This window comes from Ruminococcus sp. 8Y-12, from assembly GCF_058119865.1.
Window position 1 is genome coordinate 4,235,686 of record NZ_CM176623.1, and the last position, 57,671, is coordinate 4,293,356.

Sequence of the window (57,671 nt, forward strand, 5' to 3'; positions counted from 1 at the left end):
ATACTGAAGGGCATATACCGCAGACTCCAAAAGCGGAACCGCCCCCCTGTATTTGGGGGCACACCGACTGCACAAAAGACCGTTGCGCGCCAGTGTAAAAGCCGAGAGTTCCTCCCTGCTCTGACATTCCGCACAGGAAAACACCTCCGGGTACTCCCCGTTCACCACCATAGCCTTGAGCTCAAAGACTCTGCGCACCAGTTCCCGGTCCAAATGAGGATTAGCCAGAGCACGCATAGACGCATAGAGCAGCTTTAATAACTCCACCTCGTCATTGTTCTCCCTGGCATAGTAGTCCGCAAACTCCATAAAATAAAATCCATAGTATGCGCCCTCCACGTCCTGGGACAGCTCCCGGAAATAGCTTTTAACCTCCGCCTGCACCAGTGTGTAGGAGCTGCGCCCCTCGTAAAAGGAGAATGTTCCAAAGCAAAAAGGGTTCGCTGCTGCCAAAAGGGAGCTATTCTGACGCCTTGCCCCCTTGGCAAAAGCGTGGATCTTCCCTCTCTCTTTCGTAAGCACAACCACCCGTTTATCGAAATCCCCCATGGGGATGGCTGAAAGCACCATCCCGGTCAGGTTCAGCAGATCGCCCATTTAAATTTCCTTCTTGTCATACCCAAAATTCTTTATCAAAAAGTCACTGTCCCGCCAGTCCTTCTTCACCTTCACCCAGAGCTGCAGATTCACCTGCATCTCAAGCATATCCTCAATCTCAAACCTGGCAGCCTGTCCGATCTTGCGCAGCATGGTGCCTCCTTTGCCGATGATAATCCCTTTGTGGGAATCTCTCTCACACACAATAGTGGCTTCAATATCCATAATATTCCCACTCTTGCGCTCCCTCATCTTATCAACAGAAACAGCAATTCCATGGGGAATCTCCTCATTCAGACACCGCAGAGCCTTTTCCCGAATCAGCTCCGCTACAATCTGCCGCTGAGGCTGGTCCGTCACAGTATCCTCATCGTAAAACTGCGGTCCATAGGGAAGGTATTTAAAAATCGTATCAATCACATCCTGGGTGTTCTGTCCCTTAAGCGCGGAGGCAGGAATTATCTCCGCAAAATCATAAATCTTACGATACTGGTCAATAAATACCAGGATTTCCTCCCTTTTCACTGTGTCAATCTTATTGATAATTAAAATCACCGGCGTTTTTGTCTTCTGAAGCTGTTCTGCGATATGGCGCTCTCCCGCTCCTATAAAAGTGCTGGGCTCCACCAGCCAGAGAATCACGTCCACCTCATTCAGCGTTCGCTCTGCCACATTTACCATATATTCCCCAAGCTTATTCTTGGCCTTGTGTATACCCGGAGTATCCACAAATACAATCTGCCCCTTCTCACAGGTATATACCGTCTGAATCTTATTTCTGGTCGTCTGCGGCTTGTTGGAGGTGATAGCAATCTTCTGTCCGATCAGATGATTCATCAATGTGGACTTCCCCACATTCGGTCTGCCAATCAGTGTCACAAATCCGGATTTAAAAGCTTTCTCGTTCATATTATTCCTCTGTTTGATGTGTTGCTCTCAGCCAAGCGGCTCAAGCTCCATAAACATCTCTTTCTCTTCTGCTAATTTTTCTTCGTTTCCAATCACACACAGATTGTCCTGTGTAAGGACAGCGTTTACAATCCCCTCCAGCCCCCGGATATCCTCCTGGCCTGCCCCAAGGACTTCGTCCCGCTCCCTCTGAAAATCTTCAAAGGTAATGTGAGACATGTAAGCATTCAGAGACCGGAACCCCTTTGCCATTGGCGTAAGAGGAGTGTCCATCTCGCTGATGGTTCCAATAATATATTTCGTCATATCTCTGGATGTCACAGTGAAATTCTTCACATACTCTCCAACTCCTTCAAAAACCTGGTTGGTGATCTTTAAGTTAGGGTCCCGGTATGATACAAAATAGGAATCCCCCATCACGCCAAATCCGCTCATACATCCATAAGCTCCGCCTTTAACACGGATATTACTCCACAGATACTCATAGCTGAGAATCAGCTTGAGAATCCGCAGGGTTCCGGTATAGGAATACCCCGCTGCCCGGTAATTACCTGCCCTGGCAACATACTGAACTTTCGCGGAAGTCTGGAATCCCTCATTTTTTCTGCCCAGAGCAGTGATCTGCTCCTGCACCTCTCTGCCGCCCTCCTTTAGCTCAGAGATCAGCGCCTTCATTGGCTCTCTCACAGCCTGGACGCCTTCTTCCTCTGAGGTACAGCTCACCACAAGAGTGTCCTTCCTGAACAGACAGTCCGTCAATTCCTTTAAAATAGAAATAAGTTCACTCTTTTTCTCCTCAAAGTGCTCCTCAATGGAAGAAACCAGGCGATAGAAAGCGATTCCTCCCATCTCCTCATTGAAAGCAGCCACATTGGAAAAATAGGACATGGCTCTCACCGCTGCTGTGGAGTGTCCCGCTGAGTTGAGGCGCATTTGGAGTCTGGACTTTAACTGGGCAATGATTTCATAAAGTCTCTTTTCGTCCTCCAGCTTAGAAGTAAAGAGAATCTCCTGCAGCATGGAGCACACGAAATCCATCTCAGAGTACAGCGCCTTTGCCTTCACCGTAAAGCAGCTCTGGTACACGCCCTGCTTCCTCCTGTCCGGGAAAATGTCCACACCGCAGTGAATGCCTCCTGTCCGCATATTAATTTCATTGAACAACTCCCCATAGGAGTAATGCTCTGTATCAATCATACCCAACGTAGCTTTCAAGATACCAAGATACGGAAGATGCTCCCTCTTCACATATTTTGTGTCAAACAACAGATCCAGATATGCTATTCCATTTGTGCAGACCCTGTGGTGAAGCAAAAGATTTTCTCCAACACGAAGCTCCTCATTGTAAAGGGGCTGCGCTTCTCTTTTGATATCCTCCCGCTCCAGCATGGGAATGGCCTCCAGCTCCTCCTGTGTGGAAGGTGCCTCCTGAAATGCCAGCAGTTTTCCGGTTTTTTCCACCAATTTATCTATCTCTGAGTCTGAAAGGCTTTCCTTATAGTCTGCCAGCTTTTGCTTCACTGCCTCCTCCATCCTGGCAGTAAGCCCCTTCTCAGGTTCCACGATCACTACGGACACATGGGTGTTTTCAAGCAGGTATTTTTGAATCAATTGTTCAAAATATCCGGTGCCCACTTGTTCTTTCAGAAAGTCAAAGATTTCCAGTTGATGCAGATAGTCAAACGGCCGAGTCTCATCATAGAGCCAGCTGTCCATCAGCTCAATGCCATACATAAGCCCTTTGGGGAAGCTCCCGTAATCTGCCTCCCGGAAACGGAATTCCATATAATTGATCCCCGCCCGCAGAGCTTTCTCATCAATCCCTTCCTTCACCGTGTTCTCCAAAACATTCTTTATAATATGAAGAAACTCATCTTTTTTCTCCTCAGAAGAATTCTTGGCGATCACAGAAAATACGGGCTGGAACGTTCCGCTGTCATAGGAACCCATAATGTCTTTTCCCACCTTTGCGTCCAAAAGCGCCTGTTTCAAAGGTGCCCCCGGCGCGGAAAGCAGTGCATACTCAATGATCGCAAAGGCATGGGCAAGCTGCACATCCAAGCTGGTGGCAATAGAGACATTAAAGGAGAGATAGGTATTCTCCTCCTCAGACTCCGTATTGGAAATGGAATACTTCCTGTGCACCTCTCTTGGAGCTTCAAATACCGGCTGGACCTCTATCTCAGAATCAATGACCGACTCCTCAAACTTACTCAGATACTCTTTATCCAGCCATTCCAGACGTTCCCTCACATCCACATCACCGTACAGGTAAATGTAAGAATTGGACGGATGATAATACGTTCTGTGAAAGTCTAAAAATTCTTCATAGGACAAGTCAGGTATATACTCCGGATCACCCCCTGATTCATTTCCATAGGTGGTATCCGGATACAGGGAGTTTAGAATCTCCCGGTCCAGCACATCCTCCGGGGAGGAAAAGGCCCCCTTCATCTCATTGTACACTACGCCATTGTAAGTTAGCTCATCCTCTCTGTTTTCCAGATGATAACTCCATCCCTCCTGGCGAAATATTTCTTCCTTTTCATAGATATTGGTGTAAAAAACAGCATCCATATACACGTGCATCAGATTTGCAAAATCCTTGTCATTGCAGCTGGCAATGGGATACATAGTCTTGTCCGAGTAAGTCATGGCATTGAGAAACGTGTTCAGAGACCCCTTGACCAACTCCACAAACGGGTCCTTGGAGGGAAAGGATTTGCTGCCGCAGAGCACACTGTGCTCCAGGATATGAGCAACGCCGGTACTGTTTTTCGGCGGGGTGCGAAACGTAATATGAAACACCTTGTTTTCATCCTCATTGGACAGCACACAGATCCTGGCGCCGCTTCTTTTATGTCTGTACAGGTATCCTGTTGCGTGAATATCTTTTATCTCTTCCTGTTTTAAAAGTTCATAGCCCTTAATTTCCATAAATAGCCTCCGTTTATTAGGATTATTGCGTTAATTATAGCATTTATTCATTAAGTATGCAATGAACCCTTTGATTCAATCCACTCTTGAATCATGTTCTTAGTGACCGTTCTGTCGAGGCAGGGGCGTTATAGGCTAAAGCGAACGCTTCCTCCGGCGCAGGGATATGCCTCGTGGACGCGTAAGAGTTGCCAATGTCCGGGTGGGAACGCAGCCTGACTCAGCACACAGCCAGCAAAACTCGCGTACCAAAAAAGGATCACTGCCCCACAGCCGTTTTCCCGGCTGCGCTGCGGTAATCCTCTGTAAAGGCAATCGCCTCTGCCATTCTTCTATTGTGCTAATTCCTCAAAAACACGCAGACCATATTCCGCGATGTCATGGTCCTCCTCGCCGGTCCCTCCGCTGACGCCCAGAGCTCCCAGCAGCTTATCTCCGGACATCAGGGGAACACCGCCGCCAAAGAACACCATCTTATCCCCCTGAATCTTATCCAGCCCCTGGAAGGTAGCTCCCGGCTGGATCAGCTTGCCAAGCTCCATAGTGGACATCTTCACCGCCGCTGAAGTGTATGCCTTTTTCAGCGCAACGTCAAAGCTGACCAGGAAAGCATCATCCATCACATGGACGGCGATGGGATTTCCATCCGGCCCGCAGACTGCGATCACGGCCTTTTTTCCCTTGTTCTGTGCATAGGCCTCCACTTTATCGATGAGCTTTTTGACCGTCTCAAGGGTAATTCTCTCCGGCTTTCCAATGCGTTTTAACACTTCCTGTATAATTGCGTCATTTACTTTACTATTTTCCATGGTTTTCATTTCGCTTTCCTGAATCTTCTGCGTTTCTTCCCCTGCTCCCGGTCTCTGCTCCTGGCAGGCAGGAACTTCTTCCGCCTTCCCAGGTACGCAGGCCGTCTCCAGATAGCGCGCCAGTGTAAACAGATAATCCGATAGACGGTTTACATACTGTTTTGTCATTTTGTCTGAGCCGTATTTGATTGTCACGGAAGAGAGATGCCTCTCGCAGCGCCTGGCCACGGTCCTGGCAATGTCTGTCTGGGCTGAGAGAGGATTGGCCCCCGGCAGTATCCAGCCCTCAGGCATGGAAAACAGCCCGGTCATCCGCTCCATCTCCTCCTCCAGCTTTTTTACCTCTGATTCCTTTAGATGGTACTTTATATTGTGAGGCTCTGCAATGCCCGCCATCACGGTGATCAGAGTGTTCTGAATGTCATTCAGAAAGGCCTTCACCTCCGGCACACAGACACTGGACTTAACCAGTCCCAAATGGCTGGTCAGCTCATCCATATTTCCAAGCAGTTGGATTCTCTCATCGCACTTGGGCACATTTTTCGTTTTTATTAAGGTGGTCATACCGCCATCGCCATTTTTTGTCGTGATACTCATGGTTAACCTCTAATCTCTGTTCTGCTGACTTCCGTCAAATTCATCCGGACAGCTTTGGGTTCCTTTCAGAGCAGCTACCGTTTACTGGGGCATATGTACTTTCTGCTCAAAGGATGCCTTCACAATCTGGCGTCCCTCTTCCAGGGAATGAATGGCTCCAAGAGCCTTCAACTGCATAACAACATTACCAAGCACAGATCCCTCGATGGGCCCTGCCACCACTTTCTTGCCTGTTGCCTTTGCAGTCAGCTCGCATAAGAGCTGGTCCTGGATACCGCCGCCAACCATGTTGATGCAGGAAATGGTCTTTCCTGTGATGGTCTCCAGATTCCGGATCGTGGTGCCGTACTCCTGGGTCAGTCCATTGTAGATTGCCATTGCAATCTCGCCCAGCCCCTCCGGTGTACCCTGTCCATGCTCTTCACAGTATCCGATTACTTCTTTCATCATATTGTAAGGCGCTGTAAATCTGGGATCATTGGGGTTGATGATAAAGTCCTGTCTCTTAGCCTCCTTGGATGCTTTGATGATATCCGGGAAGGTTACATCGTACTCAAACTCGCACCAGTTCTTTCTCAAATTCTGCATAATCCAGAGGCCATTGATGTTTTTCAGGAAACGGATCTTTCCTTCCACACCGCCCTCATTTGTATAATTATATTCAAAAGATTTCTCCGTCAGAATCGGCTCATCCAGCTCCATCCCCAGCAGTGACCAGGTACCGCAGCTTAAGAAAGCGGCGTTGCCATCCTCAAGAGGTGTGCCCGCTACAGCCGAAGCTGTGTCATGACTGCCCACGGCAATGACTTTTACGCCTGAGAGTCCTGTCTCTTCCTGAACCTCAGGAATCAAATCTCCGATCACGGTTCCCGGGTTGGTCAGGGGCCCGAAGAGGCTCTTCTTGATACCGCATTTTTCAATCACATTGAAATCCCAGTCTCTCTTCTTTGCATCCAGCAGCTGGCCGGTGCTGGCCTCTGTGTACTCGTTGTACATCTTGCCTGTCAGGAAGTATCCGAACAGTTCCGGCATCAGAAGGATGTGTTCTGCCTTCTCGTAGATTTCAGGTCTCATCTCCTTATCCGCATAGAGCTGGAACAGGGTATTGAAATTCATGAACTGGATTCCCGTGCTGGCATACAGCTCCTTGAGAGGAATGAGCTTATCCACTTTCTCAATTACGCCCACTGTCCTGTCATCCCTGTAGTTTACCGGGTTGCCGATCAGGTTGCCGTCCTTATCCAAAAGGCCGTAGTCAACGCCCCAGGTATCGATGGCGAGACTCTCAATGGGGATCTTCTTGGCCGCTGCTTTTTTCAGTCCCTGCTTTAACTCATGGTACAGTCTGAAGGTATCCCAGTAAAAATTCTTTCCAATGCGCACCGGGTCATTTGAAAAACGGTGCAGCTCCTCCAACTCAATCTTTCCGTCCTGAAATTTGCTCAGGATCATTCTGCCGCTTGACGCGCCAAAGTCGAACGCCAAATTATAAATTATTTCTCCCATGTTTACACCTCTTGTTTTTATATTTGTAAAATGAAAGGTTTAAAAAACCTCTGCTACCCTATTTATTGTCTTCTGTCAGGACCTGCACGCCTTTTTTCTCAAAGTGCTCTTTCCACTTCTGATCGGGAAGCTTGTCCGTTACCAGGATATCTCCCGTCCGCATCTTCCAGACCTTCACAAAATAGATTTCTCCCATCTTGCTGCTGTCCGCAGCCAGAATGACCGTTTTGGCACAGTTGCACATGCCGATCTTTACATCTGCCTCCATCTCATGGGAATCGGTGACACCCTTTTCCATATCAATACCCTTGCAGGAAATGATTGCCTTGTCCACATTGTAATGGCTCAAGACCTCCTGCGCTGCCTTCCCTACCAGAGAAAGGGAGGAATCCCGCAACATGCCTCCTGTTGAAATCACCTTAATCCCTTCGTTTCCTGAGAGCTCTATGAGCACTTCCACAGAGTTTGTGATCACGGTAAGTTTCTTGCGCTTTTTCAGCTCCTGGGCAATCATCAGAGAGGTGGAGGAACTGTCCAGCATAATGCAGTCTCCCTCTTCCACCAGCTTGGCTACCCGGGATGCTATTATCATCTTTTCCTTCCGGTTGGTCTTCTCTCTTATCTTAAGCGGCAGATCCATGGCAATATTCTTATTCAGCACCGCGCCGCCGTACGTCTTCTTTACAAATCCTTCTCTCTCCAGCTTTTCCAAATCACGTCGTATGGTTTCCTCTGTCACATTATACTTCTGACTGAGTTCTGCTACCAATACACGCTGCTCCTTCTGCAAAGTTGCCAGTATTTCATTTTTTCTTTCAATCGCCAGCATATGTAATTCCTCCAAGTCAAGCTATCCATTCCCGAAATTGCTTTCTTTTCATTATACCATATTCTTTTGGCATTTTGTAGATTATTTGCAAAAAAAGTGCTTAAAAACAACAGAAAATCACATAATCAAACATCTTGCTTAGTACATCTCTTTAAATGGCAGCTTCTTCACTGCCCGGGCACTGTTGGCACCGAGACAGCGGCATTGCTCAAAAGAAGGGTGATTCAATTCATACACATTTTTCCCTCTGGGTACTGGCCTCATCTGCATGGCAGCCCGCTTTCCGGCCACACCGATTCCTGACCCCAGCATGGATTCCTCCGCCGCATCAAAGGCCAGATCATCCAGGGAGCTTCCGGGCTTTTCCGTAAGCTCAAAAAGAATGCCTTCCTCCTCAATACCCGCGCAGATTTCTCTCATAAGGTCCTCGTCTGCATGACAGGTGTAGATCAGGATGCTGGGCTTTCTGACTATCATACCCCACCTCCCAGATAAGAGAGCACCAAACCGGTAGCCACTGCATTTCTGGGGCCCTCGCAGCTGCGTATGTTCCCCCTGCCGCATACAATCCGGTAATTGGCCAGCTCCTCTGTGAGCATCTCCGGAATCTCAAAGTCCTCCGCAGATCCTCCCACGAGAACTACATTTGGAATATTTCGAAGATTGTGGTCCGGGGCCACTGTCTTTAAGGCCCGGACAGCGTTCTCCACAAAGACCTTCCGCTTCGCCTCCCTGCGCACATACACAATCTTCTCCATGGGAATGTCCTCCTCAATCTTGATGAGTTCCCGTGGATGCAAAAGCACTACATTTCCAAAATATCTGGGATCAATGGAGTCCTCAAAAAACTGCATAGCTCCGTTTTCCAGACGCATGTGAAACAGACTCTCCACCCTTGCCAGGGGATACTTTTTGATCTGCTCCGCGGTCAGCCTGGCGGAAAGCCCCAATTCTGTCTGAATCAGCATGGAAACCAGTTCACCGGCTCCCGCCTGGTGCGTGGTCTGAACATGTCCCTGTTCATCGATCATGGCCGCATCCGTGGAACCGCCTCCCAGATCCAAAATTGCCAGAGGAAGTCTGGTTCCCGGGGTGGTGAATGCGCCCAGCGTGGCCATCACAGCCTCCACGCCTGCCACCTTTGTGTACACTCCCAGCCTTCTTCTCAGTTCATCTGCAATCTTCTCCATAGGCAGCTGTTTTGTCTTTACCATAGCCGCAATCCCCACGGCCTTCTCCATGCAGGTCTCACCTGCCAGACCACCTGAGATGAGAACTGGCGCCAAGGTATCCACAGCCAGCATATCCGTTATCTTAATCTCCGACTGTTTTTCCCCAGTAACCTGGGACATCCCCGCTTTTATACTCAAAAGCATATTCCCCACATTGGTATTCTCCTGCCCGGAAATATCAAAAACGGTTCCCGCACGCTCAAGGGTATTCATAATCTCCTGTGCCCCAGCGTCGATATTCACCGTCTGGGGTTGTGCGCCTTCTATGTAAATATCTCCTGCCGGAAGGACATTTTCCTTCACGTTCCCCCCAGGTGTACGGATCACCACCGCGCTGCGTTTACCAATCAGACTCTTGGCGATGGGCGTTACCTGGCGTGTCTCTTCCGCGTCCAGTCCCAGCAGCGTGGCAATGCCATAGGGATTGGAGAGCATACTGATCCCCTGACCTGGAAGTGCAACCTCAATGGCCGCCAGCTTTCCCTCCGGTACCCGCTCAATCTGTCTTACCTCATCCACAATTGGAATCTGCAGTCCAATGCGGTTTTCCACCAGGACTGCTTCGTCCGCCTGCAAAATCACCCCAGCAATCTGAACACGCTCACAATTTCGGTTGATTTTTTCCGCAGTCTCCTCGTAGGTGTAGTCTTTGGATACTGTCAGAATATATGGAACGCCGCTTCTGCCAGTATCCAGCTTTTCAATGGGCAAAAGATATCCCACCGCCTGTCCCGCGCCCGCAGGGGTTGCCGGGTTGTGTCCAATCATGGAGGATTCTGTGATAATGGTCTCCGTGATGGTCTCCATGGCAGTATCCCCTATGACCGGGGCAGCCTCATTGATACGGATCAGTTCGATTTCCCTGATCTGCCGGTGGATGGAATTCATGGCGTCCTCCAGGGCATTCTGGATTCCCGCCACATTGGCAACCGTCCCCTTTGTCCCCGTGGTCATTCTGGAGGCACTGGAAAGAAAGCGCAGCTTTCCCTCTTCATTCAGCGCTCCGATACACACCTCTGTAGTTGAATTTCCGATATCCACACCTGCAATTATTTTCACAGAAGAATCCCTCTCTTCTCGTAGACCTCGGCCGCTTCCATGACCAGCTTGGCACAGTGCACGGCTCCGTATTTATCCAGCAGCTCCCGAGCCATCCGAACCAGCTCCAGCTTTGTGGAGCGGTTTGGGCGCAGCTTGTTGTACATCTGAAGAATCACGTCATCCGGCACATCCACCAGCTCAGCAGCCCGCTCAAAGTTCTTGTTCATGGCCGGATTTCCGGCTTCCAGGGACACCTCTCCCTGCTTTCTCAGCATTTCTTTGGAAATCTTGATGTCATCCGCAGTGATATTTCCCCGTTTCACTTCCTCCAGGGTGATATCCTCCAGCTTCTTTCCAGTCTTGGATGCAATGCTGTCCGCTTCGTATTGTCCTAATGGGTATTTCATCCTATGCTTCCTCCCACTCTATAATCGGAATCTCCTGGTCCACCTGTTCTGTCTCTCTGATATGCATAAGCGCTGCTTTTACCTGATACTTGGGACGTACCATGGGATCATTCACAGCAGAGATGGGAGTCACCTTCTCTCCCTTCACATACCGGGCTGCATTGCGCCCGATTGCCCGGTACATCTCCAGTGTCATGAGGGGCGCCTGGGGAAACAGCTCCAGGTTTGACAGGGGATACAGGTCTTTTTGATGGATCACCGTAGTGCCCTTGGACTGGATTCCGATTCCTATTCCGGAACCACTGATCTTTGCAGCCTCCAGCGCCATGAAACACACATCCGAGGTCTTGAGGATCTTCACCACTCTGGGCGTCATCCCCTCCTCCTCAATCCCGGCCTTTACGTTCCTTATCACATCCTTCAGATCCAGTCCGCAGATCGTAGCCTTAATTTCCCTCTGAAAAGCCGGGCCAACGCCAATCACTACCTCCTTTGGATCTGTCCCCTTCTTCGCAAGGGGATAGCCGGAATAATCTCTCTTGGGAGCCATTCTGGTACGCCCCTCCTTTGGATCTGAAGCAGCATTTCCGCCATTTTGCATCTGTTTTAGCACCGCTTGGGCCACTTTTCTTATTAATTCTTCATTCATCTCCATACTGCCTCACCTCCTAAAAATCACTGGGATCTATTATATGTGGAATTGCCTTAATCTCTTCCCAGCGCTCCCCTTCCACACGGTAACCTGTGCCAGGTCCCATGTAATCGTTGGGTGTATTGATACCGGACATGACCTGGAAGTCCTTGTTCAAAATTGCAGAAGTCTGCATATAGTCACCGATCACGCGCTGCTTGAGCATATTCAAAATGCTCTCCGCCACATCCTCAAATCCGCTCTCTGCCAGGGCCTTAACCACATCTACACCTGTAATTCCCCGTTTCATCAGATCCTCTGCTGCCATGATATCCGCCGCAGAGTCCCGTTCCAGTGTGTCATGGCTTCCGTGGGCATAAGTCACAGCCTCTATCTGGGAATCCGTCACTTCCGTGAGCCCCAGATATTTAAACACTGCCTGTACCGCTTGTCCGGCCTTGCGGCGCACACGGATCACTTCCTCCTCCGTCACAGGGCGGAGTCCGCCGTCCACCTGCATATCTCTCTGCAGTACATTGTAATCGTCAAAGTCCTCGGCATCAAAGTTGGAACCAGCAAACATATTGTCGTAGTTTGGCTCTGCCGCGTAACCCGAGAAGATAAAATCTGTTCCGGGCATAAACTGCAGCATGGTTCTGGCCGTCCTTCTCATATCAGAATTGGAAAAGCTCTGGTCATTGGAGGATGCGCACTCAAGTCCTAAAAGGGCTGCCACCAGATTTTCCCCGATGACCTCACGGATACCTCCGGGAACGCTTCCCGGAATGCCGATGCAGCTCACGGAACCGTTCTGGGTTCCCTGGGAGCCCGCTCCCTTTGTCACATACAGGCAGCGGCATTCCAGATACAGCATGGATTTTTTCTCCGCCATTCCCATCAGCACCTCTGAACCGGAGCCGGAGGTAAACCTCACCTTCAGTCCTCTGGAGGCGTAAGCAGAGTTCAGGAATGCCTTTGAATATGGGGTGTCATCCCCATCCACAAATACCTGCTCTGTTCCATACACGGAAAGTGTCTCCGCATAGGTAGTGAGTCCGCGGATACCAAGCTCCAGCTCTGTGGCTTCCTCCGCAGAACACTGGGTCAGCACCCCGCGTCTGCCCACCTGGGAGCCGATCAGCAGCGCCATAGCGCTTAAGGGAGCGTACCTGGCGATCGCCATGGTGGTCTCCTCCTCGGCAAATCCTCTCAGAGCCCCCTCCGCGGCATCCGCAGCGATCTGTACGGGATCATCCTTTAAGTTTGTAATATGTGCCTGATTCCCCGGTTTTCTTCTGGCGCGCATCTTCTGCATACCCATCATCAGCTCCACCACATTTAAGTAGTTGATGACCTCCACCATCTTGGCCGGAGTGATGCCGGAAACCAGCTCCAGTACTTCCTTTCTGGATACGTGGATATCCACAATCATTCTTGCAATCTCCAGTGAGGGCACTGCCATGGATTTTTCTGTTCTCTGAATATCAATCGCATAGTCCGCAATAAACTGGTCCAGAAAGTCAAAGTCCGCCCTCTTCTTTCCGTCCAGTTCTGTTATTACTCCGTCGGTCACTTTGACGGAGGGCTTCGGGTCATAAGGACTGGTCATCGCCGCAAATCCCATCTCCGGCCACTCATTGATATATCCATCCTTATTTACCGGCCTTTGGTCCAGTTTCTCAATTCTCTTTGATCTCATCGTTTTTCCACCTTTATCCGCATATCAGATCTAACTTTGCCTATTAATAAGGTTTATTATACTACAGAAACATGTGGGTTTGCAACCTTTCTTTTGCATTTTTTCTTTTGTTTTTTGTTGTTTTTGTTTGTTTTTTTACTTGCACTATCTCTCATCTTCCAGCAGATCAATCCTTCTTATCTCCGTAAGTTCTGCCGGATAACTCTCAATGACATCCCCCGTATAGGTAACTGAGATGCGGTCCCCCACCTTCAGATCCTCCACAGTGATGTCCGTGTGCCTCCACTGTATAGAGGTCTCCTCATCCATAGAGAAATAAAAGTCTCCCCGTCCATTGATATCATTTACATCCAATCCTGAAATAGAGATATAGGCTTCTCTGATCTCAGTTATCTCTGCATAAATGGTTGTTCCATACACATATTGTGCATTATCCCCGGACGCGTTTTTGATTCCCTTCTGATATCCCATCCGGTAACCCGCCCATCCGGAGACTGCTGCTGCCAGAACAATCCCAGCCGCCAGGGCTATACCCACTACAATCCTCTTATTTTTCACCTTATACCCTCCTTTTCGGAAATCCCCTATCCTGTTACTTCTACTCTTCATTATAAGCTATCTGCCGGAATGCACAAGCCTTTTCCTGTAATATACCTGTTTTGATATTTATAAGCTCCTAAATGGATTGCAGCCAAAATAGAGAGCGGAAAAGTATCCCTTAAGAATCTCTTCCGCTCTCTATTTCCGGTATCCGATATCCCTTTCACATTTTATGCCAACACAGCATCTGCACCTATATACTCCATTCCGTAAACCTCTGCCACTGCCTGGCATGTCAGCTTACCTTTGTAAGTATTCAGCCCCTCTTTCAGTCCTGCATCCTCTCTGAGCGCTCCCTCAGCCCCCAGGTCCGCTATGCGCAGTCCATAATTCAATATTGCGTTATTCAATGCATTTGTAGAGGTGTTGGAAACAGCTCCCGGCATATTTCCCACACAATAGTTCACCACCCCGTCCACGGTAAACACTGGATCATCGTGGTAAGTCACATGGCTGGCCTCGCTGCATCCGCCCTGGTCAATGGCTACATCCACAATCACAGCGCCCTTTTTCATATCCTTTAAGTATTCCCTCTTGATAAGTTTAGGGGTAGCTGCTCCCGGGATCAGAACTGCGCCAATGACCAGATCCGCCTCCTTTAAGCACTCCTTGATATTCTGGGGTGTGGAGTATACAGTGTTGATTTTGCCCTGATAAATGTCCTCCAAGTACTCCAACCGATCCAGGTTGATGTCCAGAACCGTCACATCTGCCCCCATTCCGGCAGCCACCTTAATGGCGCTGGTGCCCACTACGCCTGCGCCCAGCACAACCACCTTGGCTCTGCTGACTCCCGGAACGCCACAGAGGAGAACACCTCTTCCGCCAAAGGGCTTCTCCAGATATTTTGCGCCCTCCTGTACACTCAGCCGTCCCGCGATCTGACTCATGGGCTTTAAGCAGGGAAGTCCTCCCTTTCGGTCCCTGATGGTCTCGAACGCAATGCCAATGCACTTGCTCTTAAGCAGTGCGTCTGTCAGCGCTTTATCGGCTGCCAGGTGCAGATAAGTATATATGATCTGGTTTTCGCGGATCAGCTTATATTCCGGCTCCAGGGGTTCCTTTACCTTCACTATCATATCACAGGTCCCAAAGACTTCCTCCGCGGTATCCAAAAGAACGCAGCCCATGTTTTCATACATTTCATCCGTAAAGCTGGACCCCTCCCCGGCGCCCCTCTGTACATATACGGTGTGCCCATGATCAATGAAGGCCTTCGCTGAGTTTGGGGTAAGTCCTACCCGGTATTCATGTTTCTTGATTTCTGTAACGGTTCCTACTTTCATTTCTAGATTCATCCTTTCTGCTATCACTTATTTCTTTTTCGGTTACACTAGCTGTGTACCTCTCCGTCTCACCGCTGCTGTCCGGTATATTGCCTTACAGAGAAACTGCACATTTTTCCCTGTAAGATTCCAGGGCTGCTGTGTGTAGTCTGTGAGACAGTTTTGTCTCTTCGGGAGTAAAGCAGCCGAATTCCACTTCTTTTCCTTCAATCTCTAACATATATGCTGCCCACATCTGCAGGATTGCGTCTGTGAATCCAAACTCAAAGATATCCCCTGTAATCGTTGGAATCATAGGCTTTGTACCAATATTCATCCTGCACCACGCCTGATTCTTCCCCTCTGAAAAGAGATAGTAAAATGCGTTGGGATCATCTGATCCGAACTTGACAGACGCCTTCATTCCTTTTACCTCCAGGTACCAGTTGCTGGTAGCTCCAGGCTCCAGTCTCTTGGTCTCTATGTACATACCGAACTCACTGCCGTTCTTGTCCTCACACAGGCAGACCATGGTTCCGTTGTCATAAGTATCGCAGGCAGTCATTCCCCCTTTTGGGTCAGGCCGCTCTTTCACAATATCCGAGAGCACTGCGTAAACGCTCTTGGGAACCCACCCCAGTCTGAACGGCACATGCTCTGTATGGATTCCCAGATCCCCAAGGCATCCGTATTCCCCATTCATACTGACCGTACGTTTCCAATTGATAGGTTTTGTCACGTCCAGATCGCTGGCATGATTAAATCCTGCCTTTACTTCAATGATACGCCCCAGCCTGTCTTCTTTTACCCAGCGGATCAGTTCCTGGCATGCAGGGAAATAGGGGTATTCACTGGCGCATCTTACAACCACGCCCGGATTTTCCTGGACTGCCTGCAGGATCTTATCATTCGCTGCCTGATCGATTCCAAAAGGCTTTTCTCCCAGCAGGTGCTTGCCGGCTCTTATTATATCACAGTAAACCTGTTCATGCAAAACATGAGGAAGGGCACAGTAAACTGCCTCTATCTCCTTTTGCTCTAAAAGCTCTCTGTAATCTGTGGTGGTAAACTTGATGGCTGGGAAATGATCCGTAAACCATTTCTGAGATGCTGCATTCACATCGCATACTGCCACAATTTCCGGTCTGGCAATCTCTGTGTTCAGATGGCACCACCTGGCTGCTGCACTGGCAAACTCCCTGCCCATCAGACCGCATCCGATAATTCCAAATTTCATTGTCTTTCCCATAACAGTTCCTCCCTATTTCTCTTCTTCCATATCCTGAAGTACAGACTCCATCTGCTTCATCAGGCAGTCAATCAGTTTAGGTGTTGCAATCAGCGGCAGTTTCAAGAGGGCTGCGGGTGGACAGTAAGCCTTGTACACCTGGGCGCTGATATCAAAGCACCGTTCATTCATCCTCTTCACAAAGTGTACCGTCTCCTCCACATTCTTAAAGGTAATGGCGCTGAGCAGCTGTTCCCCCTCCACATAGGCTACCACATCCGGAAATTTCTCCTCCAGGGACTTCACCCTCTTCTCATAGTACTGCCCCACCTCAGAGACACGGTCCCCGTTCTGTTCCACAAAGGCCATGGTGATCAGATAAGCCAGGGATGCCAGCTCCTCCTGTCCGTTTGTGACCAGGGCTCCAAACTGATTTAGGTTGTCCATCTTTGCTGTGGTTATGATTCTGGAGGCCGGATACTGTCCTCCGGGGAAACCCTTTCCCACCACTGAAAAGTCGGGATTCAGCCCGTACTGGCGGAAGAGGAACATCCCGTCATACCACATGCAGGACTGGATTTCATCACACATGACAGGAGTATCCCCATCGTGGCAGATTTTGTAAGCCTCCTGCAGATAGGCCTCGCTAAGCCGGATACCGCCGTAATTCATGAGAATGATCTCATGGATGAACCCTGCCGCTTTATACCTGCCCTGATTGTATTTCTCATATTTTTCCCTGAAATCGCTGATGTCGTTCAGCGCCACAGGGACTACTCTATAGATCTCATTCTCCTCGTTCTTTTTATAGAACTCGGGCCACATATCCCGAAAGGTCTGGGCAATGATGGTTGTCCCGTGGTAGTTTGCCATCCTGCCGCCTTCATAATCCCCCATTACAAAGAAGACTGGAATGCGGCCGCTGTATTTGGGCTTGGGAAAGGTCTTGTCCAGGCGGTAAAACCGTGCGAGCATCATTTTAATTCCCGCCTCGCAGGCCAGAGAGCCTGTCTCCAGGTTGATCACACGGTTCAGCACATGGGGGGCATCGCTCTCCAGTACTTCCCTGAGTTCTTCTGTCTGCTCCTTTTTCAGTCCGTTGGCATTTCGAACCAATTCCTGTTCACAGAGTCTGGTGATATAACCTCTGGTATTGTTGTGGGTTGCATTGGAAATCCCCAGTGTGCGTGCATAGTCAATCAGCTGATAACCCGGAAAGAAGTGTCCCAGAGGCGTATGGTAATGCTCGCTCTTGGCGATCACATACAGCCTGCCGTCCTGTCCCACCCGGTAGTATCCAAGCCCTGAGATGGGGCTGGCAGCATGATTGGAGGCTCCGGCAAACGACTTGGTGGGCGCTCCCTCCATATCTCCCTTGAACGGTTCAGTCACTTTCTGTCCCACTTTGTCCAGCAAGCTGTCAATTTTCTCCACGTAGGACTCTGGAAAAAACTCAACTTTATCCTCAACACAACGCCTGGCTATTTCCGGTTCCACATCCAGAAGAGTAACGGCAGCCTGTGATACCGCATCAGTATACGCTTTCCCCAATAGTTCTTCCAATGATATTGCTATATCGTTCCTCATAAGATACCTCCCTATAATCATTCTCTGAATTTTCTTGTTAAGCTTATATTATACCGATTCATTCATTTTGTCAACTATTTTTGATTGTTTCTTTCATTTTTCATTTATGTTTCATTCACTTCACCAAAAACATTGGCAAGGTGTTGGAAGGAAAATGGACTTCCACCAAGACGGAAATGCTATTTCTCACCACCTGCAGGGGGGAAAGTCTTATCTACTTTTAAAAAATGGAGGAATTACCTATGATACAAGATAAAGGCTGCTGCAGGTTTTATCTCACCGCAGCAGCCTATGTAACATCGTTTAACCAAAAGTAAACAACCCCGCGGGAATAAAACCTCGCGTTTTCAAATTACATGAAACTCCCACCCCATAGCCCAGGCCAGAACTTCCAGACTTCTCATATCCCCATCGTAAACAACGGCTCCGTGATGCCCTCCCCCAGCTCTGCTGTAGGAAGCGAGGAACCCGCCCACTGAACATTCCGGCCGAAACCAGCCTCTCACGGTTTTTTGAAACTCTTCTGCCGTCTCCTCCATCTCCACTATAGTTCCGGCTGCGGCGATCAGGGCATACCTCCCCTCAGCCAGTGGATTCAGATTCACGAAGACTGCCCTGCCCTCTCTCATACACCCGTAAAGCGCCGCAGGGTTTCCTGCAGATGTGTAGGGGAAATCCAGCTCTGTGAGCAGTGGCTTGTCCGCAGAAAGACGAACATTGAACTCTCCCATATGGCTCAGGAATATGGTGTTTCCCTCCCAGTCCGGGCAGAACATCTCCGCAAAAGTCGTATCCGGAAACCCCTTCATCAGGGCTGCCACAAAGGCAGCGGTCAGCACATCTCCCTCCCCCGCATACCCTGTTCCGGATGCCATAGCTTTGCAAGCCTGGACAAAGGGCATTCTGGGCAGAGCGGGGTTGTGGTCCGTAGCCATAAAATTGACGGTGAACGCGCCAAGCTGCTGCTTTTGCACCCACGCTCTCACGGCCAGATCCACCCTCGCTGATTCCGCGTACACCTCATAGCTCAAATCCCTGCATTCAAAGGCCGCACAATCTGACTCCCACTCCCGTCTTATCTCCTCCTCAGAGACTCCTGCAAGAAGTCCGGGCGCTTCTGCAAAGTCGTAGTCCACGATACATATTCCCAGGGTTTCCTCCAGCAGCTCATCCGGCAGACGGAAATCGCCCATCCCGGCAAAAGGCTCCCCCACACGGCCCACTCTGCTCTTTCTCATCTCAGCAGCCATCATGGTTCCCCTGGCTGCCCGGGCCACCTGCTCTAACACATCCGATTTCTCATAGTGTCCCGCAAAAACTTGGTAGGGAACACAGTTTCTGTGCAGAAGGCTGCACATATCCTGCACCCCGTGGATACCATGGTTCTGCATAATTCTCCCCGCCCCGGTGACTCCGCTAAAGGAGTTGTCCGGTGTGGTATCCAGCACCAGAATGGGCAGCCTGGTCTGTTTTAAGATTTTCTCAGACTCCAGGGATGGGGAGTATGCCAAATGTACGGTTACCAGAGCGTCCACTTCCTGGGCTTCAAAGTCTTCCACTGCCTCAGCGAATTCAGCCTCCAGCCTGCATATTTCGTGCCTCGCCACCTCCACACCCAGGCCCTCCAGCCTCTCTTCTATGATACTCTTAAATTTCTCCACATCTGGTCTCAGCCATGCCGCTGTGTCATCGTACAGCTTTACATACATGCAGAGCAAACCGATCTTGGGCTTTCTCATAATTCCCCCCTACTTGTCATATGTGTACTTTTCCTTAAACTGATCTACATTGTCCTTTGTGATGATGATGGAACCGGAGTCCACCTCAGGGGGAAGGGGATTGATTCCTGCATCCAGATAATTCTGGGTCACCTTCAGGTTCCCGTTCACATAGTCATGGAGCCATTTGACTGCAATGTAACCCTCCACATAGGAATTCTGCGCAAAAGAGGCCGCCACTTCCCCGCTTTCGATCAGCTCCAAGGTGGCGCTGTCCCTGTCTCTGCCTACGATCTTGATTCCTTCCAGTCCGGCCTCTCGCACTGCCGTAGCTGCCCCCACTGCAGACGGAGCCTGCATTCCAATAATTCCATTCACATCCGGATTTGCCTGTAGGGCAGCTCCCACAGCGGTCGCCGCAGTGGTTTCATCCGCCTTGTCATCCACCTCAGCTACAATCTCGATGTTGGGATGGTTCTTTTCCAGCTCATCCCTGCAACCTTCCATATTGGCCACCGCGGAGGGCTGGCCGCCACTGATAAAGTTCGAGATGATGATTTTCCCCTTGTCTCCGATCTCCTTAGCCATCTGTTTTGCCATTTCCACACCGGTGTTATAGGGATTGCAGCCCAGGAAGGAGAGGCGGTTGGACTCAATATCCGTGTTTACACAGACCACCGGAACGCCTGCAGCGATCGCGTTGTCAATGGCTGTTCCCGTCTCCTGGAACTGCCCGTGCACGATGATGCCCGTCACCTGCTTTGCCACTGCCTGGTCAATGGCCTCCGCCACTTTATCCGGTGCCAGATCCTGTGGCCCCGCATAGTACCAGTCTGCTCCTATGCTGTGGGCCGCGTCATTCACTCCTCCTTTGAGGGCGTCAAAGAATTCCAGCTGATTCACAGACATGATCACCGCATACTCTTCCCCAGCCCCTGCGTTTCCCGCTGGCTGGGCCTCATTTCCCGCCGGCTGGGCCGGTGTGCTCTGGCTTCCTCCGCTGCATCCTGCTGCCATTGATAAAACTACCGCCCCTGTCAACAATACGCTCATAGCCTTTCTGTACTTACCCATGTTACATCCTCCTTATATTTATATTGTTTTTGCTACCCTTTTTCTAACTGTATCTACGCAGTGATGCCAGATGCCAGGCGCATCATCCCATTCTCTGTCACCTCTGCTCCGGAGAGTTCCCCAGTAATACGTCCGTCGTGAAATACGAGAACCCGGTCGCAGGACGCCATGATCTCCGGCATCTCAGACGATATCATAATAATCGCTTTTCCCTCTCCCACAAGCCGCCTCAGCAGCATGTGAATCTCTGCCTTAGCGCCCACATCAATCCCCCTGGTGGGTTCGTCGATCATAATAATGTCCGGATTTGCCGTCAGCCACATGGACAGCAGTACCTTCTGCTGATTGCCTCCTGAGAGATTTCCAGCCTTCTGTTTGACATCCGCAAGTTTGATCTGCATTTTCCCCCGGTATTCCAAAGCATTTTGGGTGATGGACCTGTAGTCAATCAGCCCCCTCTTTACAAACTTTCTTCCATTCGCGGCACTCATATTGTCCTCAGAGCTGAGCTCTAAAAACAGTCCCAGGGTTTTCCGCTCTTTGGTGATATAAGCCATGTGGTTTCTCTTAGCCTCCACGGGAGAATCGATCTTTACCTGTCTGCCGTTTATCTCAATGACCCCTGCAGACTTCCTTCTCCACCCAAAAACTGTCTCCACCGTCTCTGTCCTCCCGGACCCTTCCAGTCCCGCGAACCCCAGAATCTCTCCTCTTCGCAGGGTAAAGCTCACATTCTGTACCTTAGAACCGCTGCTCAGGCCATCCACTCTCAGAACCGGTTCCCCTATCTGGGTTGTTCCCACCCCGTAATCGTAAACCACATCCCTTCCCACCATATAGCGGACCAGATCCTCCTTTTTAAGGCCGGACCTGTTGGGAAAGGTGGCAACATGCTCCCCGTCCTTTAAGACCGATATCTCATCCGCCAGATGCAGTACCTCATCTAACTTGTGTGAGATATAGACTATCGATACCTCCCGCTGCTTTACCTGGTCGATCAGCTTGTAGAGCAGGGACACCTCCGCATCGGTTAGCGCTGAGGTGGGTTCATCCAGAATCATCAGCTTCACGTTCATAGAGAGCAGCTTTGCAATCTCCACCATCTGCTGCGCCCCGAGACTGATGTGGTCCATGCTGTCCTCCGGGCGGATATGGCTCAGTCCAAACTGTTTCAAAAGTTCAGCTGCATCACGGTACATCCGTTTATAATCAATGCACTTTCCCTTCCTGGGCATTCTGCCTATGAAGAGATTGCTGGCCACATCCAAATGTGAAAAATTATTCAGTTCCTGATAGACAATTCCGATCCCTGCTTTTAAGGCATCCCCCGGAAAGGAAAGATTTAACTCTTTCCCCTCCATGAGAATGGTTCCCTTATCTTTCCGGTACGCGCCTGACATGATTTTCATCAAGGTGGACTTGCCCGCCCCATTTTCCCCAATAATACTGTGGACACTCCTCTTCTTAATGGAAAGGCTCACGTCATTTAATGCCTTGACCCCCGGAAAAAACTTACTTATATATTTTAGCTCAATTAAGTTCTCCAAACCAGTTCCTCCTCCGTCTGTATTTCTTAAGGCTGATCCCCTATGCTACAGCTTTCAGTTTCCGCTGCTTGTTCATCTGGTCAATGGCCACCGCGATAATCAAGATAGCGCCCTGAATCACCTTCGTATAGCTGGCATTGATGTCCAGCAGTACCAGTGCGTTGCTCACCACCTGCATAATGGTAACGCCCAGCACAACCCCCACCAGACTGCCTTCGCCCCCATCCATGGAGACACCGCCGATCAGCAGGGCAACCACATTTCTGAACTCCAGCCCTGTTCCCGAGTTTTGGGAAACACTTCCCAGTCTTGCAGCCAGTGTCATGCCGGCAAAGGCTGAGACAACACCGGTGAGCGCATAGCTGACGTAGATGAATCTTTTTGTGTTGATTCCTGCCAGCAGAGCGGAATTTTTATTGCTTCCGATAAAATAAGCCTCGTGGAAAAAGTTGATGTATTTCAGCACAAAGATGCCTGCTGCAACAATGACCAGCATGTACAGTATAGTAAATGGAATCCCCGCCACCTCCATGCGCCCAAAGCTTTTAAAGGATTCCGGCAGATTTGAAACCGTATTGCCCCCTGCCAGTACCAGGGCAATTCCCTGGTAAGCCATCCAGGTGCCCAGTGTGGCGATCAGAGGAGTGATCTTAAATTTGTTGATGATCAACGCGTTTAATCCACCCAGAACTGCACCCGCTCCAAGCCCAACCAGGATTCCCAGCCACCCGGGCATGCCCGCCCCCATAGCCATGCATCCAATGTAGCTGGAGAGGCAGAGTGCGGAACCTACGGAAAAGTCAATATTCCCCGCAATCAGTGAGATGGCCATTGGGATGGCGATCATCATATCCACACTCATTCCCTGGATTAACACTCTAATATTTGCGCTGGTGGCAAAGGTTCTGGTCCGAATCATTAAAAAGACCACCATGATTCCCAGAATTATTGCAATGGAAAGCTCCCGCATCTCCAGTATCCGCCATACTGTTCCCTTGTTTCCGGAAGTTGTCCTCGTCTTAGGTGCCATATTCTTTGAAACATTCATCGTACTTTTCCTCCTTCGCGCTCAGTCCGAAATACCTCTTTTGCATTCTCATAAAAAATTTTCTCCCGCACATTTTTGTTTTCCCCTATGGCATCCAGCATATTTTTAAGCTGCAGATATGCAATATAGGTAAATCCGTTCTCCTCATCCCTTTTCTCGTGGTGATTCCAGCTAAATTCCTCCCTGCAGTAATTGGAAGGCGTATCACTTTGCCACTCTCTGATGCCATGCCATGCCATAATCGGAAGGTCCGTCCCATATATAATTCTGCTGCCATCCAGCCGTTCCATGGCCATCCTGTGCACCTGCGGGTTTATCACCGCTGCTGTGTCAAAATAAAAGCCATCCAGGTCCTCCCCCAGGGCATCTGTGCCCTTTTGAAACATCTCCGTGGTAAAGCACCTTCCATAATGCGCCAGGACAATCCGGATATCCGGATAAGCCTGCCGGATCTCCCTCAACTCCCTGATGTTATCCGGTGCAGGCAGCCGCCCTCTCCGTGGCAGGTGCAGTACCAGAGCCTTTTTATGCCGGTCCAGTACCGCCAGCTGCTCCCCGGGTATAAAATCATAGATGCTTATATCTGCGCCCTTGATCTGTGAAGCCAGATAGGGATAGGGCTTAAATCCTGCAAAGGGATTTCCAAGAAGCGTCTCTTCGCAGTATTCACTGCTCCATTCCGGCCTGACACTCATCAGCCCGCAGATCCCCTTCTCCCTTGCCAGTCCTGCAAGGTAACGGTTGTTGCCAGGAATATCCACCTCCGCCAGCGGAAAGGGAAATGCCACCAGTTCTACCTCCCTGTCCGGAAACAGTGCATGGTAATAAGTCCTGGACGCTTCATAGTCCATCTGAAGCCCGCACTCTAATGCCCAGTCCATGGCAATCCGCTCAGGGCTGACATTCTTTACATGCTTCTCTAAATTCATATGTACATGAGCATCTACGATTCTTTGGGGAAGCCGTTCCCTGATATGCTCCTCATAAAACCGCTGGTCAATGTCTGTCTTGTGAAACCAATTGTATACCACTATTCGCCCTCCCTGTAAATCATCTGTACCCTGCTCCATCTTTCCCGGTAAACTTCCAATTTTCTGCGATAAAACGCTCTGAGCTTTTGGGGTGCCTCCTCCTCTGTCTCAAGAGAGACCATACCTTCCGCCGCTTGTCTGTAATCCCCAAACAGGCCGCTGCCCACTGCTGCAATCATGGCTGCCCCCAACGCCGCCGCATCCTTTTGTACCACCGACTGAATCTCGCAGTCAAACACTGCTTTCATCATTTCCATCCATTCCCGGCTGTTCAAGGCACCCCCCATAACGCGGAGCTTTCGAAGCAAAGCCCCATTCTTTTGGTAGTCTTCCAGAACCATAGCCGTGTGGAAAACGACTCCCTCCATAACAGCCGCTGCCATATGAAACCGGTCGTGTCCCAGCTCTAGCCCGGTAAAAGTCCCTCTGAGCTTCTCATCCCGGACCGGACCTGCCGCACCGTTGAAGTAGGGGAAGAACAAAAGCTTTTCCTCTGTTCCCATCCGGGTCCTCACACCATCTGCAAGCTCCTCATAGGCGCACCCTGCCACCCTATCCTTAAACCAGTCCAAAGACACGCCCCCAAAGGAAACAGAGGTCAGAGCTCCCCATAGCTCCGGAACCACATGCTTTGCAAATGAGATCTTCGACTCAGAGACAAGGGGGGCGTCCGTAATGCTCATCACCGCCCACGCAGTACCTGTCCCAAGCAACAGATCCCCATTTTCCACACTTCCTGATCCAAGGGCACAGCAGTACTGGTCATGTGCCCCGTTATAGACTCTTGTATCCCCAGACAAGCCTAAAACCCGGGCGGCCTCCACGGTCAGGGTTCCAATATATGCTCCCGCGGGCCGGATCTGGGGCAGCAGCTCTTCCCCCGCTCCAATATCTTCCAAGATTTTTTCATCCCACTTCTGTGTATGTACATCCATCATCTGCCTCATGGCTGCGTTGGTGGGGTCTGTCACATAATTCCCAGTCAGGCAATAATTCATATACTCCAATGTAGAGAGAAATTTACTTGCCCTCCCCATCTCCTTTGGCCTGTTTGCTTTCAGCCAGGCCAGCTTACAGGCGTCCAGATTGGGGCTGATCTCCCAGCCTGTTGTACGGTAGTAATACCCCTCCTCCCTCCTGGCTCTGAGTTCTTCCATCTCTCTTACCGCCCTCATGTCCATCCAGGTGATGGCATTGCCAAGGGTATGGAAGTCTCCGTCCACCAGCACGGAGCTGGCACCCTGGGTTGAAAGTGAGAGTGCTTTTATATCCCGCTTCTCAATCCCCCATCCGGCCTGACGAACAGCTAAAGCTGCCGCCTCCCACCATACCTCGGCCCTCTGTTCCACAGCGCCCCCGGGCCCTGCGACTGTCCCATATCCCTGATACCCCCTGCTGCAAACCCTGCCTTCCTGGTCCACAAGCAGGGCCTTTGCCCCTGTCGTTCCTACATCCACTCCAATTACATACATCCCTTCTCCTCCGCTCTATGGTTTTTCTGTGCAGACATATGCCTCCAAATGCGTTAAGATGCTTTCCCCCGGTTTTATTAGGATACCTGTCCCTTCCTTAACAACCTCCTCCAGATTCTCTGACAGATGTGACCAGGGTTCCATGCCAAGGGTATAGTTCCGCCCGTACCAGGGATAGCCCATAGCCCCGCAATCCGGCTCCCAAACCCACAGATATGGGAATACCCGGTCATCCCAGTTCATTCCAAATCCAATGTTCAGCCTGTGGTTCCATACGCAGTATCTGTGATCCAAAATTCCCAAGATCCCATATTCTATGTACTTCTGAGCCTCAGGAGGCCTCACCCTGGACAAGTCTATGGGCTCCCCTTTCGTATCCTCTGCCACAGGCCAGCCCATCTGGCTGTATGCGGGAAGTGTATTGCCCGCCAGAGTGTGCACCCTGCAATCTCCATTTAGGAGTATCTCGCAGTTTTCATCCAAAAAAGGCGCTCCCAGTGCTGGGTGGTGACCCCACATAAATTCCAGTGGGACAGCTCCCTCGTTTGTCACCCTCTCTCTAATATACAGAGTGGGATCATCTGTTTTTAGCGTCATCCACTTTTCCAGAAAAAACGGTGTCTTGACGGTGCGTATGGAAAACTTGACGGTAACCTCCTCCTCTGTATCCTTCTCAATCTGTACCTCCCAGGGTGCAATGCATACCTCCCCGTGTATTCCCAGCTCCGCGTTCATGTAAGAACTGTCACCGCCGTAGTTGGGGAATAGTTCCTGCCATCCCCCCTCGTAAAGATCCAAAAACTTACCGTGTTTGCTGTCCTTTGTGGTGACAAATTCCTGTGGATTCTTTATTCCTTGACAGGAATGCCACATAAAGTCCAGATCCATGGGCTTATACAAAAATTCTACAATATCACTGCCCTTTCCCGCCAATACCCCAATATGCAGCAGCTCGTTTTCCAGGTTTATCTGTGCTATCCCCTGACAAGTCAACTGGCGGATACGGCAGTTATAGTTTCTCTGCCTTCGGTCCCTTTCCGCTGATTGAAACATCTCCTCCTCCATTTCTGCACTCGAGTGCAAATTCAATTCTATTAAAAGAGTAACACCCCCATTGGTTACTCTTTTAATATTTCAAGCATTCACTTGTTATAACTGATATATCCGTAAAAATATTCTTTTTTACCCCAGTGCCGTAAAACATATGTTCACACAGCTTCTGAAGTGCTGTATATGCCTGCTTTTCAGGGTTTTGGCTCAGTATCACCTGGATGTAATCCTCCCTGAGCAGCTTCTCCGTCTCCTCGGTCAAGTCAAATCCCATGGCCACTATGCCGTGGTTCTTTTGCTCTCTCAACACCTCGCCCACAATGTGACAGTCCGCATCTGTTCCCAGGATACCATCCGCCTGCTGTCTTTCCACCAGTGACTTCACAGTGCGGTAGTACTCCTCCTCCCGCTTCTGTACCATGATCAAATGCACCCGGATCTCCTTGCAATGCTCCGCCATGTAGTCCTTGATACCGCGGTTTCTCTCCAGGGTCTGCATCTCCTCCTCGCTCTGGTTGATCACATATACCTCTCCCCGCTTGCCGATGTAGTTGGCCATGAGCTGGGCAGCAATTCTCCCGGTCTCATAAGCCTTGGGTCCCACATAGCAGAGCCGTTTGCTAAAGGGCGCGTCCGCTCCGAAGGTAAATACCAGTTTCCCCGCCTCCACAAGGCGGTTGATTCCCTCATTCAGCCCGCTCATACTCCGCGCATGCATTATCACTGCGTCAATGGTGTCATCCACCACCAGCTGCCGCAAAAGCTCTCTCATGGAATCCACCGACTCGTCCCCGGGTATGTAAAAATCAATGTTCACCTTCAGATCCTGCATATCCCGGTAGCATTTACGAAAACCTTCCTTTGCCTCCGGGAAAAAATAGCGGTAATTGCCTATCACAATGGCAATCTTGTAAACCTTGTGGTTTGCCAGCACACTGGCAATCCGGTTTTTCCGGTACCCCATCTCCCTGGCCACCCGCAGAACTGTCTCCCGGGTAGCCGGCTTGACCGGCTCATTGCTGGAGAGGACTTTCTTAACCGTGCGCAGGGAATAACCGGAGCTTTCCGCAACGTCTTTTAAGGTTACTGCCTTTTTATACACACAAATCCGCTCCCATTCTGCACTCGCGTGCATTTTCTTATATTTTACCATTGCAGGCTCTGACTGTCAACGAATCTCTCCGGCACCTGACCGGAGCTTCCGAATAAGCGCATCTTTGACCCCACCTCTGCCTTGATCCCATCTATGGTGTAGTTGATCAGCTCCGGATAGCTAATCAGATTACCCCCTGCTCCCCCTTTAATCTGATGGAGAACTGCGCGGACAATCCCCTGCATCAGCTCTTCCCTGTTATCCACATTGATCTTCGACTCATTTCCGTAGAGTGTCCCGTCAATGGCTTTTACCGCAGCCTTGGACATGTCTGTAAAAATATTGACCTTGCTGATCCCATTTGCGATACAGTTGCGGAAATCCAGATCCGACAGACCGGACCCGCCGTGGAGCACCAAAGGCACATCCACCGCGTTTCTGATTTCCCTCAGCCGGTTGATGTCCAGCACTGGCTTTACCTTGTATTCTCCGTGGGCAGTCCCGATCGCCACCGCCAAAGCATCGATCCCGGTGCGGCTGGTGAAGTCCTTTGCCTGTTCCACCCTGGTATACATCTCCTCATGGCCGTCATCACCGCCGCCTTCCGCGCCTCCCACATGACCCAGCTCTGCCTCCACCGAGACTCCCAATGCGTGGGCGACCTTTACAATCTCTTTAGTCTGCCTGATATTCTCCTCGTAATCCAGCGTTGATCCGTCAAACATGACAGAGGTAAATCCATAGTGGATTGCTTTCATAATATACTCAAAAGTCATACCATGGTCAAAGTGAATGGCCACCGGCACACTGGCCTCCCTGGCAAACTTCACCATGATGGGAGCAATGTCCTCCAGGTTTGCATATGGAAGATGTGCCTGTGCAAACCCGATAATGACCGGGGAGCGCTCCTCCTGGGCAATTCCGATAATTGCTCTGGCCATTTCCAGATTAATTGTATTAAACATCCCCACTCCGTATCTCTTCCTGCGTGCGTCCCGCAGTATTTCCTTCAATGTAACTACCGCCATCTTTTTCCCTCCCTGCTTTTGTTACTATTATTTTAAAATGTTTCATTCATTTTGTCAACTATTTTTGATTGTTTCTTTCATTTTTATTTTTTATTTTTGCATCATTCTTTCAAACATATTGACAAAACCGGCATTTGGTTTTAAACTGTATTCAATTGGACATCTGTCCTTATTTCAGAAAAGGAGCTGCGGTTATGGGAAAACAAGAAATCCGGGAAGAACGTATTTTGGAGGTGCTGAAGAGAAAACATAAGATCACCACTGGGGAGGCCATGGATCTGCTGGATATCTCTGAGTCCACGGCAAGGCGCCTCTTCGCCAGTCTGGAAACCCAGAAGAAAGTGATCCGCAGGTATGGGGGAATCCAGCTGGCAGGGCGTTCCCCGGTTGACTACTCCTTTGATCAGCTGATGGAGAGCAGCCAGGAGGAAAAGTCTGCCATTGCCTCCTACGCCGTCTCTCTGATTCAGGAATCGGATATCCTTTTTTTTGATTCCGGCACTACCGTCTATTATCTCAGCCAGGCTTTGGCTGAGAAATTAAAGACAGGACAGTTGAAGGAGATCACTATTTTCACAAACTCTCTGGCCAATATGCAGCTGCTCCATGCCCTCTGCCGTGTCATTTTAATCGGCGGAGAGTACCGTCAGAAAAGAATGGACTTTGCAGGCTATGCCAGCAATAAATTTATCGGGCATTTTCATTTTACCAAGGCCTTTCTGGGCGCAGACGGGATCTGCATGGATGAGGGATTTATGACTACGGACACGGATACCGCCTCTATGTCAGAGCTGGCCATCAGCCGCTCTGACCTGGCCTATGTACTCTCAGACTCCAGAAAGCTGGGCAAGAAATCCTTCCTCAGCTATTCTCCTATCAGCGGCGTGGATGCCCTGATCACAGGCAATACCGCAGAGTGTGAATATCTGGATCAGCTCCGGCAATCCGGACTCAGCATCCACACGGTTTCCTGAGTGGTGATACCGATGTGGCAGAAGCCCGGTCAGGGTGGATTCCGATTTTCTATTTATAATATTCTTTCATTTCTTTTAAATATGGCAGTTCAAAAAGCTCTTTCAAAAAGCCCTCAGCCTGCTCTCTGGACTTGGTATAGGGGTCCATCATGATCAGCTGAATCAAAAGCTCTCTGCTCCTCTGGGAAAATGCGCAAAGTTCCGTCTCCACAGGGGCAATCCGGTCATGCAGCATGTGGTTCAGCACGGGTTTGGGCAGAGGCTTTGTCTGGATTCCCTGTATCCCCCTCTTGGACACATAGGCGGGAATTTCCACCTCGAAGTCTCTCGGCACCCCCTGCACGTACTCGTGATCATTTAAGGTATTGACAATCACAACCCGGGGAATGTCACAGGCCAGCGCCTCAATCAATGGTACCATGGGTTCGTCAGAAGATATTGTTGAGAACACCTGGCTTACCGGCCTTCCCTTATCCCAAGCTGCATCGTGAATCCTTTTTACGTTATTTGCAGCATCTGAAAAGCCTTTTTCATACCAGGCATCCGGATCTTCCTTCCATCTCCTCTGCACATCCGTGTCCGCATGATACCACCATCCCCAGCTTCCCCCTCCAGGGGTACAGGTGTCTCCAATGGGCATTACACCGTATTTCTGATACAAATCAATGGGTTTGGGGCCAAACTGATCGCTGGCAGGACAAGTTTTGAAATATTCATCCGAGTGTTTTGCAATCCATTGATCAAGTATTTCAAAGGCATCTCTCCCCTCATAGGTAAAACTGTTCAGCCAGACAAAATGGTTGATCCCCGGCGCCTGGAAATTCATTTTCTCCCTGTCCATGCCCAGAAGTTTTGCCAGCCAGTAGACGCCGCCGTAACCATGGCACATTCCCACCATCCTGATTCCCGGATATTTTCTCTGAAGATACGTGGTTCCGGCCATGACCGGATTGGCCACCAGCACATACCAGGCATTTGGACAAACCTTTTGGATGTCCAGATAAATCTCCTCCATGAGCTTTATCTGATAAAAATTAACCCAAAACGCCTCATCGTGGACAATGTGAAAACTCCCGCCAAAATGGTACCCCCATTTCTTTGCAATCTTCCATCCATCCCAAAGCCTGCAATATCCCCCAACCAGTGCAGTGTTCACTACAAAATCTGCATTCCTCATGCTCTCTTTTCTGTCCATGGTCTTTTCAATCTTGAGGGCGGCACCCACCTCCTCTGCATACCGCACGCAGAAACGATAGACATCGTTCAGCCGTTCTTCATCCACATCCATCAAGCTGATAGTGCTGTCCGCCAAATTTCGGGCCAGGCACAAATCCTTTACCAAATTTATTGAAAAGGTGCCGGAACCGGCACCAATTAAACTGATTTTTACACTCATTGTTTCGTCCTCCTTTACTTAAGCGCCCCTGCTGTCATTCCTTTTGCAAGGTATTTTTGAAATACGAGATAGATGATTAAAGTGGGAATCAGGCTCACCAAAAGGCCTGACATCTGGAATGTGGGATCAATCGATGTCTTTGAAGACATAAGGCTAGCCAGGGCCACCATGGAAGTCCTCTTTTCGTTTGACTTGATCAAAATCATGGGTGTGAACAGATCATTCCAGTATGCAATAAAATTTGTGATCACGGAGATAGCTATGGCGGACGAACCCATGGGAAAAATCACATTTTTAATCAGCCCAAAATAGCCTGCCCCATCAATCTTCGCGGCTTCCATCACCTCATTGTCAATGCCTTTGAAGGCAGCAGTCATCAGCATTATCGCCCCGGGACAGGCGATGGCCAGATAGGACAGAATCACCCCTGTGTAGGTATCCACCAGGCCGATCTTTGCAAAGATCACATACATGGGGATCATGGTTACCTGTGCCGGGATAAACATGGTAGAAACAATCAACAGGTACACTGCAGTGCTGCCCTTAAATTTTAGTTTCGCAAAAGCATAGCTGGCCATAACGGAGAGTACTGTGATAAGCGCTACGCTGATCACAACAATGATCGCCGTATTTTTAAAGTAGGTAAATATCTGAAACCTGGAAATAATAGCCCTGAAGTTCTCCAGGTTAAATCCATTTGGCATTGCAAAGGGGTCCGCCAGGTACTCTGCACCTGTCTTCATGGATGTGATCACCATATAAAAGATGGGATACAGAAAGGTCAGTGACATAAGACACAGCCCCAGAAACACCAGGACCCTGGATGGTTTCCATTTTTTCATCGCCCTTCAGCCTCCAATCTGTCTCTTTTCTGTGAAATCCCCATCTGGATTCCAGTAAAAATCAGTATGATTACCAGCAAAATCACGGACAGGGCACAGGAATATCCCAATTGGCTGCCACTTACGAAGGATTTCTGGTAAATCATATAATCAATAGTCATGGTCTCTGTCCCGGGTCCCCCCTGGGTCAGGGAAAAGATAAGAGGGAACAGCCCGGTAAAGGACCAGATCACAGAAGTCATCACTGAGTACTCAATCGTTCTCCTGATCAGCGGTATGGTGATTTTAAACAGCCTCTGCCAATATCCCGCACCGTCCAGCCTGGCAGATTCATAGATCTCCGGCGAGATGGAGGACAGACCTCCCAGCACCAGCATTCCCTGCCATCCGATATTGATCCAGACCAGGCAGAAAATGATTACAAAGAGCCCGCTCCCCCGGTTTCCCAGCCATTCTATTGCCAGTCCGTCCAGCCCAATGGAACGCAGCACCGTATTAATGGGTCCGTAATAGCCAAATAAAATGGTGAACAGAAATCCCACAATCACGGACGAGATAATCTGTGGCAGGTAGTAGAGAGTGCGGAACACTTTCCAGCCCCGCACCTCCTCATACAATAGCACTGCAACGATCATTCCCAGCATGACCTGTATGGGTATAAAAATCAAAATTACCAGATTGTTTTCCAATAGTCCCCAGAACTCCCCTTTTGCAAGGATGTTTATGTAATTTTGAAAACCCACGAAATCCGATTTCAGGATACCATCCCAGTTCGTGAAGCTTTTTACAACCGCAGCGGCCATTGGAACCCCCCGCACAGCAGCCAGCACGGCCAGTACAGGCAGCACGGAGAGCCACCCCTGAATATTCTCCCTTCGCCTTATTTTGCTCTTGCTCATTTCGCCTCTCCCCTTTCTGCGGTTTTTCTGCCTTGGCCCAAAGTTTCTGTCACCCCGCCGCTGTAATCTGGTGTCACTGTAGCTCCGCTGCCTTTTCATCCAGCTTTTGAGCCAGCTCATCCGGCGTCATTTTTCCAGTTACCACCAGTGTCCCCAGAGAGAAGCACTCGTTTGCCACATCAGGAACCATTGTATTATCTGACCAATAGGAGTAGTTCTGTCCAATCCCATAGATCTTTTTCAAGATTTCATCGCTTTCCCAGCCCAGCTCTTCCACAGAGATATCTTTGCGGATAGGAACCTGCGGAAACTGCTTTAGAAGCCGCAGCTGGGTTTCTTTGCTGTTCAGAAAAGAGCAGAATTTAAGAGCCATCTCAGGGTGGGGACAGTAGTTTGCAATCGCCAGCATCTGTCCAGGCCCACCGATGGATGTCCCGCTGACCTTCACATCTGAGTCAATATCAGGCGCTGTGTAGAAGCCCACATTGTCCTCCCCAAGCACATCCCTGGCCTGTGAGATCGGATAGCTGGTGGTCCCCCCATACATGGCGGCCTTCCCCTGAAGGAAACGTGTCAAGGCATCCTGGGAGCTGGCGTAATCCTCGTTTACATATCCCTTCTCATAAATCTCATTGGCAATCTCAAAGGTCCTTTTAAAGTTTTCATCCTCCGCAAATTTTAACTCCCCCTGGCTCTCTTTTGCAATATTTTCGTTCCCTGTCTTCTGAACCCACCAGTGGGCCAGGGACATGGTTACCAGAGAGTTACAGGAGGCGTCGTCCACCGCGATGGGCAGAATCCCCGCATCTTTGATCTTCTGCAGCATTGCCATAAATTCATCCACTGTCCTGGGCGGTTCTTTCTCCAAGTCCACCCCTGCCTGGGCCACCAGCTCTTTATTGTAGATGAATCCACATACCTCAGATCCCGCCACCGGGTAACCCAGGATTCTTCCCCCTTCCTCAAATCCTTCTGTCACGGTTTCCCAGCCCACGATATTCTGCTTATCCTCTTCTGGGATCATATCGGAAATATCCATCACCACGTCCGCCAGAGCAAAGATAGGCTGACCGGTCCAAAGGTTGATGATATCCGGCCCGCTCTTTGCCAGCGCTGCTGCCTTATAGTTCTGGTGGGCAGCTCCCTGGTCTGTCAGCAGTGTCAGTTCGATTTTCACGCCCGGGTTCTGTTCCTCAAACTCATTGCAGAGTTCTGTGAGAAGCCACTCGTCCTGTGGCTGCTTTTTTTCATCCTCGGATACACAGGCTGCCATCCATACATTCAGTGTGATCTCCTCCGCGCTTTCCTGGGATACTTTTTCCGTGTTCTCCGCCTTTGTGCTGTTCACATCCGTATCTCCTGCCTTCCCGGTGGCTGCCCCAGATGAGCAAGCGCACATGGAAATGCACATGGCTGTCACAAGCCCCATTGCCAACAATCTGTCTCTCATTTTCCTCATATTGTTTCCTCCCTAAACCAAACTCCGTTTTCATGTTCCTGATAATAATAGTTTACTTATTTTCATTGAAAAGAACAATGAAGCTGGTTGTCCTCCTATTGCAAAAAATTGACAAAAAACAACCTGCGGATTTCCTCAGCCGAAATCTGCAGGCCGCCCCCTGTCAATATTTTTAAATGAAATCAATTTTCTGCAATCGCACTACTTTGTCAGCTCCCTTATATAGGCCCCTGGTGTCTTCCCACAATATTTTTTAAAGGTAGTTATAAAGTGTCCCTCTGAGGAAAACCCCAAGTATTCACTGATCTGTGAGATCGTTTTTCCCTCCATCAGCTCCTCCTTTGCCAAAGAGATCTTGTACTGCAGAATATAAGATATCAGATTCTCCCCTGTCCTGCGTTTGAAAAGCCGGCACAGGTAATCCGGATTCAAATAGACCTCTCCGGCAATCGCGGCCAGGGTAAGCCGTTCTCCGATATGGTTCTCTATATAGCGCATCACTGTATTGACCAGATCATCCGAACTGCTGTCCTGTATGGGAGCATGATTCTGACTCATTGCCCACTCTTTTAAAACACAGTGCAGCTTTGCACAATCGGGTGCATCCTCTATTTTCCTTCGCACAGCTCTTCTCAGCTCCCGTCCGCTCTTGTCCCGGTTCCCGGGGATATCCATACAGGAAACTGCGCTGCAAAAGCCCTCTTTGAGTTCCTTCTCCATAAGGAATGGACACTCATTTAATTTTTCAAACAGTTCCTCCATACCCTGATAAAATAGTTGGAGACAGGACTGGTTTTTGCATCTTTCAAAAACAGCCTTTAGCTCCTCCTCCCTATCCAGGGTCACATTCATCTGGCTGTAGAAGTAAATCTCTTCCCGGGGCAGGTAAAATCTTCTGTTCAGCGCCTTTTGTGCCTTTTCATAATGAGATGGAATATCAAACTCTTCTCTGTGAAAGCTGCTGACCCCAAAGGACAAATGCATATCCAGGCATTGATTCATGGTGCGGGCAATCCCTCTGCAGATGGAGGCAACGTCCTCCTCACCACCCGCTGCGCTGCCTGCAATGGCCCAGATTCCCCGCTCACTTCCCATAAATGTTCTGCCGTTCCCCATGGCTTCCAGCATATTTTGACAGATCGCAGCCACTGAGTACTCAACACCTTTGACTGCATTTTTGATCTCCTCAGGGGGGATGTGTATGCAGATTACATAAACCTCCTCATACTCCTCCCCCAGAAAGGCACTTTCAAACCGTTCCTGAACCGTCTTTCTGTCCTTGATAAATCCCCCTAATGTTAAGTTGGCAAACTCATTGAGCACTGCGTTCGCATTCACGTACCTGTGCTCCTCCATATCCTGCTCCTCATAAACCCGCTCTGCACGGATTTCCTCCACGATCCTGGACACCTCCTCCAGGATGTTTTGAGGTTCAATGGCATTTTTCAGGATGTAACCGCTGACTCCCAGTTTCATCGCCTCCTGCAGATAAGCGATGTCATCCATACAGCTGAGTACCAGAAATTTACACTCAGGCTGTTCCTGCTTCAGCGTGCGGATAAAGGTGAGGCCATCCATCCTGGGCATACGTATGTCAGCCAGTATAATATCCGGAACATACTTTCTGGACAGTTCCAGGGCCTTCTCCCCGTCCTCCGCCTCCCCCACGATCTCAATTCCCTGTTCTTCCCATGGGATGATAGACCGCATTCCAATGCGAATCAGCATCTCATCATCCACGATCAACAGTTTCAGCATCTTCCTCCCCCTCCTTTCCCTTATATACCGGGAAAACCATGCGCACACAGGTACCCTGCCCCGGCTCGCTCTCTATTTCAATCCAGCCCTCATCTCCATAGTTCATATGCATCCGCTTTGAGATATTCCAAAGTGCAATATTTTCCTCCTGCTGGGCCTTCTCCCAGTCCTCCCGCTCCTCCAGCAGAGTTTCCACCTGTGTCTTTTCCATCCCCACTCCGTCATCTACTATTTCAAAAACCAGCTTATCCCCTCTCTGATTTCCCTTTATTGTAATCCGCCCCATCTTATTTTTGGGCAAAACGCCATGGTTTATTGCATTTTCCACCACTGGCTGAAAGGACAGCTTCAGGATGCGGCAGTCCAGTATGGGTTCCTCCACCTCCATTGTGTAGCTGAAGTTGTTCTGAAAGCGCACCTGCTGCAGATACAGGTAATCCTCCAGGTATTTCAGTTCATCACTGACCTCTACAAAGTTCCGGTTATCGGAGAAATTGTAGTCCAGCATATTAGAGAAGGCCAGGATACTGCGGCTTATCCCCTCTGCCCCCTTCAGTTTCGCCATCCACCGGATAGCATTCAGGGTATTCCTCACAAAGTGAGGCTTGATCTGAGACTGAAGCATACGAATCTCCATCTGATGTCTACTCTTTTCCTGCTCTTTGATCTTCTCCATACTGGTCTGCAAATCCTTTGACATCTCATTAAAGGCGTGGATCAGGTTTCCGATTTCATCCACTGATTTTTCCTCCACATGGACACCCAGATTTCCCCTGCCCAGCTCTATGGTCATCTGATTTAATGTCTGAAGCGGTTTGAAAATCTTCCAGTAGAAAAAGCGAATCAGTACAAGAATGCTGACAATGCACAGAACTATCAAAATGGAGTTAACTCCATTGATCCTGGTGATTTCACTGTTCAAATCCTCAAGTGGTACCAGATTTGCCATTGTCCAGCTCTCATTAAGTCCCTTCACCTTTATGCTGTGCAGAAAGAGTACATAGTGCTCTCCCCCGATTCTAAACTGCTGATAATTCTCCTTTGCTGCTCTGTCCGTAGACAGAAGATCCCTCAATTCCTGGGTCAGGTCCTGAAAGTCAAGGCTGCTCTCCTCTCCCTGAATCAAACAGTTCCCCTTCCTGTCCACGATATAGGCTGAGCTGCCCTGGCTGAACAGACTTCTGGACAAAAGCTTTGCAAAATAGGATTGGTCCATATTGATGGCCACCACCCCTACCCTTTTGTCAGAGTCAATCAGGTTTGTCACACAGTACAGCTGCTTTCCTGCCTTGGACATAAGATAGTCCTCCCCCACAAAAAACTTAGCAGTGCTCGCGTAGGCGTTCCAGATGGATTCCAGCCTCCCATCCCCATAAAATGCTTTTCCCCTTTTCTCCTCCTTTCCATTGGCAATGGCAAAGGTACTGCAGAACATTTCCCCCTCCCTGTTCGCCACAATATATCCAAATGGATAGGCATATTTTGTGACCTCCAGTTTCTGGATAACCAGGTATTTCAGCTTTGTGCGCCTGTTCTCCAGATTTACCTCCCCTTCCTTCCCCGCCAGTCCCACAATTTCCGAGCTGTTCGCCATTGTTCTGGCTATGTCATACTCTGACTGGAGCGCATTGCTTAAGCTGTAGGAGATACTCTCGGCAGTCTGGTCATAGAGGCTGGCAATTTTGCTCTCCAGCATATTTCCAAACAGTTTCCGGTTTACCAGATTCTGTACCAAGAGGGGAAACAGAAAAAAAATCAGAAGGCAGGCAATGATGGAATACTTTAGATGATACCGAAAATTTTTCATCTTTCTTTCCTTCATAACCCGACCTCCTGTTTTGAAAAACGAATGCCTGTTCTTCTGACCTCTTTCCCCTATTTATGTTATAATTTATATTAAAGTATATCACACTCCTGTGATTTTTGCAAATTATGCACTAATTTTAGCATAATTGGATTCTAATTTTTATGCAAATTCCCGTCCATATCTGTTTTTGAATGACTCCTGCTCTATGCGGTATACCTTTATGTCTTTTATTGCGATCCAGCTGGCATAGGCCTCGAATCCAATCTTCCCGTGAATATTGGAATCTATGGGTCTTGGGTCTGTCAGCTCCCCCTTATAAAGGGGATTCTCCACATCATACCATATCTCCCGATGCAGCAGTCTCATTTCCCTCTCCTCCTCTACAGCTGGACATACTCACAGCCCAGCATATCCATGAGCATTTTCCACCGTCTGGTCACATCACCCAGGTTGATGACCTCGTGGTGAGTGCCTCCGTTTCTCAGCCATTGTTCCACACAGGCTTCCATCCCGCAGTCAGGCCTCCAGAATATGTAGGGCATTTCACAGCGCTTCAGATCTGACTTTGGCAGGATCTCACCCTTTGCCATCACCAGTCTGTATTTTCCTCCACCGATGGATGCCAGGGAGGTCAAAGTGGCTGTCCCGGGCCTGGGTGTGAAAAGGTAGGTGGGCGGGTTTTCCAGTCCTCCTTCCCCCAGATACCTGTCGATTAAGCGAACCTTTCTTCCTTTCGCTGCCGTAGTCCAGTTTCCCTCTCCTGCATGGCAGAAAATGATTGCCTTTTTTGCAAAATCCATGGTATACATTTCCGTAAAATTGGCATCCAGATTTCCAAGTGCTCCCGCTGCTGCAACCATACTGGCACACATATAATCCCCCTCAGCCGCATATCCATATCCATCGGCCAGAAGATTGGAGGCTGCATACAGTGGAAGCTGACGAAATCTTCCGTCATCTTTGAACTGGTCAAACTGGGCGGTAAAAGCATCAAACCCCTGGTTCTCCAGATACCTTCGAAATCCCAGATACATCTTAGCTGCCTCCGCGTGAGATTCATAGGTAAGTCTGGGGTCTACCTCATGCACTGAACGGTCATACTCAATTTGGCCGTCTATCTCCTCTTTTGTCACTTGTTCCATCAGGGAATAGACACTTCCAATGGTATCATGGCACATCTCCGGCCCGATCTGCCTTAAAAACTCCATCTCATCCGTCAGAATATCACCCATCCCGCACATTCTGGAGAGTACCCCTGTCCTCATGTTTTTCAGCCTGGATCTGGTATAGCAGGCCTTTGCGAAATCCTCCACAAATTCTAAAAAAGGTGTTTCCATCCTGTTTCCCGCAAAAAATGCACAGGCGGTTTTGCTGTGTAAAATGGCGTTTGCATTGTCCTGGGCGCCGTGAATCCCCTGGTTAACAGTCAGTTCCAGCTCCCCCCAGTCATCCTGCACCTCCTGGTCCGGCTGAACTACAGCCATAGCCAGGGGTAAATGGTTCTCCTCCAGTGCCTTTAAGAGATAGGCGCCATGGGAATAGGTCAAAAGTACAATCAGAATTCCATCCAGTTCCTCCTGGTTATACCGGCACACAATTTTGGCTATCTCCCCTCTGTTTCCACCGATTCCCTCAAATCTGATCTCAGCATAAGGGCTCATTTGGCTGGCCAGCTCTCTTGCATAATTCTCCTGACGCGCTGTAATCCCCGGAAAAATAGGCTCATACCCATCTGTCATTAAGGCCAGCAGTCCCAGCCTGGGTTTTCTTTGTTCTCTCATAGTTCTTCCCCGCCTTTCCCATATAGAGGCTCAAAAGCCCAATACATCCTTTTGTAAGTTTCATACCCTGCTTTATACTTCTCCATCTGTTCTCTGTCAGGCTGAAAAACCGCGCCCTTCCTGATCTGTTCAGATGCTTCATGTACCGACCCATATTCCCCTGCCGCTGCTGCCCCCAGTATCGCAGCCCCAAGGGAAGTGGACTCCGCATTCTCCTGAGTTACCACCGGGATACCGCAGATTCCCGCCTTAATCCGGCACCACACCGGGCTTTTGGCTCCTCCTCCAAGAGCTGTGATTCGTTCCGGCTCCTCTCCCATAGCTTCCAGATTTTCCCGCAACAGATATCCCACGCCTTCCATGATTGCCCGGACAAAAGTACCCCGCGTACTGTCCAGTCCGGCTCCCCAAAAGACACCTCTTGCGCGGCTATCTGCTCTCGGAATTTGGGTCCCTGCCATGTGGGGATAAAATATAACGCCTCTGCTCAGAATGGGTTCCTTCTCTGCCAATGCGCTCATCTGCTCAAAGGACTTCTCTTCCTTCATCAAGTCCGCACAAAACTCTCTGCGGAACCACTTCAAAGCCATGCCGGCTGTCTCACTGTAAATGAGTTTCAGATATTTTCCGGATATTCCGTGGCAGTAATAGGTGAGTGGTGAAAGTTTGCGAATCTCTGGAGATTGGCAGGTACAGAGCACGGTCTGGCAGGTACCGGTGGTCTCCGTAACCATTCCAGGTTCCAGGTTCCCTGCCCCCACCGCGGAGGCCGCCTGATCCATGGCTCCCGTCACAATACAAGCTGACTGGCTGATCCCCAGCTCCGCTGCCGCCTCCCGGCTGATCCTGCCCAGAATCGTCCCACAGGGCTGAATTTCTGGAATCTTCGCCCTGTCTATCCCCGCCATATCCAGTATCTCACCCCAAACACCCCCTTGAATTACATCGAAGTATCCTGTGGAACTCATCAGAGACGGGTTTGAACATGTCTTTTTACACAGTAGGAAGACCAAATAGTCCTCCAGGAGCAGGAACTTCCAGGTCTTTTCATACAGCTCCCTCCGGTTCTCCCGAAACCATACCAGTTTGCACAAAGGCATGCTGCCCGTAATTTCTGGCTGGCCCGTTCTCCGGTAAAAGCTCAGCGGATCAATCCCCGCCTTTATCTGCTCCGCCTCTCTGCTTGCTCTGGAATCCAGCCAAACTACGGCGTCTGAAAGAGCATTTCCCTGTTTATCCACTGGAATTAGAGTCTCACCCTGTGTGGTGCAGGTGATTGTTCTGATCTGAGCTGCCGCCTTCTCTCTGCCTCTTAGCAGATGGCGAACAGCCTGGACTGTCTTTTCCCAGTAGGCTTTTGGACTTTGCTCCACTCTTCCCCCTTCCCGGCAGAGCAGCTCATACTCCTCAATCTGAATATGTAAGAGATTCAGTTTCTCATCAAACAACCCGGCCTTCACCGCAGTGGTTCCCACGTCCAATGTCAGGAACATCCGTCACACCCTCCTTGTCCTTCACAAATATCTCATAGTCTCCCGCTTCAAATATCTTTTCCCCCTGCTCTCTAAAGATCTCATCCGCCTTCCCGTCCACAAATACCCTAGAGGCCGGTTCTGAAAGGATAAATTTTGCGCTGCAGTCAAAAGGAATCCGAATCCGATACAAAATACCGCCCTCTGCTCTCTCCCATCCGCAGCCATACTCCCCTGAGGCTGAGAGATACCTGGCTTTTGCCCACCGGAGTCTGGTATCCGGCATGGGAGTCAGCCTGGCAGCCTTAAAGCCCGGGGCTTCCTCCGTGGGATTGATGCCGCACATAAAACGGTACATCCACTCTGCCACAGATCCATAAGCATAGTGGTTCATACTGTTCATGCCAGTGTCGCTGATTCTGCCGTCAGAGAGCAGCGAGTTCCATCTCTCCCACACAGTGGTTGCCCCCATCTTTACTTCATAGAGCCAGCTTGGATAGTCCTCGTTCAGCAGAAGGGTGTAGGCATATGAACCGCATCCATTTTCAGATAACACAGGACACAGGATGGGAGTTCCCACAAATCCGGTATCCAAGTGAATGTCCCTCTCCTCCAGTTTTTCTCTGAGACGGTCAACCAGGGTGCATCTGCTTTGTTCCGGGGCAAAACCATATTTAAGGGCCAGGACCAGCCCTGTCTGAGTATCTGCCTTTAAACTTCCATCCTCCGCAAAGTAATCTCTCTGAAGCTTTTCTCTGATTCGCTTTTTTAAACTTCCATACCGCTTTGCATCCTCTTTCTTTTTCAAAACCCTAGCCGCCTTTTCTGTGAGTTCGGCAGAATAATAGTAGCAGGCCAGGGCTACATACCTGGTTTCTGTGCCTCCAAAGGCGGACTCCGGGTCCGGATTGTCCAGTGCCAGCCAGTCGGCAAAGTGAAATCCTGCTGTCCAGGCCCCCTCCCCCGGAATCTCCCCCTCGCGGTTAGATATAAATTCCACCCAAGCCTTCATGTTGCGGTACTCCTCCTCCAGCAGACAGCGATCTCCGTAAAATAAATACAAACTCCATGGTATCACCGTGGCCGCCTCACCCCAGGCGCAGGAACCGTGAGCCTCATCACCCCAGATAAAGGCCTGGCGTACTGTGTCCCGGTTTCGTGGGGTCTGCCTATCCCAAATCTGTCCCAACACATCCGGCACCACAAAGGGCACACTTCCTCCCAGGCTCTTCTGTTCCAGCAGCATATCATACAGGTACTTCCTGTAAAATGCCGGAGTATACATGTGAAAACTGGCTGTTGCACAGAAAACCTGTGCGTCTCCTGTCCACCCCATTCGCTCATCTCTCTGGGGGCAGTCCGTGGGCACATCCAGAAAATTTCCCCGCAGCCCCCATTTGGTATTCTCCACCAGCCGGTTTAAATCTTCATTAGATGTCTGAATCTCTCCCATCTCCTCCAGTTGGGAGTACATCACGCAGGCGGTAAACGAGTTTGGGTCTACGTCCACCATCCCGGTTACTCTCACATAGCGGAATCCATAGTAGGTAAAGTGGGGCCGCACCCTCCTGTGTTTTCCATCAGATACAAAACAATATCTCTGTCTGGCTGTGCGCAGGTTTTTATGGTAGAAGTTTCCCTCCTGAAGCAGCTCCCCATACTCTAAAATCAGCTCCCCGCCACTTGGAAGCTGGCAGTCTGCCTCCACCCATCCGGTCATCACCTGTCCAAAGTCCAAAACCGTCTCCCCAGCCGGAGTGCGAATCACCCGTATCGGCTTACGGCGCTGTGAGATTACCACCGGAAGACTCATCCTGCACCTTACTTCCCCTCCAGGAATCCCCGCGGTCACGGCATTGGCAAGCCCTCCCAAATCACACCTGCAGGTGGAAAAACCAGGAATCTCTCTGTTGGCGTCATAAGTCTCTCCATCGTAGAGGCTGCTCTGTAGCACAGGGGCCGGAGCACATTTCCAGGTGCTGTCCGTACCCACTGTCAGAGTCCTTCCATCCCGGTACTTCACCTCAATCTGGCATAAGAATAAGAACCGGCTGCCGTACAGTTCTCTCATCCCCTCCACAAACCCAAATCTGCCTTTGTACCATCCATTCCCCAGCATGCTCCCCACCGCATTCTCTCCCGGATGCAGACAGTCGGTGATATCGTAGGTCATATACTGAACCCAGTTTTTGTAGTCTGTGGCAAAGGGAGTTAGATATTCCTCCTCCACCTTCTCCCCATTGATATACAGCTCAAAAAGCCCGAGGCCGGTGACATAAGCCCTGGCGCTCTCCACTTCACTGTCGATCACCAAATTCTTTTGAAATAGAGGATGGATTTCCTTGTCAAATGGAGCTGTTATCCACTGAGCCGCCCATGGCAGCCCCATTCTTCCGGTTTCAAAACAAGAAATGGGACTCTCACCCACTTCCCCCACATCCGTCTCTACTGTTACCTTCCAGTAGTAGATCTGACAGGGCTTTACGGAGAAAACTGGCGCAAATCCCAGTGAGCTGATCTCCCCGCTCATTCCTGAATCATAAATTATACTCTGAAACCCACAATCCCTTGCCACTACAACACGGGCAGCAATCTGCCGCTTTCCCTTTACCTCATCTGTAATCCAGGAAAATACGGGCCTTTCTGTACAAAATCCCCTGGGATTCGTCAGGTGGTTGACCCTCATACTGTGTATTCTCATTTGCAATCTTCCCTCCAACACTCTTTGGTTACCCGGGTAACTATAGTAGTAAAAGAAATCGGTTACTCGAGTAACCGCTCTTTACTGTATTTTATACCAAACTGTCTAAATTTGCAATACTTTTTTACCAGAGCTTACATCTCCGATAGATTCTTTGTCCAAAAAATGGGCTGTGATGGTGCGTACCTCTCCCTCTGCTTTTTCCGTGCCCTGCATTTCGTCAATGAGGGACTCCATCAAAGCCTGACCTGTCTCATAGGCATGAGTGTCGATGGTGGACAGTGCCGGCGAGATCATATCCAGAAGTCCGATGGCATCACATCCCACTACAGAAATATCTCCCGGCACACTGTAACCTGCATCTCTCAGCCCACGGCATACACCAAGAGCCATCAGGTCATTAACTGCAAACACAGCTGTGAACTCATTTCCCCGTTTTAGGAGCTCCTTCACCGCGCGCATTCCTTCCATCTCATCCGTCTTCCCGTAGGGCACGCCGTCTACAATCAGCTCCCTGTACAGGGGAATTTTCTCCAGCTCCAAAGCACGCACCAGGCAGATGTACCGCTGGTGGCCTGGGTCTGAGACAGGCATCCCACTGATAAAAGCAATTTTTCTGTGTCCCTTCCCTTTCAGAAAGCGTACCATCTGCCATACTGCATTCTCAAAATCCAAATCTACCTGCTTTCCCACAAAGGCCACGGGAATCTTTTCCCCCAGATACTCTCTGACATCATGTGTTCCAACTGCCAGTATAATTCCATCCACACCCCTGGCCGCCAGATCCAAAATGCTCTTTCTTCTGGCCACATCCACCAGCACTACGGATACAATATAACCGTTTCTGGCCGCAGCCTCCTGTACCCCCTCCAGGACCTCACAGTAATATGGATTCTTAAGATTATCCACCAGCATGGCAACATGCCTGGTCTGTTTGGTAGCCAGGCTTTTGGCAACCAGGTTTGGGGAGTATTGGAGTTCCTCGGCAGCATCCAGAACCCTTTGGCGGACTTTGGGGGTTACATTCTTTGTATTGTTAAGTACATAGGATACGGTTGCCACGGACACTCCGGCAAGCTTTGCCACCTCTTTTCTTGTACTCATATTCCCACCCCTTTCGAAATGAACTGCCTCTTAGCACTTCTAATATTAGTCAATACTATTTCTTTCCCACAATCAGCTTTGTCTCTCTGTGGAACTCCTGCTTCTCTCCCCCAGCCAGCAAGGTGGCCGTAACACGCACAGTGTACTCTCCGTCCTCCACATATTTTGTAGTCTTCCATCCAGCCGGATTTTTCCTGGAGGGCTTTCCATTCCACTTTAGGGTATAGGTCTTGGACCCGCTTTCCGGATAGTTTTTCCGGTATACAGTCTTGCCTTCCCGATTGATCACGCGGATAGTCACCTTCGCCGGGGTCTCTGCTGTGACGGATGTTTTAATCTTTACAAACTTATTCTTTCCAGGCATGTATGTTTTCCCTTTTACAGATGGATAAATTCTCACATACCTGATCTTGGGCTCTGAGATTTTTTGAACCGTAAACATCCAAGCCCTCTTTTTTCCGTCTGTGGTGTAGGTAAAGAGGTTCCCCTTAGGCTGGTCTCCTGGTTTGATTGTCTTGGATGCAAAGCTGAAATTGCCATACCTGGAGCTGGTGTTTTTCTTTACCTGAAAGGTCACCTTTTTTGACTTTGGATTCACATAGATTGCTGACTGGCTGGCATAGTAAGCTGTATACCCATAGGGACTTTTTCCATACTTCATTTCAATGGTCTGGGTAGTATACCCGTCTTTTACCACGATATTAAAAAGACGCTTAGACGCTGCCTGTGCCTGTCCCGGAAGCATCAGCGCCGCCAGGCAGATAAACAGGGATACGATCAAGCCTTTTTTCCATTTTTTCATAGGTATTTCCTCCATTTTCCATCCTATTTCTGTGTAGACTAAGAAGCAGGTACATAAATGCACCTGCTTCTGTTGTCCATCTCACGAATATTGAGATTCGCGAGGTGATATCTTAGTTCTCACTTCCGTACAGAGTGATTAACTTATTCAAATACTCGTATCTTTCTTTTGCGTACTCCTCGGACTGAGCAAAGAGTTTCTTTGCCTTCTCCGGATTTGCACGCATCAGAGAGTTGTAACGCACTTCACCGTTTAAGAACTCCTGATAATTCTCAGTAGGCGCTTTGCTGTCTAAGCTGAATGCAGGTTTGCCCTCCTCTTTGAGAGCGGGGTTGAAGCGGAAGTTATGCCAGTATCCTGACTTCACTGCCAGTTCTTCCTCGGTCTGAGCTTTGCTCATGCCTTTCTTGATACCATGGTTGATACATGGAGCGTAAGCAATGATCAGGGACGGTCCCGGATATGCCTCTGCCTCTGCGATTGCCTTTACAGTCTGGTTGAAGTCAGCGCCCATAGCGATCTGTGCCACATATACATAGCCATAGCTCATGGCAATGCTTGCCAGGTCTTTCTTCTTCACTTCCTTACCGCCTGCTGCGAACTGTGCAACAGCTCCGGTGGGTGTGGCCTTGGAGGACTGTCCGCCTGTATTGGAGTACACCTCTGTGTCAAATACCATGATATTGATATCCTGTCCGCTGGCCAGTACGTGGTCTACGCCGCCGAAACCGATGTCATAAGCCCATCCGTCACCGCCGAAAATCCACTGGGATTTCTTAGCCAGGAAGTCTTTGTTGTTCACAATATCCTTGCAGGTATCGCAGTCAATGCCTTCCAGAGCGGCAACCAGCTTGTCTGTAGCTGTTCCGTTGGTGGCTCCACAAGCAAAGGTATCCAGCCATTCCTGGCAGGCAGCCTTTACTTCCTCAGAAGCCTTCTCATCTGCCATCACAGTCTCCACCTTGCTCTTCAGGCCGTTTCTCATTGCCTTCTGAGCCAACAGCATTCCGTATCCGAACTCTGCATTGTCCTCAAACAGAGAGTTTGACCATGCAGGGCCCTGACCGTTTGCATTTACGGTATAAGGTGTGGATGGTGAAGAGTTGCCCCAGATGGATGAACATCCGGTTGCGTTTGCAATGTACATTCTGTCACCGAACAGCTGTGTGATCAGTTTTGCATAAGGTGTCTCGCCGCAGCCCGCACAAGCTCCTGAGAACTCAAGCAGAGGCTGTTTGAACTGGCTTCCCTTAACGGTATTTTCTTTGAACTTCTCAACAACATCGCTCTTAGCCGGCAGTTCCACAGCATAGTCGAAATAAGTCTGAGAACCTGCGTTTGCTTCCATGTTCTCCATGATCAGAGCTTTTGCACCCTTCTTGCCAGGACAAACGTTGGCACAAGAACCACATCCTGTACAGTCATATGCGGATACTACCATAGCAAACTTGTAATCTGCCATACCGGTCATAGGAAGTGTCTTCATTCCTTCCGGAGCTGCAGCAACCTCTGCTTCTGTCATGGCTATCGGACGGATAACCGCATGAGGACATACATAAGCACATCTGTTACACTGGATACAGTTTTCCGGCTGCCATACCGGGATATCTACTGCGATACCGCGTTTTTCGTATGCGGAAGATCCGGATGGTGTCGTACCATCAACATAATCCTTAAATGCGGATACAGGCAGTGAGTTGCCTTCCTGTGCATTTACCTTACTCTGAATGTTATTAACGAAATCTACTACGTCTTTTCTTCCACCTTCTGCGTGGGTCATAGCAAGTCCATCATCTGCAGCATCTTTCCAGCTTTCCGGAACAGCTACTTCTACCACCTGTTTAGCGCCTGCTTCGATGGCATCGTAGTTCATCTGTACAATCGCATCGCCTTTTCTTCCGTAGGTTGCCTTTGCGGCAGCTTTCATCAGATCAATAGCCTGCTCCTCAGGAATGATGTTGGCAAGTTTGAAGAATGCTGACTGAAGCACCGTGTTGATACGTCCGCCCAGTCCGATTTCTTTACCAATCTTGATACCGTCAATGATGTAGAATTTAATATCATGGTTTGCGATAAAGCTCTTTACCTGTCCCGGAAGGTGTTTCTCCAGCCCTTCCATATCCCATGGGCAGTTCAGCAGGAAAGTACCGCCGTCAACCAGCTCCTGAACCATGTTATACTTGTTTACATAAGAAGGATTGTGGCATGCAACAAAGTTGGCCTGTCTAATCAGGTAAGTAGACTTGATGGGGCTCTTACCAAAACGCAGGTGAGACATGGTAACACCGCCGGATTTCTTTGAGTCATAGTCAAAGTATGCCTGCGCGTACATATCTGTGTTGTCACCGATAATCTTGATGGAGTTCTTGTTTGCTCCTACAGTACCGTCAGCGCCCAGACCCCAGAACTTACAGTTGATGGTTCCCTCCGGTGTGGTAACCAGCGGTTTGCCCATCTCCAGAGACAGGTTTGTCACATCATCCTCGATACCGATGGTGAAATTCTTCTTCTCTGTGTTGTTGAAGACTGCCACGATCTGTGCCGGTGTGGTATCTTTCGATCCCAGTCCGTAACGTCCTGTGAAAACAGGAACAGCATCGAACTTGGTACCCTTCAGAGCTGCAACCACATCCAGGTACAGCGGCTCGCCCAGAGCGCCCGGCTCTTTTGTTCTGTCAAGAACACTGATCTGTTTTACGGTTTCCGGAATTGCCTCAAGCAGTGCCTTTGCGGAGAACGGTCTGTACAGGCGAACCTTTACAACACCTACTTTCTCTCCGGCTGCCAGCAGGTAGTCAATGGTCTCATCAATGGTATCGCATACGGAACCCATAGCGATGATTACATGCTCTGCGTCCTCTGCACCGTGGTAGTTGAATAATTTATAGTTTGTACCGATTTTAGCATTTACTTTGTCCATGTATGACTGAACAATCTCAGGCATAGCTTCATAGTAGGTATTGCATGCCTCTCTTGCCTGGAAGAAAATATCCGGGTTCTGTGCGGAACCTCTCTGGCAGGGATGATTCGGATTTAATGCGTGTTTTCTGAATGCGTCAACGGCATCCATGTTTACCATCTCTTTCAGATCATCGTAGTCCCAGGTCTCGATCTTCTGAATCTCATGGGAGGTGCGGAATCCGTCAAAGAAGTTGATAAACGGAATGCGTCCCTCGATTGCTGACATATGGGCAACCGGTGTCAGGTCCATAACCTCCTGTACACTTGACTCACACAGCATTGCACAGCCGGTCTGACGACAGGCATAGACATCGGAATGATCGCCAAAGATAGACAATGCATGGCTTGCAAGCGCACGCGCGGAAACGTTGAACACACCAGGAAGCTGCTCACCAGCGATCTTGTATAAGTTGGGGATCATCAGCAAGAGTCCCTGAGATGCGGTGTATGTAGTTGTCAGAGCGCCTGCTGACAGTGAACCGTGTACGGTACCAGCTGCCCCGGCCTCGGACTGCATCTCTGTAACCTGAACTTCCTGTCCGAAAATGTTCTTTCTTCCCTGTGTTGCCCACTCGTCTGTGGCTTCCGCCATAACAGAAGAAGGGGTAATCGGATAGATTGCTGCCACATCTGTGAATGCGTATGACGCATGAGCTGCAGCATGATTACCATCCATGGTCTTCATTTTTCTAGCCATTATTGTTTTTCCTCCTTATAATTGGAATCCTCTCGGATTCGTTGGTACTTATGTTTTATGATTTTGCCATATGATTTAATAATAGCACATATACTACAAAATGTCCATTTCCCCTGCTGCAGAAAATGGACATTTCCTTGTATTTTTCGCGGTACACAGATCGTTTTTTCACCTAATTTGACTGTTCCTTCCAGGCCTGGAAACTGCAGAGTCCTTTGGCATACCACTCACATTTCCCGCAGGATGCTTCAAAGATTTCCTTCGTCAATTTCTCCTGAAATACATCTCTTAGCTCCTGATAGGTATACGCTCCATGTTCTGACAGCCCCAGCCTTGAGCACAGATCCCTGTCTTTCACCGCCACCTGGTTGCCGGAACACCTGCAGGTCCCCTCTGGGGTAAGGTTGGGGCATTTCTCACAAATCATATCCGGCGAGCAGACCAGTTTTAGCTTTTCCTGCGTGTGACATTGCAGCCACTCTATTTTTTCGGTCATATTTCTGCTGAACGCATCACTGTATCCCTCACCGCGAAACAGGGGAATGCACAGCAGATGGTGGACTCTAAGCCTTCTGTGCATAGCTGAGCAGGTTAGCGGCATGCAGGCCCCTTTTTAGCGCTGCACCTACAAAAATGGCCAACACCACAGATATGACATCCTTGATCAGATACGGAAGAGATACCAGCACCGCTGACTCCACAAAGGACATTTCCGCTACCACCATAAACTGCAGAATCCCCAGAAGATGACAAACTGCCAATCCCACCGCAGCCAGCAATGCCCCTGCCGCCTTGTTCTTTTGACGTGCTCCCAGGCCGCACAGCAGAGCCAGGAATATAAATCCAAAGATAAAACCTCCCGTTTTTCCAAGTAAGATTCCCAGGCCCCCGGACATCTCGGAAAACACAGGTACCCCCACAGCACCGGCCAGTATGTAAATCAATGCGGACATGGCTCCCATCTTCCATCCCAGCACACAGCCCGTAAGTGCCACCGCAAAAGTCTGCAAAGTTACAGGTACGCCCGTTGGCATGGGGATAGCAATCTGGGATAGAACCGCCAGGACAGCCGTAAACATCCCGGTCATGACCAGGGATTTTGTTGACATTTTTTTCTTATGATCCATTTTTCTCTCCTTCTCTGCTGCTGTCTGCTGTGTAACGATTCAGCAGGTCTGTGTATGTACCGCACAGCTGATCAGCTTTCACATTTTCATTTGTTAACCCATTTTTATTTGAGGTTAACTATTGATATTATAGGAGATTTAAAAAGAGATGTCAACCTTTTTAATGCATAGGTTAACATCTCTTTAAACTCCTGACCTCTCTCATTTAACAGTAATGGTAAGCCTGGCTTTTTTGCCGTTGTAAGTCTTCAGTGTAACCACCGATTTTCCTCTGCGCAGTGCCTTTATCCTGCCATTGGCATCCACAGACACAATTTTTCTCTTGCTGCTGGTGTAGGCACGTTTATAACTGGCTGTCCCGGAGGGCAGCTTGGCTCTGAGCTGATAGGTCCTTCCTTTTTTTAGAATCTTCTTCCTTGCCTGAATTTTGACCTGCGGCGGAGCTTTCTTCACAAGGAAGGTGACTACAGCCCTCCTGCCATTTTTTGTGGTGACTGTAACTTTAGCCTTGCCTACTCTCTTTGCGGTCACTTTTCCCTTGGAGGTCACGAATAGGATCTTCCTATTGCCTGACTTATAGGTAACCCCTCTGCCCTGCGTGCCCGCAGGGGAGACCACAGCAGTGAGCTGCACATTCTCTTTTTTGCCAAGCGTCACCTTTTTAACTCTGCGGTTTCCAATCTTTACGGCTACAGAGCTGGGATAAACCAGTTCCGGACTGGACTTTGAATCAGCATCTTTTTCTGCCCTGGGCTCTTCCGTCCTTACTGTCAGGCTCTCCGTCACTGCTGCCGGGCTCTCAAGTCCATTGTCCGCCTTCATGGAGATTCGGATAAAGTACTCTCCTGAGGGGGCCAGCAGCCCGTTATCCATGGTTCCGTTCCAGTTTAGCCTGTTCTCCCCCTCTCCCATCCTCTGTCTGTCCGCCAGTGTACCTATGACCTCAGCCTGCTCTCCCTGTCCAGCCATCACCTGCACTGTCACTGTTCCGCTGTAATTTGTAAAGAACTGCACAGTCACTCCGGCTCCACCGCTCTTTAATGGAAGGCTCAGGGTATTCTGAGACAGCGTGGCGCCTGTAATTCTGGCAGGCGCTGTGATACGCACGGTGTTCTCCAGTCTCACTTCCAGACTCTTTGCGGTGAGGGTCACTGTGTAGAGGCCATTTTCCGCCATCTCATTGCTCTCATCCGTCCCATCCCATGTCACAAAAGACTCTGTGCCTTTTACACAGTCTCCCAAATTCCAGATCTTAACAAGCCTGTTTTGCGTGTCAAGCACTCTGATAGACACATCTTCCTCATCACTCCCCAGATAATACTGTATCTGTGTGGCACGGCTCTTGTCAGACACCAGCAGACTTTCCGATACACTGAGCTGAGACCTGGGGTTTTCCACTGTGATGGTCTCTTCCCGTGTCCCCTCCACTGCCCCGGTTGATTTGACCTGTACCAGATATCCGCCTGAGTGCACATACTGTCCAGCGTCATTTTTTCCATCCCAATAAAATTTCCGGTAGCAGTTTCCCTTTTGCATCACCCCTGCATTGTTAAAGCTGGACCCAACCACCTGCATCCACTCATTCTCTCCCAAAGTACGAATCTTCTCCCCAGTCACTGCATCGTAAATGTAGCAGGATACCATAGGCTTTGGTGTATCTTCTGTCCTGGTGGTTCCAAAGTCTGCGCTAATCTCCAGCTCCCGCCCATCCTCAGATAGAAAAGTGGAGGCTTCCAGGATCAGTCTGAAGTTCTCAGAGAGGGAATCATTTACGGTTTTGGCGATAGAAAACGGCAGTATGTACTTGCACGGAAGCGACGTTGACCGAAACATTAGGGCATGATCCCCAGCGTTTATCTCCTCCTTTCCAAAAGGCAGCACTGTCTCAAAGACTGCCTGGTTTCCCGCTGGCAGTGTGACATTCTTTGTACCCCTTAAATCAGGAGTATTTCCATCGTAAAGGTGAAACGTTCCGTTCCCCGGAATATCCTGAAGCAGCCAGGAGAGCGTCCAGTCATCCCCCATGTAATAGGCCATGGATACCTGTACACTGCTCTTTGCGCTGTAGGTAATCCGCAAAGTGGCTTGGTAGGATTCGTCATAGAGGAGCTCGCTCTTAAAAAAGGTAAGGTCCGGTATCTCTCCTCCAGATACAGGCACAAACTCCTCATCATTTGACTCTGGATACATCCTAACATGACTCATTTCATTTACGTTGCTTACATATCGGTAAATCTCGTCAAAGGTAATACTCCCATCCTGGTCCAGGTCAGCCAGAGCTGCCCCCAATTTCCAATCTGTCTTCTCCTCTGCCTTCATGGCATCGATACCGCACCCCATTGCGATTGATGAGGTAAAGAGCCCCACCCCGTTGCCCTGCCAGGAAAGTTCCTCCTTAGAGGAGGCCGCAATTACCTGAAACTGAGGGGTATTCAGGGCAGACCGTGCGGTCCGGTCCTGGTTCTCAAGCGCGCGCTTTAGATCATCGATAAAGCAGTCTGCAAAATCCTTCCCCTCTGACCGAATGCTCTTGGAGATCATCTGTCCGGAGTAACAGCAGTCAATCACCAGGACATTGTGTCCGCTGCAGGATGCAAAAGCATCCACCAACTGCTGTGCACTTATGGACCCTGATCCCAGGGCCAGTCCGTAGGCAGTTCCGTGCCCGGAATAGAAAAAATAGTTAATATCCTCACTGCCAGAGTTCCTAAATGTCTCCGCAATAGCGCTCTGTACTCCTGCTGGAGTTGTGACTCCCTCCTTTTTTCTCTGGTCCGCTAAAACCAGCCTGTCCCCATAGGCATGCTCCAGTACGCGTCGGAAATTCTCCCCATCGTTCTCCGGAGCAGGAGACAAATCGTTTGCACTTTGGCCGCTATAGTCCCCTCTGGTAATCATAAGCGCCCGCACCTGACCGCCGGCTGCTTTTGCCTGCCCCTGGGGCCAGAGAACTCCCAGCAGCACAAACAATGCCAACAGACTCCACTTTATCTTTTTTTCCATCCAGTCCCTTCCTTTCTACCCTGAAACCCTGTTTTTCCTAATATACCATAATTCCCCTTAGATTGTCATCCGCACATTTTATATTCTTTCCTGAACTTTCCTATGTAATAAAAAAGAATCCCGCTCGCGGGATTCTCCGCCTGCGGCGGGGCTGCCCCGGCAGCCATCTTCCACTCCGCCGCAGTGCGATCCCGCCCGGAGGGCTTTTTATATCATAGGGAATTCCGAAGGACTTTCCTATGATACGAAAAAGAGCCCCCACCCGGGGGACTCTCTTTCCATGACACAAGAAGCAAAGGGATTTTAACATGAATCCTCCTTGCCGCTCACTCGTATACCCGCATCCTGGATGACGGTTGGATGCTCAAGGTTAGATCAGAGTTTTTACAAACTCCTTGGAAGGACTTGGGATGACTGCATAATCTAGCATGAGTCCCTCCTCTTTTATCAACGCAACAGATGACTCCACAGCTTCTGTCACTGCGGCCACTGTTCCGGACATCAATACATAAGACTTACCACACATACCGCGGGCTACACGAATCTCAAACACATCCACCTGTGCGGTCTTGGCAGCATGGTCTGCAGCCACGATTGCGGAAGCGCCTGTGAATGTCTCCACCACACCCAGTGCCTGAATATTTTCAATGTCTGCTGTACAGGTAAGCGCTTTAAACAAGCTTTCGTGAGGATTACCCAGCACGAAGCTGTCAATCAGGCTCTCCGGATACTCTCTCTTGGCAGCATCAACGGAAACTCTGATTGCACTTAAATCACCGGTAAACAAAATAATAAACTTACCGGGGCAAACTGTCTGAGCTTGAATAAGTTCAACCTCCGCTGTTTTCACAATAAGGTCTGCAGCCTTAATACCTGTGGAAACAGTTTTATATTCTACCATTCCAATTGCCTTCATCGTTCTCATCTCCATCTTGACTTATTTTCCATTAGGCCTGAATGCTAATGAAATTGTCAGTTACTGCCGTGATTGTTCCGGCGATACTTGCATGTAAACAGGTTCCAAGAGCTCCCTCAGGTGGAGCAGCAATCTGCTGTCCCACAGTCACCGCGTCTCCCACCTTTACGGCAGGTACACAGGGTGCACCGATGTTCTGACGAAGCATGAGCTTCACTTCTTTGATCTCGGCCGGACATCCCACGAAAGGTGCCGGTATATCAAACTTATGTAAGCCCAAACGCTCTACCAGCCTGTGTTCCGGAACTCTTCGCTCCTCACGCATACTGGACACCGGTTTGTTTGGCTTATCCGGGATCTTCACGCCTTTTGCTCTTAAGCCTGCTTTATAGCCGTCTAACAAACTTCTTGGAGATAAGTCCTGATGACAGGAGTACATTTCACAAAGTCCACAGGAACAGCAGAAGAAAGAATTGAGGAAGGGCTCCACATTGTAAGTGATTCCATTCGCAATTGCTCTCATAAATTCATGTGGCTTGATGGACTGTCCAAGTAAATTTCTCGGGCATAAGCTGGTACACATAGAACACTGTGAACATACGGACATAGCGTTGCGGATGTTCAAGTGCGGTTTTCTCCTTCTCTTTTCGATGGGAGGACAGGTGGGCGGCAGAACCAAAAGAGCCTTTGTGGTCTTGGTAACAATGTCCTGCATAGAACAGATACGCCCTGTCATGGGGCCTCCCATGAGAAGCACACTGTCTTCTGTGGAGAGTCCGCCTGCCATATCAACCAGTTCCTTAACGGTAATACCCACTGGTACCTCTACGGTTACCGGCTTATTTACTAAACCTGCTACGGTAACAAACTTCGTTACCACATTTTTGTCATTTGTAACTTTACGGTAGAGATTGAGTACCGTCTCCACATTACAGACAACACATCCCACCAGGATCGGAATCTTACCCTGAGGCACTACCTTTCCTGTGGTCTCATAAATCAGAACTACCTCATCTCCCGCCGGATAGATATCCGGTAAAATATGAAGTTTCAGATTTTTATAATTTCCAATATTGCTGTTTACTGCTTCGATTGAGGCTGTGTAGGATTTCTTTACCGCGATGATTCCCTCATTCGCTCCCAAAGCTTCCACCAGCATCTGCATTCCTGATAGCACTTCATTTATGTAATCCACCATGAGCTGTCTGTCAACTTTAATCAGTGGTTCACACTCAGCACAGTTCAAAATAATGGTCTCTGCCTGGTCAGAAAGCTTCGCATGAGTTGGAAAGCCTGCACCGCCAGCTCCTACGACACCGCCGTCAAATAAAGCCTTTTTCATATCTACCATATTCATCATGTTCACTACTCCAACCTATTCTTCTATGACTATTTTTTGCGGGTCATCTACAATACCTACAATACATGCATCAATAGGAGAATCCGGATTACCACAGCCAAGTCTCGCAGAACTTCCCGTAGTTACCAGCACAATATCTGAAATACCGGCGCCTACATTGTCCACAGCAACGATACGCTCTTTATTCTTAGCGTGCATCTTTTCCATGGGATCTACAATCAGGAATTTGCTTCCCACAAGATCAGAATTTTTTCTTGTACAGATCACTGTTCCTACTACTTTGCCTATAATCATGATTTCCTCCGTCTGTGCGCATTACATCGCACACAATCCTATTTAATCAGGATTCCTTTATCTTTACTGATACCAAGGCCATTGGCCTCATCGGTATCGATATGCATTTCCAATGTAAATGTGTCGTCTACACGGATGGGCACATCCTCCAGAACCCCGCCGCGGCCGCTCTCAAAGCGAACCTTCACCACCTGTTTATCCTTCACGCCGAATTTAGCTGCGTCGTCAGGTGACATGTGGATATGTCTCTTGGCAATGATGCATCCTTCCTTTAAGTAAACCACACCCTTAGGACCTACAAGCGCGATTGGAGCGCTGCCGGCCAGATCACCGGATAAGCGTACCGGCGCGTTAATTCCCAGCTTGATGGCATCTGTCTTAGCCACTTCCACCTGGGAGCTGCTTCTCTCCGGTCCCAAAACCCTCACATTCTCAATGGCGCGCAGCTTGGTTCCCACCAGAGTTACACACTCCTGTGCAGCAAACTGTCCGCCCATGAGATCCTTTTTCTTATTCAGCTGATACCCCTTGCCAAACAGAGTCTCCACGTCCTCACGGCTGAGATGCACATGCCTTGCAGAGATACCAACAGGTATTGTGTCTTGTGGATTGTAAACATCAACGTTTTTAAGCTGTTCAGCAACCAGCTTAGCAATTTCATTTACTAATTGTTGTTCCTGCATCTTCTTTTCCCTCTCTTTATAGGGTTACGCCTTAAGGCATACAGAAAGCCTGCCAGCGGCAGCCTTTCTGTATCTTAAGACCTATATACATCCGGTTGTCCAAAATCACTTTGTCATCCGGTATGCTGCCCCTTCCTCATGGAATGATTAGATCTGCGGAAGGATTTTCTCTACATCATCGTGCGGTCTAGGGATTACGTGAACAGCAATGATCTCACCCAGTCTCTCTGCCGCTGCGGAACCAGCTTCCACTGCTGACTTTACAGCTCCTACATCGCCGCGTACCATAACACTTACAAGTCCGGAACCAATTTTCTCTGTTCCAACCAAAACAACATTTGCTGCTTTCAGCATTGCGTCAGCTGCTTCGATAGACGCGATCAGTCCTCTTGTCTCTACCATTCCTAATGCCTGAAGTTCCATTCTGATTTCCTCCTTAACTTCTTGCTTTGTCAAGTCTGTTACCTTATAATCTTACACCCGGGGAACTATTCGGTTACTGTTCACTCAGATCTGAGCATTTACTGCTGTGAACGTGTGAACAGTAACACTATTCGTTTCGCAGAAAGGCATATTTCTTTGCGCTGACTGCCACCAGCTTCATAGTCTCCTCGTGCGGATTTGCAATTACTGCGGAAGCTACGACATTTCCTGCGGCGTTGTGTTTTGCTGCCTCCACCGCCTCCGTAACCGCGGCAAC

Annotated in this window: 47 protein-coding genes (2 of these 47 only partly in view); 1 reads left to right on the forward strand and 46 read right to left on the reverse strand. The window is 49.5% G+C overall.

Going from position 1 to position 57,671, the window contains the following annotated elements; all coding sequences use genetic code 11:
* The 24 genes from recO to AC0THY_RS17235 form a co-directional block, all read right to left on the reverse strand.
* On the reverse strand, positions 1 to 597 hold the 5' portion of the coding sequence (recO, locus tag AC0THY_RS17120) for a DNA repair protein RecO (RefSeq protein WP_489991804.1). It extends 153 nt beyond the left edge of the window; 597 of the gene's 750 nt are visible here — the first part of the coding sequence; its start codon is at positions 595 to 597; its stop codon lies off the left edge, out of view.
* Positions 598 to 1,506, reverse strand: a complete 909-nt coding sequence (era, locus tag AC0THY_RS17125; RefSeq protein WP_489991805.1) for a GTPase Era — start codon at positions 1,504 to 1,506, stop codon at positions 598 to 600. It lies immediately after the preceding gene.
* A gap of 27 nt (positions 1,507 to 1,533) precedes the next feature.
* Complete coding sequence (locus AC0THY_RS17130) at positions 1,534 to 4,443, reverse strand: insulinase family protein (RefSeq protein WP_489991806.1); 2,910 nt, start codon at positions 4,441 to 4,443, stop codon at positions 1,534 to 1,536.
* A gap of 332 nt (positions 4,444 to 4,775) precedes the next feature.
* Positions 4,776 to 5,849, reverse strand: coding sequence for a cob(I)yrinic acid a,c-diamide adenosyltransferase (locus tag AC0THY_RS17135; protein ID WP_489991807.1), 1,074 nt, complete (start codon positions 5,847 to 5,849; stop codon positions 4,776 to 4,778).
* An 81-nt stretch (positions 5,850 to 5,930) separates the two neighbouring features.
* A complete protein-coding gene (locus tag AC0THY_RS17140; protein ID WP_489991808.1) occupies positions 5,931 to 7,355 on the reverse strand; it encodes a rhamnulokinase in 1,425 nt (474 codons plus the stop codon).
* 58 nt (positions 7,356 to 7,413) lie between these two features.
* On the reverse strand, positions 7,414 to 8,184 hold the full coding sequence (locus AC0THY_RS17145) for a DeoR/GlpR family DNA-binding transcription regulator (protein WP_489991809.1): 771 nt from the start codon (positions 8,182 to 8,184) through the stop codon (positions 7,414 to 7,416).
* A gap of 138 nt (positions 8,185 to 8,322) precedes the next feature.
* Positions 8,323 to 8,661: a glycerol dehydratase reactivase beta/small subunit family protein gene (locus AC0THY_RS17150; protein WP_489991810.1), complete on the reverse strand. Its 339-nt coding sequence runs from the start codon at positions 8,659 to 8,661 to the stop codon at positions 8,323 to 8,325.
* Positions 8,658 to 10,475, reverse strand: coding sequence for a diol dehydratase reactivase subunit alpha (locus tag AC0THY_RS17155; protein WP_489991811.1), 1,818 nt, complete (start codon positions 10,473 to 10,475; stop codon positions 8,658 to 8,660). The genes AC0THY_RS17150 and AC0THY_RS17155 overlap by 4 nt, the downstream gene beginning before the upstream one ends.
* A complete protein-coding gene (locus AC0THY_RS17160) occupies positions 10,472 to 10,864 on the reverse strand; it encodes a diol dehydratase small subunit (RefSeq protein WP_489991812.1) in 393 nt (130 codons plus the stop codon). Before AC0THY_RS17160 ends, AC0THY_RS17155 begins: the two co-directional genes overlap by 4 nt.
* 1 nt (position 10,865) lies before the next feature.
* Complete coding sequence (locus AC0THY_RS17165; RefSeq protein ID WP_489991813.1) at positions 10,866 to 11,519, reverse strand: propanediol/glycerol family dehydratase medium subunit; 654 nt, start codon at positions 11,517 to 11,519, stop codon at positions 10,866 to 10,868.
* Between the two features lie 13 nt (positions 11,520 to 11,532).
* Positions 11,533 to 13,194, reverse strand: a complete 1,662-nt coding sequence (locus AC0THY_RS17170; RefSeq protein WP_489991814.1) for a propanediol/glycerol family dehydratase large subunit — start codon at positions 13,192 to 13,194, stop codon at positions 11,533 to 11,535.
* A 144-nt stretch (positions 13,195 to 13,338) separates the two neighbouring features.
* Entirely contained in the window at positions 13,339 to 13,752 is a 414-nt protein-coding gene (locus AC0THY_RS17175) for a hypothetical protein (protein WP_489991815.1), read from the reverse strand.
* A gap of 212 nt (positions 13,753 to 13,964) precedes the next feature.
* Complete coding sequence (gene ald, locus AC0THY_RS17180) at positions 13,965 to 15,080, reverse strand: alanine dehydrogenase (protein WP_489991816.1); 1,116 nt, start codon at positions 15,078 to 15,080, stop codon at positions 13,965 to 13,967.
* A 94-nt stretch (positions 15,081 to 15,174) separates the two neighbouring features.
* Positions 15,175 to 16,308 (reverse strand): Gfo/Idh/MocA family protein, encoded by a 1,134-nt coding sequence (locus AC0THY_RS17185; protein ID WP_489991817.1) that lies wholly within the window; start codon positions 16,306 to 16,308, stop codon positions 15,175 to 15,177.
* 12 nt (positions 16,309 to 16,320) lie between these two features.
* Positions 16,321 to 17,874, reverse strand: coding sequence for an aminotransferase class III-fold pyridoxal phosphate-dependent enzyme (locus AC0THY_RS17190; protein ID WP_489991818.1), 1,554 nt, complete (start codon positions 17,872 to 17,874; stop codon positions 16,321 to 16,323).
* A 347-nt stretch (positions 17,875 to 18,221) separates the two neighbouring features.
* Positions 18,222 to 19,613 (reverse strand): L-arabinose isomerase family protein, encoded by a 1,392-nt coding sequence (locus tag AC0THY_RS17195; protein WP_489991819.1) that lies wholly within the window; start codon positions 19,611 to 19,613, stop codon positions 18,222 to 18,224.
* A 9-nt stretch (positions 19,614 to 19,622) separates the two neighbouring features.
* Positions 19,623 to 20,666, reverse strand: coding sequence for a substrate-binding domain-containing protein (locus AC0THY_RS17200; RefSeq protein ID WP_489991820.1), 1,044 nt, complete (start codon positions 20,664 to 20,666; stop codon positions 19,623 to 19,625).
* Between the two features lie 53 nt (positions 20,667 to 20,719).
* Positions 20,720 to 22,213, reverse strand: a complete 1,494-nt coding sequence (locus AC0THY_RS17205; RefSeq protein ID WP_489991821.1) for a sugar ABC transporter ATP-binding protein — start codon at positions 22,211 to 22,213, stop codon at positions 20,720 to 20,722.
* A 40-nt stretch (positions 22,214 to 22,253) separates the two neighbouring features.
* Complete coding sequence (locus AC0THY_RS17210; RefSeq protein ID WP_489991822.1) at positions 22,254 to 23,261, reverse strand: ABC transporter permease; 1,008 nt, start codon at positions 23,259 to 23,261, stop codon at positions 22,254 to 22,256.
* Positions 23,258 to 24,292, reverse strand: a complete 1,035-nt coding sequence (locus AC0THY_RS17215) for an amidohydrolase family protein (protein WP_489991823.1) — start codon at positions 24,290 to 24,292, stop codon at positions 23,258 to 23,260. Before AC0THY_RS17215 ends, AC0THY_RS17210 begins: the two co-directional genes overlap by 4 nt.
* A complete protein-coding gene (locus AC0THY_RS17220; protein ID WP_489991824.1) occupies positions 24,292 to 25,764 on the reverse strand; it encodes a xylulokinase in 1,473 nt (490 codons plus the stop codon). The genes AC0THY_RS17215 and AC0THY_RS17220 overlap by 1 nt, the downstream gene beginning before the upstream one ends.
* 15 nt (positions 25,765 to 25,779) lie before the next feature.
* Entirely contained in the window at positions 25,780 to 26,817 is a 1,038-nt protein-coding gene (locus AC0THY_RS17225; protein WP_489991825.1) for an aldose 1-epimerase, read from the reverse strand.
* A 73-nt stretch (positions 26,818 to 26,890) separates the two neighbouring features.
* The gene (locus AC0THY_RS17230; protein ID WP_489991826.1) at positions 26,891 to 27,916 is read right to left on the reverse strand and encodes a LacI family DNA-binding transcriptional regulator; all 1,026 of its coding nucleotides are present in this window, start codon (positions 27,914 to 27,916) and stop codon (positions 26,891 to 26,893) included.
* 44 nt (positions 27,917 to 27,960) lie between these two features.
* The gene (locus AC0THY_RS17235; protein ID WP_489991827.1) at positions 27,961 to 28,935 is read right to left on the reverse strand and encodes a class II fructose-bisphosphate aldolase; all 975 of its coding nucleotides are present in this window, start codon (positions 28,933 to 28,935) and stop codon (positions 27,961 to 27,963) included.
* A gap of 194 nt (positions 28,936 to 29,129) precedes the next feature.
* On the opposite strand from AC0THY_RS17235, the gene AC0THY_RS17240 reads away from it, so the two are divergent.
* The gene (locus tag AC0THY_RS17240) at positions 29,130 to 29,909 is read left to right on the forward strand and encodes a DeoR/GlpR family DNA-binding transcription regulator (protein ID WP_489991828.1); all 780 of its coding nucleotides are present in this window, start codon (positions 29,130 to 29,132) and stop codon (positions 29,907 to 29,909) included.
* Positions 29,910 to 29,958: 49 nt separating this feature from the next.
* Here the strand turns inward: AC0THY_RS17240 and AC0THY_RS17245 are convergent, their stop codons facing one another.
* From AC0THY_RS17245 to AC0THY_RS17350, 22 genes are all read right to left on the reverse strand, one after another.
* On the reverse strand, positions 29,959 to 31,305 hold the full coding sequence (locus tag AC0THY_RS17245) for a family 4 glycosyl hydrolase (RefSeq protein WP_489991829.1): 1,347 nt from the start codon (positions 31,303 to 31,305) through the stop codon (positions 29,959 to 29,961).
* A 14-nt stretch (positions 31,306 to 31,319) separates the two neighbouring features.
* The gene (locus AC0THY_RS17250; RefSeq protein ID WP_489991830.1) at positions 31,320 to 32,147 is read right to left on the reverse strand and encodes a carbohydrate ABC transporter permease; all 828 of its coding nucleotides are present in this window, start codon (positions 32,145 to 32,147) and stop codon (positions 31,320 to 31,322) included.
* Complete coding sequence (locus tag AC0THY_RS17255; RefSeq protein WP_489991831.1) at positions 32,144 to 33,046, reverse strand: carbohydrate ABC transporter permease; 903 nt, start codon at positions 33,044 to 33,046, stop codon at positions 32,144 to 32,146. Before AC0THY_RS17255 ends, AC0THY_RS17250 begins: the two co-directional genes overlap by 4 nt.
* 73 nt (positions 33,047 to 33,119) lie before the next feature.
* Positions 33,120 to 34,505: an ABC transporter substrate-binding protein gene (locus AC0THY_RS17260; protein ID WP_489991832.1), complete on the reverse strand. Its 1,386-nt coding sequence runs from the start codon at positions 34,503 to 34,505 to the stop codon at positions 33,120 to 33,122.
* A 201-nt stretch (positions 34,506 to 34,706) separates the two neighbouring features.
* Positions 34,707 to 36,263 carry a response regulator transcription factor gene (locus AC0THY_RS17265; protein WP_489991833.1) on the reverse strand — a complete coding sequence of 519 codons (1,557 nt, stop codon included), beginning with the start codon at positions 36,261 to 36,263 and terminating at the stop codon, positions 34,707 to 34,709.
* Positions 36,238 to 38,085, reverse strand: coding sequence for a sensor histidine kinase (locus AC0THY_RS17270; RefSeq protein ID WP_489991834.1), 1,848 nt, complete (start codon positions 38,083 to 38,085; stop codon positions 36,238 to 36,240). The genes AC0THY_RS17265 and AC0THY_RS17270 overlap by 26 nt, the downstream gene beginning before the upstream one ends.
* Positions 38,086 to 38,229: 144 nt before the next feature.
* A complete protein-coding gene (locus AC0THY_RS17275) occupies positions 38,230 to 38,436 on the reverse strand; it encodes a hypothetical protein (protein WP_489991835.1) in 207 nt (68 codons plus the stop codon).
* A 14-nt stretch (positions 38,437 to 38,450) separates the two neighbouring features.
* Positions 38,451 to 39,851: an L-arabinose isomerase family protein gene (locus AC0THY_RS17280; protein ID WP_489991836.1), complete on the reverse strand. Its 1,401-nt coding sequence runs from the start codon at positions 39,849 to 39,851 to the stop codon at positions 38,451 to 38,453.
* The gene (locus AC0THY_RS17285) at positions 39,848 to 41,344 is read right to left on the reverse strand and encodes an FGGY-family carbohydrate kinase (RefSeq protein ID WP_489991837.1); all 1,497 of its coding nucleotides are present in this window, start codon (positions 41,342 to 41,344) and stop codon (positions 39,848 to 39,850) included. Before AC0THY_RS17285 ends, AC0THY_RS17280 begins: the two co-directional genes overlap by 4 nt.
* Positions 41,292 to 44,024, reverse strand: a complete 2,733-nt coding sequence (locus AC0THY_RS17290; RefSeq protein WP_489991838.1) for an alpha-L-rhamnosidase — start codon at positions 44,022 to 44,024, stop codon at positions 41,292 to 41,294. The genes AC0THY_RS17285 and AC0THY_RS17290 overlap by 53 nt, the downstream gene beginning before the upstream one ends.
* Before the next feature lie 105 nt (positions 44,025 to 44,129).
* Positions 44,130 to 45,128, reverse strand: a complete 999-nt coding sequence (locus tag AC0THY_RS17295) for a LacI family DNA-binding transcriptional regulator (protein WP_489991839.1) — start codon at positions 45,126 to 45,128, stop codon at positions 44,130 to 44,132.
* A gap of 55 nt (positions 45,129 to 45,183) precedes the next feature.
* The gene (locus AC0THY_RS17300) at positions 45,184 to 45,930 is read right to left on the reverse strand and encodes a flagellar hook assembly protein FlgD (RefSeq protein ID WP_489991840.1); all 747 of its coding nucleotides are present in this window, start codon (positions 45,928 to 45,930) and stop codon (positions 45,184 to 45,186) included.
* Between the two features lie 112 nt (positions 45,931 to 46,042).
* Positions 46,043 to 49,588, reverse strand: coding sequence for a pyruvate:ferredoxin (flavodoxin) oxidoreductase (gene nifJ, locus AC0THY_RS17305; RefSeq protein ID WP_489991841.1), 3,546 nt, complete (start codon positions 49,586 to 49,588; stop codon positions 46,043 to 46,045).
* 172 nt (positions 49,589 to 49,760) lie between these two features.
* On the reverse strand, positions 49,761 to 50,189 hold the full coding sequence (locus AC0THY_RS17310) for a DUF1284 domain-containing protein (protein ID WP_489991842.1): 429 nt from the start codon (positions 50,187 to 50,189) through the stop codon (positions 49,761 to 49,763).
* Positions 50,152 to 50,715 carry a biotin transporter BioY gene (locus AC0THY_RS17315; RefSeq protein ID WP_489991843.1) on the reverse strand — a complete coding sequence of 188 codons (564 nt, stop codon included), beginning with the start codon at positions 50,713 to 50,715 and terminating at the stop codon, positions 50,152 to 50,154. Before AC0THY_RS17315 ends, AC0THY_RS17310 begins: the two co-directional genes overlap by 38 nt.
* A gap of 201 nt (positions 50,716 to 50,916) precedes the next feature.
* Positions 50,917 to 53,718 (reverse strand): FlgD immunoglobulin-like domain containing protein, encoded by a 2,802-nt coding sequence (locus AC0THY_RS17320; RefSeq protein ID WP_489991844.1) that lies wholly within the window; start codon positions 53,716 to 53,718, stop codon positions 50,917 to 50,919.
* 370 nt (positions 53,719 to 54,088) lie between these two features.
* Positions 54,089 to 54,634 (reverse strand): BMC domain-containing protein, encoded by a 546-nt coding sequence (locus AC0THY_RS17325; RefSeq protein WP_489991845.1) that lies wholly within the window; start codon positions 54,632 to 54,634, stop codon positions 54,089 to 54,091.
* Between the two features lie 31 nt (positions 54,635 to 54,665).
* Positions 54,666 to 55,994 (reverse strand): SLBB domain-containing protein, encoded by a 1,329-nt coding sequence (locus tag AC0THY_RS17330; protein ID WP_489991846.1) that lies wholly within the window; start codon positions 55,992 to 55,994, stop codon positions 54,666 to 54,668.
* A 15-nt stretch (positions 55,995 to 56,009) separates the two neighbouring features.
* Positions 56,010 to 56,288 carry a EutN/CcmL family microcompartment protein gene (locus AC0THY_RS17335; protein ID WP_489991847.1) on the reverse strand — a complete coding sequence of 93 codons (279 nt, stop codon included), beginning with the start codon at positions 56,286 to 56,288 and terminating at the stop codon, positions 56,010 to 56,012.
* Positions 56,289 to 56,326: 38 nt separating this feature from the next.
* Entirely contained in the window at positions 56,327 to 56,971 is a 645-nt protein-coding gene (locus tag AC0THY_RS17340) for a phosphate propanoyltransferase (RefSeq protein ID WP_489991848.1), read from the reverse strand.
* 147 nt (positions 56,972 to 57,118) lie between these two features.
* Complete coding sequence (locus AC0THY_RS17345) at positions 57,119 to 57,394, reverse strand: BMC domain-containing protein (RefSeq protein WP_489991849.1); 276 nt, start codon at positions 57,392 to 57,394, stop codon at positions 57,119 to 57,121.
* Between the two features lie 127 nt (positions 57,395 to 57,521).
* Positions 57,522 to 57,671: the 3' portion of a BMC domain-containing protein gene (locus AC0THY_RS17350; protein WP_489991850.1), read on the reverse strand. The gene runs 150 nt beyond the window's last position; only the last 150 of its 300 coding nucleotides appear in the window; its start codon lies beyond the right edge, outside the window; it ends in the stop codon at positions 57,522 to 57,524.

Bases quoted from the DNA above. Each gene is read 5' to 3' on its own strand.
- AC0THY_RS17340 (WP_489991848.1), bottom strand. From the start codon at position 56,971: ATGCAGGAACAACAATTAGTAAATGAAATTGCTAAGCTGGTTGCTGAA.
- AC0THY_RS17160 (WP_489991812.1), bottom strand. From the start codon at position 10,864: ATGAAATACCCATTAGGACAATACGAAGCGGACAGCATTGCATCCAAG.
- AC0THY_RS17165 (WP_489991813.1), bottom strand. From the start codon at position 11,519: ATGGAGATGAATGAAGAATTAATAAGAAAAGTGGCCCAAGCGGTGCTA.
- AC0THY_RS17300 (WP_489991840.1), bottom strand. From the start codon at position 45,930: ATGAAAAAATGGAAAAAAGGCTTGATCGTATCCCTGTTTATCTGCCTG.
- AC0THY_RS17135 (WP_489991807.1), bottom strand. From the start codon at position 5,849: ATGAGTATCACGACAAAAAATGGCGATGGCGGTATGACCACCTTAATA.
- AC0THY_RS17220 (WP_489991824.1), bottom strand. From the start codon at position 25,764: ATGTATGTAATTGGAGTGGATGTAGGAACGACAGGGGCAAAGGCCCTG.
- era (WP_489991805.1), bottom strand. From the start codon at position 1,506: ATGAACGAGAAAGCTTTTAAATCCGGATTTGTGACACTGATTGGCAGA.
- AC0THY_RS17170 (WP_489991814.1), bottom strand. From the start codon at position 13,194: ATGAGATCAAAGAGAATTGAGAAACTGGACCAAAGGCCGGTAAATAAG.
- AC0THY_RS17310 (WP_489991842.1), bottom strand. From the start codon at position 50,189: ATGCCGCTAACCTGCTCAGCTATGCACAGAAGGCTTAGAGTCCACCAT.
- AC0THY_RS17185 (WP_489991817.1), bottom strand. From the start codon at position 16,308: ATGGGAAAGACAATGAAATTTGGAATTATCGGATGCGGTCTGATGGGC.
- AC0THY_RS17150 (WP_489991810.1), bottom strand. From the start codon at position 8,661: ATGATAGTCAGAAAGCCCAGCATCCTGATCTACACCTGTCATGCAGAC.
- nifJ (WP_489991841.1), bottom strand. From the start codon at position 49,588: ATGGCTAGAAAAATGAAGACCATGGATGGTAATCATGCTGCAGCTCAT.
- AC0THY_RS17130 (WP_489991806.1), bottom strand. From the start codon at position 4,443: ATGGAAATTAAGGGCTATGAACTTTTAAAACAGGAAGAGATAAAAGAT.
- AC0THY_RS17195 (WP_489991819.1), bottom strand. From the start codon at position 19,613: ATGAGAAAGCCCAAGATCGGTTTGCTCTGCATGTATGTAAAGCTGTAC.
- AC0THY_RS17275 (WP_489991835.1), bottom strand. From the start codon at position 38,436: ATGAGACTGCTGCATCGGGAGATATGGTATGATGTGGAGAATCCCCTT.
- AC0THY_RS17335 (WP_489991847.1), bottom strand. From the start codon at position 56,288: ATGATTATAGGCAAAGTAGTAGGAACAGTGATCTGTACAAGAAAAAAT.
- AC0THY_RS17140 (WP_489991808.1), bottom strand. From the start codon at position 7,355: ATGGGAGAAATAATTTATAATTTGGCGTTCGACTTTGGCGCGTCAAGC.
- AC0THY_RS17145 (WP_489991809.1), bottom strand. From the start codon at position 8,184: ATGCTGGCGATTGAAAGAAAAAATGAAATACTGGCAACTTTGCAGAAG.
- AC0THY_RS17315 (WP_489991843.1), bottom strand. From the start codon at position 50,715: ATGGATCATAAGAAAAAAATGTCAACAAAATCCCTGGTCATGACCGGG.
- AC0THY_RS17285 (WP_489991837.1), bottom strand. From the start codon at position 41,344: ATGTTCCTGACATTGGACGTGGGAACCACTGCGGTGAAGGCCGGGTTG.
- AC0THY_RS17225 (WP_489991825.1), bottom strand. From the start codon at position 26,817: ATGTTTCAATCAGCGGAAAGGGACCGAAGGCAGAGAAACTATAACTGC.
- AC0THY_RS17255 (WP_489991831.1), bottom strand. From the start codon at position 33,046: ATGAGCAAGAGCAAAATAAGGCGAAGGGAGAATATTCAGGGGTGGCTC.
- AC0THY_RS17345 (WP_489991849.1), bottom strand. From the start codon at position 57,394: ATGGAACTTCAGGCATTAGGAATGGTAGAGACAAGAGGACTGATCGCG.
- AC0THY_RS17265 (WP_489991833.1), bottom strand. From the start codon at position 36,263: ATGCTGAAACTGTTGATCGTGGATGATGAGATGCTGATTCGCATTGGA.
- AC0THY_RS17240 (WP_489991828.1), top strand. From the start codon at position 29,130: ATGGGAAAACAAGAAATCCGGGAAGAACGTATTTTGGAGGTGCTGAAG.
- AC0THY_RS17280 (WP_489991836.1), bottom strand. From the start codon at position 39,851: ATGAGAGAACAAAGAAAACCCAGGCTGGGACTGCTGGCCTTAATGACA.
- AC0THY_RS17210 (WP_489991822.1), bottom strand. From the start codon at position 23,261: ATGAATGTTTCAAAGAATATGGCACCTAAGACGAGGACAACTTCCGGA.
- AC0THY_RS17235 (WP_489991827.1), bottom strand. From the start codon at position 28,935: ATGGCGGTAGTTACATTGAAGGAAATACTGCGGGACGCACGCAGGAAG.
- ald (WP_489991816.1), bottom strand. From the start codon at position 15,080: ATGAAAGTAGGAACCGTTACAGAAATCAAGAAACATGAATACCGGGTA.
- AC0THY_RS17245 (WP_489991829.1), bottom strand. From the start codon at position 31,305: ATGAGTGTAAAAATCAGTTTAATTGGTGCCGGTTCCGGCACCTTTTCA.
- AC0THY_RS17200 (WP_489991820.1), bottom strand. From the start codon at position 20,666: ATGGGTAAGTACAGAAAGGCTATGAGCGTATTGTTGACAGGGGCGGTA.
- AC0THY_RS17190 (WP_489991818.1), bottom strand. From the start codon at position 17,874: ATGAGGAACGATATAGCAATATCATTGGAAGAACTATTGGGGAAAGCG.
- AC0THY_RS17260 (WP_489991832.1), bottom strand. From the start codon at position 34,505: ATGAGGAAAATGAGAGACAGATTGTTGGCAATGGGGCTTGTGACAGCC.
- AC0THY_RS17325 (WP_489991845.1), bottom strand. From the start codon at position 54,634: ATGAAGGCAATTGGAATGGTAGAATATAAAACTGTTTCCACAGGTATT.
- AC0THY_RS17295 (WP_489991839.1), bottom strand. From the start codon at position 45,128: ATGAGTACAAGAAAAGAGGTGGCAAAGCTTGCCGGAGTGTCCGTGGCA.
- AC0THY_RS17270 (WP_489991834.1), bottom strand. From the start codon at position 38,085: ATGAAGGAAAGAAAGATGAAAAATTTTCGGTATCATCTAAAGTATTCC.
- AC0THY_RS17330 (WP_489991846.1), bottom strand. From the start codon at position 55,994: ATGATGAATATGGTAGATATGAAAAAGGCTTTATTTGACGGCGGTGTC.
- AC0THY_RS17320 (WP_489991844.1), bottom strand. From the start codon at position 53,718: ATGGAAAAAAAGATAAAGTGGAGTCTGTTGGCATTGTTTGTGCTGCTG.
- AC0THY_RS17250 (WP_489991830.1), bottom strand. From the start codon at position 32,147: ATGAAAAAATGGAAACCATCCAGGGTCCTGGTGTTTCTGGGGCTGTGT.
- AC0THY_RS17290 (WP_489991838.1), bottom strand. From the start codon at position 44,024: ATGAGAATACACAGTATGAGGGTCAACCACCTGACGAATCCCAGGGGA.